53 protein-coding genes (2 of these 53 only partly in view) are annotated in these 57,396 nt (G+C 59.7%); 36 read left to right on the top strand and 17 right to left on the bottom strand.

The genetic code is table 11. The features are described from left to right. The 3 genes in view from GSF27_RS00680 to GSF27_RS00690 are tightly spaced (at most 51 nt apart) and all read left to right on the top strand, a layout consistent with a single transcriptional unit that may run on beyond the window. Positions 1 to 1,021, top strand: the 3' portion of a protein-coding gene (locus GSF27_RS00680; RefSeq protein WP_160964699.1) for a lipoprotein-releasing ABC transporter permease subunit. The gene continues 218 nt to the left of window position 1, outside the view; 1,021 of the gene's 1,239 nt are visible here — the last part of the coding sequence; the start codon falls outside the window, past its left edge; the stop codon is at positions 1,019 to 1,021. A gap of 51 nt (positions 1,022 to 1,072) precedes the next feature. Next, positions 1,073 to 1,780, top strand: a complete 708-nt coding sequence (locus tag GSF27_RS00685) for an ABC transporter ATP-binding protein (protein ID WP_160964701.1) — start codon at positions 1,073 to 1,075, stop codon at positions 1,778 to 1,780. Next, positions 1,780 to 3,027, top strand: a complete 1,248-nt coding sequence (locus GSF27_RS00690) for a lipoprotein-releasing ABC transporter permease subunit (protein ID WP_160964703.1) — start codon at positions 1,780 to 1,782, stop codon at positions 3,025 to 3,027. The genes GSF27_RS00685 and GSF27_RS00690 overlap by 1 nt, the downstream gene beginning before the upstream one ends. 92 nt (positions 3,028 to 3,119) lie before the next feature. Here GSF27_RS00690 and GSF27_RS00695 read toward each other — a convergent pair whose 3' ends face one another. Next, the gene (locus GSF27_RS00695) at positions 3,120 to 3,836 is read right to left on the bottom strand and encodes a YebC/PmpR family DNA-binding transcriptional regulator (protein WP_160964705.1); all 717 of its coding nucleotides are present in this window, start codon (positions 3,834 to 3,836) and stop codon (positions 3,120 to 3,122) included. Between the two features lie 264 nt (positions 3,837 to 4,100). Here GSF27_RS00695 and GSF27_RS00700 point away from each other — a divergent pair, with 264 nt between their 5' ends. The 7 genes from GSF27_RS00700 (at position 4,101) to lysS (ending at position 13,317) form a co-directional block, all read left to right on the top strand. Further along, complete coding sequence (locus GSF27_RS00700; RefSeq protein WP_160964707.1) at positions 4,101 to 5,021, top strand: SDR family NAD(P)-dependent oxidoreductase; 921 nt, start codon at positions 4,101 to 4,103, stop codon at positions 5,019 to 5,021. Positions 5,022 to 5,274: 253 nt separating this feature from the next. Next, positions 5,275 to 5,679, top strand: a complete 405-nt coding sequence (locus GSF27_RS00705) for a PA2779 family protein (protein ID WP_160964709.1) — start codon at positions 5,275 to 5,277, stop codon at positions 5,677 to 5,679. Positions 5,680 to 5,684: 5 nt separating this feature from the next. Continuing rightward, a complete protein-coding gene (locus tag GSF27_RS00710; protein WP_160964711.1) occupies positions 5,685 to 6,671 on the top strand; it encodes a PA2778 family cysteine peptidase in 987 nt (328 codons plus the stop codon). 168 nt (positions 6,672 to 6,839) lie between these two features. Then, positions 6,840 to 7,685, top strand: coding sequence for an amino acid ABC transporter substrate-binding protein (locus GSF27_RS00715; RefSeq protein WP_160964713.1), 846 nt, complete (start codon positions 6,840 to 6,842; stop codon positions 7,683 to 7,685). Positions 7,686 to 7,802: 117 nt separating this feature from the next. Continuing rightward, the gene (gene hrpB / locus GSF27_RS00720; protein WP_160964715.1) at positions 7,803 to 10,328 is read left to right on the top strand and encodes an ATP-dependent helicase HrpB; all 2,526 of its coding nucleotides are present in this window, start codon (positions 7,803 to 7,805) and stop codon (positions 10,326 to 10,328) included. Between the two features lie 177 nt (positions 10,329 to 10,505). Further along, positions 10,506 to 11,601, top strand: a protein-coding gene (prfB, locus tag GSF27_RS00725) for a peptide chain release factor 2 (RefSeq protein WP_160964717.1) whose coding sequence is annotated in 2 segments (ribosomal slippage) — positions 10,506 to 10,577 and positions 10,579 to 11,601 — 1,095 coding nt in all. Because the reading frame shifts where the segments join, the coding sequence is not laid out codon by codon here. A gap of 159 nt (positions 11,602 to 11,760) precedes the next feature. Further along, positions 11,761 to 13,317 (top strand): lysine--tRNA ligase, encoded by a 1,557-nt coding sequence (gene lysS, locus GSF27_RS00730; RefSeq protein WP_160964719.1) that lies wholly within the window; start codon positions 11,761 to 11,763, stop codon positions 13,315 to 13,317. 65 nt (positions 13,318 to 13,382) lie between these two features. Here the strand turns inward: lysS and GSF27_RS00735 are convergent, their stop codons facing one another. Beyond that, complete coding sequence (locus GSF27_RS00735) at positions 13,383 to 14,252, bottom strand: methylated-DNA--[protein]-cysteine S-methyltransferase (RefSeq protein WP_160964721.1); 870 nt, start codon at positions 14,250 to 14,252, stop codon at positions 13,383 to 13,385. A 186-nt stretch (positions 14,253 to 14,438) separates the two neighbouring features. Next, positions 14,439 to 15,704, bottom strand: coding sequence for an amidohydrolase family protein (locus GSF27_RS00740; protein ID WP_160964723.1), 1,266 nt, complete (start codon positions 15,702 to 15,704; stop codon positions 14,439 to 14,441). A gap of 165 nt (positions 15,705 to 15,869) precedes the next feature. Between GSF27_RS00740 and GSF27_RS00745 the strand changes: the two genes are divergently transcribed. Next, complete coding sequence (locus tag GSF27_RS00745) at positions 15,870 to 16,667, top strand: AraC family transcriptional regulator (RefSeq protein ID WP_160964725.1); 798 nt, start codon at positions 15,870 to 15,872, stop codon at positions 16,665 to 16,667. Between the two features lie 28 nt (positions 16,668 to 16,695). Here the strand turns inward: GSF27_RS00745 and GSF27_RS00750 are convergent, their stop codons facing one another. The 7 genes from GSF27_RS00750 to GSF27_RS00780 form a co-directional block, all read right to left on the bottom strand. Further along, positions 16,696 to 17,484, bottom strand: coding sequence for a fumarate reductase iron-sulfur subunit (locus GSF27_RS00750; protein WP_202410220.1), 789 nt, complete (start codon positions 17,482 to 17,484; stop codon positions 16,696 to 16,698). Continuing rightward, on the bottom strand, positions 17,481 to 19,472 hold the full coding sequence (locus tag GSF27_RS00755) for a fumarate reductase flavoprotein subunit (RefSeq protein ID WP_160964727.1): 1,992 nt from the start codon (positions 19,470 to 19,472) through the stop codon (positions 17,481 to 17,483). The genes GSF27_RS00750 and GSF27_RS00755 overlap by 4 nt, the downstream gene beginning before the upstream one ends. Continuing rightward, complete coding sequence (locus GSF27_RS00760) at positions 19,472 to 20,230, bottom strand: fumarate reductase cytochrome b subunit (RefSeq protein WP_160964729.1); 759 nt, start codon at positions 20,228 to 20,230, stop codon at positions 19,472 to 19,474. Before GSF27_RS00760 ends, GSF27_RS00755 begins: the two co-directional genes overlap by 1 nt. Before the next feature lie 173 nt (positions 20,231 to 20,403). Next, positions 20,404 to 21,057 carry a hypothetical protein gene (locus tag GSF27_RS00765; RefSeq protein WP_160964731.1) on the bottom strand — a complete coding sequence of 218 codons (654 nt, stop codon included), beginning with the start codon at positions 21,055 to 21,057 and terminating at the stop codon, positions 20,404 to 20,406. A 380-nt stretch (positions 21,058 to 21,437) separates the two neighbouring features. Then, positions 21,438 to 21,860 (bottom strand): DUF4437 domain-containing protein, encoded by a 423-nt coding sequence (locus GSF27_RS00770; protein ID WP_202410221.1) that lies wholly within the window; start codon positions 21,858 to 21,860, stop codon positions 21,438 to 21,440. 271 nt (positions 21,861 to 22,131) lie between these two features. Next, positions 22,132 to 23,211: an alpha/beta hydrolase gene (locus GSF27_RS00775; protein ID WP_160964735.1), complete on the bottom strand. Its 1,080-nt coding sequence runs from the start codon at positions 23,209 to 23,211 to the stop codon at positions 22,132 to 22,134. 144 nt (positions 23,212 to 23,355) lie between these two features. Next, entirely contained in the window at positions 23,356 to 24,051 is a 696-nt protein-coding gene (locus GSF27_RS00780; RefSeq protein WP_160964737.1) for a GntR family transcriptional regulator, read from the bottom strand. Between the two features lie 266 nt (positions 24,052 to 24,317). Between GSF27_RS00780 and GSF27_RS00785 the strand changes: the two genes are divergently transcribed. From GSF27_RS00785 to GSF27_RS00815, 7 genes are all read left to right on the top strand, one after another. Continuing rightward, positions 24,318 to 25,796, top strand: a complete 1,479-nt coding sequence (locus tag GSF27_RS00785) for an aldehyde dehydrogenase (protein ID WP_160964739.1) — start codon at positions 24,318 to 24,320, stop codon at positions 25,794 to 25,796. Positions 25,797 to 25,801: 5 nt separating this feature from the next. Further along, positions 25,802 to 26,599 (top strand): carboxymuconolactone decarboxylase family protein, encoded by a 798-nt coding sequence (locus GSF27_RS00790; protein WP_160964741.1) that lies wholly within the window; start codon positions 25,802 to 25,804, stop codon positions 26,597 to 26,599. A 6-nt stretch (positions 26,600 to 26,605) separates the two neighbouring features. Beyond that, complete coding sequence (locus tag GSF27_RS00795) at positions 26,606 to 27,370, top strand: SDR family NAD(P)-dependent oxidoreductase (protein WP_160964743.1); 765 nt, start codon at positions 26,606 to 26,608, stop codon at positions 27,368 to 27,370. Positions 27,371 to 27,462: 92 nt separating this feature from the next. Further along, a complete protein-coding gene (locus GSF27_RS00800; protein ID WP_160964745.1) occupies positions 27,463 to 28,260 on the top strand; it encodes an NAD(P)-dependent oxidoreductase in 798 nt (265 codons plus the stop codon). 58 nt (positions 28,261 to 28,318) lie between these two features. Next, the gene (locus GSF27_RS00805; RefSeq protein ID WP_160964747.1) at positions 28,319 to 29,104 is read left to right on the top strand and encodes an SDR family oxidoreductase; all 786 of its coding nucleotides are present in this window, start codon (positions 28,319 to 28,321) and stop codon (positions 29,102 to 29,104) included. A gap of 102 nt (positions 29,105 to 29,206) precedes the next feature. Then, positions 29,207 to 30,052 carry an SDR family oxidoreductase gene (locus GSF27_RS00810; protein WP_160964749.1) on the top strand — a complete coding sequence of 282 codons (846 nt, stop codon included), beginning with the start codon at positions 29,207 to 29,209 and terminating at the stop codon, positions 30,050 to 30,052. Between the two features lie 117 nt (positions 30,053 to 30,169). Further along, positions 30,170 to 31,450: an NAD(P)/FAD-dependent oxidoreductase gene (locus GSF27_RS00815; protein WP_160964751.1), complete on the top strand. Its 1,281-nt coding sequence runs from the start codon at positions 30,170 to 30,172 to the stop codon at positions 31,448 to 31,450. Positions 31,451 to 31,522: 72 nt separating this feature from the next. On the opposite strand, the gene GSF27_RS00820 is transcribed toward GSF27_RS00815, so the two are convergent. Beyond that, positions 31,523 to 32,425 (bottom strand): LysR family transcriptional regulator, encoded by a 903-nt coding sequence (locus GSF27_RS00820; protein ID WP_160964753.1) that lies wholly within the window; start codon positions 32,423 to 32,425, stop codon positions 31,523 to 31,525. A 175-nt stretch (positions 32,426 to 32,600) separates the two neighbouring features. Between GSF27_RS00820 and GSF27_RS00825 the strand changes: the two genes are divergently transcribed. From GSF27_RS00825 to GSF27_RS00875, 11 genes are all read left to right on the top strand, one after another. Further along, a complete protein-coding gene (locus GSF27_RS00825; protein ID WP_160964755.1) occupies positions 32,601 to 33,797 on the top strand; it encodes an MFS transporter in 1,197 nt (398 codons plus the stop codon). A gap of 125 nt (positions 33,798 to 33,922) precedes the next feature. Continuing rightward, positions 33,923 to 34,921, top strand: coding sequence for an alpha/beta hydrolase (locus tag GSF27_RS00830; RefSeq protein ID WP_202410222.1), 999 nt, complete (start codon positions 33,923 to 33,925; stop codon positions 34,919 to 34,921). Between the two features lie 63 nt (positions 34,922 to 34,984). Next, a complete protein-coding gene (locus GSF27_RS00835; RefSeq protein WP_370462578.1) occupies positions 34,985 to 35,728 on the top strand; it encodes an SDR family oxidoreductase in 744 nt (247 codons plus the stop codon). Next, positions 35,728 to 36,828, top strand: a complete 1,101-nt coding sequence (locus GSF27_RS00840; RefSeq protein ID WP_160964761.1) for an MBL fold metallo-hydrolase — start codon at positions 35,728 to 35,730, stop codon at positions 36,826 to 36,828. The genes GSF27_RS00835 and GSF27_RS00840 overlap by 1 nt, the downstream gene beginning before the upstream one ends. 30 nt (positions 36,829 to 36,858) lie before the next feature. Continuing rightward, complete coding sequence (locus GSF27_RS00845) at positions 36,859 to 37,599, top strand: carboxymuconolactone decarboxylase family protein (protein ID WP_160964763.1); 741 nt, start codon at positions 36,859 to 36,861, stop codon at positions 37,597 to 37,599. Between the two features lie 26 nt (positions 37,600 to 37,625). Beyond that, complete coding sequence (locus GSF27_RS00850) at positions 37,626 to 38,135, top strand: cupin domain-containing protein (protein WP_160964765.1); 510 nt, start codon at positions 37,626 to 37,628, stop codon at positions 38,133 to 38,135. Positions 38,136 to 38,190: 55 nt separating this feature from the next. Then, entirely contained in the window at positions 38,191 to 38,589 is a 399-nt protein-coding gene (locus GSF27_RS00855) for a cupin domain-containing protein (RefSeq protein ID WP_160964767.1), read from the top strand. A 148-nt stretch (positions 38,590 to 38,737) separates the two neighbouring features. Beyond that, positions 38,738 to 39,088, top strand: coding sequence for a cyclophilin-like fold protein (locus tag GSF27_RS00860; RefSeq protein ID WP_160964769.1), 351 nt, complete (start codon positions 38,738 to 38,740; stop codon positions 39,086 to 39,088). 68 nt (positions 39,089 to 39,156) lie between these two features. After that, on the top strand, positions 39,157 to 39,969 hold the full coding sequence (locus tag GSF27_RS00865) for an SDR family NAD(P)-dependent oxidoreductase (protein WP_160964771.1): 813 nt from the start codon (positions 39,157 to 39,159) through the stop codon (positions 39,967 to 39,969). Further along, the gene (locus GSF27_RS00870) at positions 39,947 to 40,423 is read left to right on the top strand and encodes a (2Fe-2S)-binding protein (protein ID WP_202410223.1); all 477 of its coding nucleotides are present in this window, start codon (positions 39,947 to 39,949) and stop codon (positions 40,421 to 40,423) included. Before GSF27_RS00865 ends, GSF27_RS00870 begins: the two co-directional genes overlap by 23 nt. Before the next feature lie 4 nt (positions 40,424 to 40,427). Beyond that, a complete protein-coding gene (locus tag GSF27_RS00875; protein WP_237457322.1) occupies positions 40,428 to 42,593 on the top strand; it encodes a xanthine dehydrogenase family protein molybdopterin-binding subunit in 2,166 nt (721 codons plus the stop codon). Between the two features lie 38 nt (positions 42,594 to 42,631). Here GSF27_RS00875 and GSF27_RS00880 read toward each other — a convergent pair whose 3' ends face one another. The 4 genes from GSF27_RS00880 to GSF27_RS00895 form a co-directional block, all read right to left on the bottom strand. Next, complete coding sequence (locus tag GSF27_RS00880; protein ID WP_160964776.1) at positions 42,632 to 43,168, bottom strand: NADPH-dependent FMN reductase; 537 nt, start codon at positions 43,166 to 43,168, stop codon at positions 42,632 to 42,634. Positions 43,169 to 43,261: 93 nt separating this feature from the next. Further along, on the bottom strand, positions 43,262 to 44,719 hold the full coding sequence (locus tag GSF27_RS00885; RefSeq protein WP_160964778.1) for an efflux transporter outer membrane subunit: 1,458 nt from the start codon (positions 44,717 to 44,719) through the stop codon (positions 43,262 to 43,264). After that, positions 44,712 to 47,789: an efflux RND transporter permease subunit gene (locus GSF27_RS00890; RefSeq protein WP_160964780.1), complete on the bottom strand. Its 3,078-nt coding sequence runs from the start codon at positions 47,787 to 47,789 to the stop codon at positions 44,712 to 44,714. Before GSF27_RS00890 ends, GSF27_RS00885 begins: the two co-directional genes overlap by 8 nt. A 2-nt stretch (positions 47,790 to 47,791) precedes the next feature. Continuing rightward, positions 47,792 to 48,955, bottom strand: coding sequence for an efflux RND transporter periplasmic adaptor subunit (locus GSF27_RS00895; RefSeq protein ID WP_160964782.1), 1,164 nt, complete (start codon positions 48,953 to 48,955; stop codon positions 47,792 to 47,794). 88 nt (positions 48,956 to 49,043) lie between these two features. Here GSF27_RS00895 and soxR point away from each other — a divergent pair, with 88 nt between their 5' ends. Continuing rightward, positions 49,044 to 49,511 carry a redox-sensitive transcriptional activator SoxR gene (gene soxR / locus GSF27_RS00900; protein ID WP_160964784.1) on the top strand — a complete coding sequence of 156 codons (468 nt, stop codon included), beginning with the start codon at positions 49,044 to 49,046 and terminating at the stop codon, positions 49,509 to 49,511. Between the two features lie 36 nt (positions 49,512 to 49,547). Here soxR and GSF27_RS00905 read toward each other — a convergent pair whose 3' ends face one another. Further along, positions 49,548 to 50,822 carry an MFS transporter gene (locus GSF27_RS00905; protein WP_160964786.1) on the bottom strand — a complete coding sequence of 425 codons (1,275 nt, stop codon included), beginning with the start codon at positions 50,820 to 50,822 and terminating at the stop codon, positions 49,548 to 49,550. A gap of 69 nt (positions 50,823 to 50,891) precedes the next feature. Then, a complete protein-coding gene (locus GSF27_RS00910; RefSeq protein ID WP_160964788.1) occupies positions 50,892 to 51,353 on the bottom strand; it encodes a VOC family protein in 462 nt (153 codons plus the stop codon). Between the two features lie 260 nt (positions 51,354 to 51,613). Here GSF27_RS00910 and GSF27_RS00915 point away from each other — a divergent pair, with 260 nt between their 5' ends. The 6 genes from GSF27_RS00915 to GSF27_RS00940 all read left to right on the top strand — a co-directional run. Then, positions 51,614 to 52,711, top strand: coding sequence for an AraC family transcriptional regulator (locus tag GSF27_RS00915; RefSeq protein ID WP_160964790.1), 1,098 nt, complete (start codon positions 51,614 to 51,616; stop codon positions 52,709 to 52,711). 175 nt (positions 52,712 to 52,886) lie between these two features. Continuing rightward, positions 52,887 to 54,065 (top strand): MaoC family dehydratase N-terminal domain-containing protein, encoded by a 1,179-nt coding sequence (locus tag GSF27_RS00920; protein WP_160964792.1) that lies wholly within the window; start codon positions 52,887 to 52,889, stop codon positions 54,063 to 54,065. A gap of 449 nt (positions 54,066 to 54,514) precedes the next feature. Beyond that, the gene (locus GSF27_RS00925) at positions 54,515 to 55,441 is read left to right on the top strand and encodes an SDR family NAD(P)-dependent oxidoreductase (protein ID WP_160964794.1); all 927 of its coding nucleotides are present in this window, start codon (positions 54,515 to 54,517) and stop codon (positions 55,439 to 55,441) included. Positions 55,442 to 55,536: 95 nt separating this feature from the next. Further along, the gene (locus tag GSF27_RS00930) at positions 55,537 to 56,067 is read left to right on the top strand and encodes a nuclear transport factor 2 family protein (protein ID WP_160964796.1); all 531 of its coding nucleotides are present in this window, start codon (positions 55,537 to 55,539) and stop codon (positions 56,065 to 56,067) included. 91 nt (positions 56,068 to 56,158) lie between these two features. Beyond that, positions 56,159 to 56,695: a nuclear transport factor 2 family protein gene (locus GSF27_RS00935; protein ID WP_160964798.1), complete on the top strand. Its 537-nt coding sequence runs from the start codon at positions 56,159 to 56,161 to the stop codon at positions 56,693 to 56,695. A gap of 20 nt (positions 56,696 to 56,715) precedes the next feature. Continuing rightward, positions 56,716 to 57,396 carry the 5' portion of an SDR family NAD(P)-dependent oxidoreductase gene (locus GSF27_RS00940; protein ID WP_160964800.1) on the top strand. 183 nt of this gene lie beyond the right edge of the window, so the window shows 681 of its 864 coding nt (coding positions 1-681); its start codon is at positions 56,716 to 56,718; its stop codon lies beyond the right edge, outside the window.

The raw sequence follows: 57,396 nt of genomic DNA on the forward strand, positions 1-57,396 counted from the left end.
TGATTGGCAATCGCTGCAGCAGCAAGCAGGGCGGCAACCAGGCGTTATCGCTGCCGCACCTTATGTCAGCGGCGACGCCATGGTCAGCTATGAGCGTGGTATGCAGGGTGTGCAACTGCGTGGTGTGCGGCCACAGGACCTGGAGCAGCTTTCAGGCATCGCTGACCACATGGTGCTGGGTGATGTGGCGGAGTTGCAGGCCGGCACTTACGGCATAGTGATCGGGCGTTTGCTGGCCCGTTTCCTCGGTGTGGTGCCGGGGGATAAGGTGACGGTTACGCTACCGCAGCTCAATGTGACCCCCATGGGCATCTACCCGCGGGTAAAACGCTTTACGGTGGTGGGTGTGTTCGAAGTGGGAGCGCAGGTGGACCAGAGCCTGATCCTGCTGCACATCAACGATGCGCAGAAACTGTTGCGCCTGGGGGACAAGGTTACCGGTATCGAGGTGAAAACCGCTGACCAGTTTGCTTCCCTGGTGGTGGCGTCTGCGCTGCAACAGCAGTTGGCGGACGAGTCACTGACAGTGCGTGACTGGACCGCAACCCAGACCACCCTGTTTGCGGCGGTGAAGATGGAGAAGACCGTGGTCACCGTACTGCTGATGATCATCATCGCGGTGGCCGCCTTTAATATTATTTCCAGCCTGGTACTGATGGTGGCGGACAAGCGCTCCGACATTGCGGTGCTGCGCACCCTGGGCATGACCCGGGGCCAGGTGATGGGGATCTTTATGGTCCAGGGGGCCGCCACTGGCTGGCTGGGGGTTGCCCTCGGGGCGTTGCTTGGTTCGCTGTTGGCGATCTATATCGGACCGGTGGTGTCGGCGCTGGAGGCCCTGGTGGGGCTGCAGGTGTTCGATCCGCGGGTCTACTTTATCAGCCGCCTGCCATCCAAACTGCTGCCGGGCGATGTCGCCGTGGTGGTGAGTGTCGGGCTGTTGTTGAGCCTGCTCTCCACCCTCTATCCGGCGTACCGGGCCTCCCGTATCGAGCCCGCCGAAGCCTTGCGTTATGACTGAGTTGTGCGCAGCCACCAGAATTGAATTCACTGCCTGGAAATAGCCATCCCTATGACAGAAACAACACAATCCCCGGGTGACATCTCCCTCTCCTGTCGCGGCCTGGTCAAAACCTACGATCAGGGGCCTGCACCGGTTACCGTACTGCGCGGTGTCGAGTTGACGTTAAAGCGCGGTGAACGACTGGCCATTGTGGGCAGTTCGGGTTCGGGCAAGTCCACCTTGCTCAACCTGATGGGAGGGCTGGATGTGCCTACAGAGGGGGAGGTGACCCTGTTGGGGCACAAATTCTCCGCCGTAGACGACAACCTGCGTGGACAGCTGCGCAATCAGCACCTCGGTTTTGTGTATCAGTTTCATCACCTGCTGGGTGAGTTCACCGCACTGGAAAATGTGGCCTTGCCACAGATGATTGCCGGGGTGAGCAAGAAACTGGCTAAAGAAAAAGCGGCCCACTGGCTGGAACAGGTGGGGTTGGCGCCGCGCCGGGCCCACAAGCCCTCCGAACTCTCCGGCGGTGAACGCCAGCGGGTAGCCATCGCCCGGGCGCTGGTGAACCAGCCAGCCTGTGTGCTGATGGATGAGCCTACCGGTAACCTGGATCGCCACACTGCCCATGCCATTCAGGACCTGTTGCGTGAACTGAGCGAAAAGTTGGCCACCAGCTTTGTGATTGTGACCCACGATGAACAGCTGGCCGAGGCGATGGACCGGACGCTGTTGCTGCAGGATGGTCTGTTACTGGAGCAGCAGGGCTGATGGCTCTTAAACCCTTCACCGTCTTTATCGGGCTGCGCTACGCCGGGGCGCGCCGGCAGCGCAAGCAGCTGGTGTCGTTTATCTCCGGGCTCTCCATTCTCGGGCTGACGCTGGGGGTAGGGCTGTTGTTGATTGTGCTCTCGGTGATGAACGGTTTCGACCGGGAGTTGCAGCAGCGTATTCTCGGTATCCTGCCCCACGGCTCTGTTTATCAGCGCCACGGTGTTGAGAATTGGCAGGCGCTGCGTCAGCAGCTGCTGGCGGACAGTGAGGTGGTGGCGGCTGCACCGTTTGTGGAAGTTCAATCCATGCTGTCGGTGGGCAAGCGGGTCAAGCCTGCCATCCTCTACGGTATTGATGCAGAGACCGAAAACAGCGTGTCCGTGATTGAGCGTTTTGTGGATGGGAATTTATTACAGCAGTTGCAGGGCGATAGCGGGCAGCCGGTGATTTTGCTGGGGCGCGGACTGGCGCAGGCACTCAAGGTGCAGCCTGGGGATCGCATTACGGTACTGGCGCCTGACAGCCGCGACGGCAGCAAACTGCCACACTTTCGCGCGCTGCAGCTGATCGGCGTTATCAACACCGGAACCGAGCTGGATTACGCCCTGGCACTGACCTCGCTGCAGACAGCGTCAGAGTTGTCGGAGTTTCCCGGCAGGGTGAGCGGGGTACGCATCCGCACTACCGATCTCTTCAGTGCCCCGGATACCATTTACCGCCTGGTACGACCCATGCCTTACGGCTTCTATGGCACCGACTGGACCCGCTCCCACGGCAACCTCTATCACGCCGTGCACATGTCCAAGAACCTGGTGGGATTGCTGTTGTTCCTGATCGTTGCCATTGCCGCCTTTAACGTGGTGTCGACACTGGTGATGGTGGTGGTGGACAAGCAGGGGGATATTGCCATCCTCAAAACCCTGGGGGCTGGCCGCCGCGAGATCATGGCAGTGTTTATGGTACAGGGCATGGTGATCGGTGCCGTCGGCACACTGGCCGGGCTGGTGCTGGGGGTGGTGGGTTCGCTGTCGGTGCAACAGCTGGTGGGTTGGCTGGAGCAGCTATTGGGCATCCAGTTTCTCAACGCCGAGATCTACCCGGTGGATTACCTGCCGTCGGCCATGCAATTGCAGGACTTTATCCTGGTGGCCGTGGTCTCCATGGGCATGAGCCTGGTGGCCACTCTCTATCCCGCCTGGCGGGCCAGCCGGGTGGCCCCGGCTGAGGTGTTGCGATACGAATAGATCAGGACGCTTCGCTACAGGACGCTTCGCTACGGGAAACGGGGTTACCTGTTACCTGTAGCGCAGCGTCCTGAAAACTGATTCCTGAAGTTTTAAACTTCAGCGTTATGAAACACCCGCTGTACGTCGTCCACGTCGTTGAGCATGTCCAGCAGCTTCTCGAACATTTCCATCTCTTCGGCAGGGATGGGGGTGGTGGTCTGGGGTACGAACTGGATCTCTTCCACTTCGAAGTCAATCCCTTCAATGGCGTTCTGCAGGGCCTGTTTGGCTTTGAAGAACTCTGACTGGGGGGCAAATACGGTCACCATACCGTCTTCGCACTCGATGTCGGTGACATCCACATCGCCTTCCATCAGCGCTTCCAGTACCGCTTCCTCGTCGTCGCCCTTGAATACCAGAATGGCGGAGTGATCGAACATGTGGCTGACAGAGCCCTGGGAGCCCAGCTTGCTCTTGGTCTTGTTGAAGCAGATACGAACATCACCGAAAGTGCGGTTGGGGTTGTCGGTGAGACACTCCACAATCACCATGCAGTTGCCCGGGCCAAAGCCCTCGTAGCGGGCCACATCGAAGTCCTCTCCGCCGCCACCCTTGGCCTTCTCCAGCGCCTTCTCGATCACGTGGCTGGGTACCTGGTCCTTTTTGGCTCGGTCCATCAGGCTGCGCAGGGTGAGGTTGCCGTCCGGGTCGGCACCGCCTTTTTTGGCGCACACGTAGATCTCACGGCCGTATTTGCTGTAGACCTTGGTTTTCTGATCGGCCGTCTTGGCCATGGAGTCTTTGCGGTTCTGGTAGGCTCTGCCCATGGGTTGTTGTCCTGCTGTGTTTCGATGGCGACGGATTTTACCCCTTGATGCAGGGAGGGGGAACCCGGCAGATAACGGCTGCGGAATATGCCCCTTTCCTGTGCAAGCGGGGCTCCGGCGGCCTGCGGCGTGGTCGTCGAAGCGCGTAATTGCAACACCGCAGGGTTATAGTAGGGCCAATTTGGCAGGCGCCGCCCCGGACCACGGGGCTGTGGCGCAAAGCTTGCGTGTTTTTTCGCCAGTTTGAGGACGGAGGGAGTAATCATGACAGTGAGATTCGATGGGCGGGTTGCGATTGTGACCGGTGCCGGCAACGGCCTGGGTCGTTGTCATGCGCTGGAGCTGGCCAGTCGCGGTGCCAAAGTGGTGGTCAACGACCTGGGGGGCGCACGGGATGGCAGCGGCGCCTCATCGGCGGCGGCCCAGGAGGTGGTGGCAGCTATTGAGGCCATGGGTGGTGAGGCCATGGCCCATGGCGCCAATGTGGCAAAGTTCGACGAAGTGCAGGACATGGTGCAGAAGGCCATGGACAAGTGGGGGCGGGTGGACATCCTCATCAATAACGCCGGCATCCTGCGGGACAAAACCTTCTCCAAGATGGAGATTGAAGACTTCCGTCTGGTGATGGATGTGCACGTCATGGGCAGCGTCAACTGTACCAAGGCGGTGTGGGAGATCATGCGCGAGCAGAACTATGGCCGCATTGTGATGACCACTTCATCGTCCGGCCTGTACGGCAACTTCGGTCAATCCAACTACGGCGCTGCCAAGCTGGCGCTGGTAGGGTTGATGAACACCCTGGTGCAGGAAGGTCACAAGAATGATATCCGGGTCAATGCCCTGGCGCCGGTGGCGGCGACCCGTATGACGGAAGACATTTTCCCGCAGGAGCTGCTGGCTATGTTCCGGCCGGAGGCGGTAACGGCAGGTGCGTTGGTGCTGTGTCACGAAGAGGCGCCGAACCGCACCATTCTCTGCGCCGGTGCCGGTGGCTATGCCACGGCGCGGGTGTTTGAAACCGAGGGTGTATTCCTGCCGGGAGAGGAGCAGACGCCGGAAGCCGTGGTGCAGGCCTGGGATACCATTTGCGATACCGGTCGCCAGAGCGAGCTGGAGGCCGGCATCAAACAGTCGGAGAAATTTCTTGGCCAGGCCATGGCCTGGATGAAGTCGCAAAAAGGCTAGGGTTTTAATGGGCGGAAGTGGGTTGGAGTGGGGGTCTTTCCGCTTGCGGTCCCGGCTACTCCCTTCCTCACCATCAACACCGACAGCGGATTGTCAGTTAAGTTTCAGGCACTTGCCGGGACTATGACGCAGTATCCGTTTCCACACTGTCGCGCTGGCTGAGATCATTACGATTGTCTAATCTTGTATCTGCTAATGCTGGTCAGGTTGCTGATGAGGCAAAGAAATCATGAGTTACCACTTAGGAGGATCTATGAAGGGCACACCAATGAAGCGTGCAATCTATACACTGCTGATGAGCTGGTTACTGGTTTGGAGCAGCGTCGTCAGTGTTACAGCGCAGGCTGCCATGGCTACCACCCAGTCTGCAGTCGTTGCCCAGGTTGAGCAGTATGACCGCCAGCAACTGTTGCAGGCCATTAACGAAAAAGGGGTTAAGGAACAGCTGCAGAGCATGGGTGTTGATGCCGATGCAGTGGAGCAGCGTATTCACACCCTCACCGGTGAGGAGCTGGCACAATTGAATGCCGAGGCCCAGAACCTGCCGGCCGGTCAGGGCGTGTTGGGATTGCTGGTGTTGATCTTTGTGGTCTTCATCATCACCGATATGCTGTGTGCGACCAACATCTTTAACTTCGTGAAGTGTATTAACAAGTAAGCGTCATGAAGTTGCATCTGGCGGCCCTCCTGGCCGCCATTTTTATTTTGGGCGGTTGTACATCAACCCGGCTGAACTCCACCTTGCCGGTCACGGATATACCCGACCGGGTCGAGCTGGAAGAGGTTCCATTCTTTTCCCAGCGCAGGCAGCAGTGTGGTGCGGCGGCTCTGGCAACTGTACTGGCCTACCGCGGTGCGGAAGTCACGGCGGCGGAGCTGGAGCCGCTGGTCTACATACCTGGTCGCGAAGGTAGCCTGGCCATTGAGCTGGTGGCGCAGGCGCGCCAGCACCAGCAGCTGGCCTATCCGTTGGAGCCCGCACTGGAAGACCTGCTGCGGGAGGTGGCGGCTGGCAATCCCGTGCTGGTAATGCAGAACCTTGGGCTAAGCTGGTTGCCGCAGTGGCACTTTGCCGTGGTCGTTGGCTTCGATCAGCCGCAGCGCACGCTGGTGCTGAGATCGGGCAATGACCAGCGACGCCTGGTGGCCATGAAGACCTTTCTCAATACCTGGGGCAAAGCCGACTACTGGGGTCGGGTGATCCTGTCTCCGGATCGGGTACCGGCAAGCGCGCAGCCGTTACCCTACCTGCGGGCCGCGGCTGACCTGGAGGAGTTGCAATTGCTGGATGCAGCCGCCGCCAGTTACCGGGCAGCACTGGCACAGTGGCCGGACGACAATGACACAGACGGTCTGGCGCGACTGGGACTGGGCAATATCGCCTACAGCCAACAGCAGTACCAAGAGGCTATCGGCTGGTTTCAGTCTGGTCGTGGATTGCAATTGCCACAGCACTGGAACAACCTCGCCTACAGTTTGCAGGCCGCGGGTTGCGGCGATGAGGCCAGGCGGGTTATTGGCTGCGCAGTGGCTCACTTTCCCGGCAACGGCCTGTTACAGGAATCGGCAACGGAGTTGCAGGCGTTGACAGCAGGCGGCGACACTGATGTGTGCCGCACCCAGGTGCCGGCCAACTGTACCGCCCCTTGAACACGGCAGGGTCACGGGGGAAGTGGCGCTGCTACAGGTGTTCGGCATAGGTGCCCGGTATAGGCGTTCCGGGGCCTCCACGTTACTATTCGCTCTTCTGTTCACGGTCCTGATGCCGTTTCACTGCTGGCAGGCCGGGTCGTCGTCTCGTTGCGCGGTGTGTTGAAGATGGTGTCTTATTCTCCGTTCGTGGTCACAGGCAGGTTGCTTTCCTGTGCGCTGCTGCTGGTGTTGTCTTTGTCCGGCCATGCCCTGGCAGAAAACCCGGGGATTAATTCCGACGAGCGCGACACCATCACCTATCTGGTCTACGGCGCCGCAGCTGAGCCTTATCAAATCCTCAATCCCGCCGGCCTGAATTACCCTTCAAGTGGTTTTATCTCCGACCTGGTGCGGGCTGTTTTCAGTGACAGCGAGTACCGGATCCGGGAGGAGGTTAAGCCCATCCGCCGTGCCAAACGCGACATGCTGAACGGCAATGCCACACGCTGGGTGGCCTATGCACTGCGCTCGTGGGAAGAGGAGGGGGTGTGGGGGGATGCTACCTTTGCTGAGGTGGATCTGCTGGATTATCGGTTGTCACTGATGGCCAGGGCCAGTACAGAGGCTCCTACCCCTGAACGTATGCGCGCCAATGGGGTGGTCTGGATTCAGGGTTACCGTTATCCCGGTACCGATGATTTTGCCGGCCGCAATGGCTTACAGTTTTTGCGGGCCACGGATCATCGCTCGGCGGTACGTATGGTGATTGGGGGGCGGGCCAGTTATTTCATGGAAGAGTCGTCGCGCATCGCCTATGCCCTCGCCAACCTCGGCGAGGATCAGGCGTCTTACCGCTTCTATCCATTGGACAATGAAGTGGCGCCCACCCGCATTACCTTGCTGATGAGCAATGACCTGGGCCCGGGGGTGCAGGACTTTATCAACCAGAGGCTGCGCCAGCTGCAGCGGGATGGCAGCCTGCAGCAACTGGCGGCGAAGTATCAGCTGCAGGGGGCCGTGGTAGGTGATTGACCTTGCCTGACGCGCAAGTGCCTGCAATTAACGTCACTGGTTAATGTTGCCTGCGCTGCTTTCGGTGAACGCTTTCGGTACCATGGCCGCTCTATCAGAGCCGCTGTCGCACACCCCATGTCTGAACTCCCTATCCAAGAAGTGATTCCTGCCATTCGCGAGGCGCTGAATGCCGGCGACGAGTTGGTGCTGGAAGCCCCCCCGGGCGCCGGTAAAACCACCCTGGTGCCATTGGCGCTGTTGCAGGAGTCCTGGTTGCAGGGGCAGAAGATCATCATGCTGGAGCCGCGTCGGCTGGCGGCCCGTGGCGCGGCTGAGCGTCTGGCCGCCAACCTCGGTGAACCGGTGGGGGCGACGGTGGGCTACCGGGTGCGGCTGGATTCAAAGGTGGGACCCGATACCCGTATCGAAGTGGTAACCGAAGGCATTCTCGGGCGCTGGCTGCAGGACGACCCCAGTCTCGACGGTGTCGGCTTGCTGATCTTCGACGAGTTTCACGAGCGCAGCCTTGATGCCGACACCGGGCTTGCCCTCACATTGCAGGGGCGTGATTTATTTGCTGACCTGCGTGAGCAACCCCTGAAACTGCTGGTGATGTCTGCCACCCTGGAAGGGGACCGGGTCAGCACCCTGTTGGGTGGTGCCCCGGTGGTACGCAGCGAGGGCAGGGCTTATCCGGTGGATATCCGATATGGCGACCCCTACCGCTTTGACCAGCGCACCGACGCCCGGGTGGTGGCCACAGTGTTGCAGGCACTGCAGGAGGAAGAGGGTAGTCTGCTGGTTTTCCTGCCGGGTGTGGGGGAGATCCGCCGGGTCGAAGAGCAGTTGCGGGAACGTCTTACCGATTCTTCCGTATTGCTGGCTCCGCTCTACGGGGACCTGAGCCTCGACCAGCAGCGCCTGGCCATTGCACCGTCGCCTCAGGGGCAGCGCAAGGTGGTGCTGGCCACCAGCATTGCCGAGAGTAGCCTTACTATTGATGGTGTACGGGTGGTGGTAGATGCAGGCCTCAGTCGGGGGCCCGCGTTCGATCCGGTCAGTGGACTGACCCGGCTCAACACCCGTCGTGTTTCGCGCGCCTCCTCGGAGCAGCGCGCTGGCCGCGCAGGTCGTACCGCACCCGGTGCCTGCTACCGGCTCTGGAGCCGCCAGCAGCAGGATGAGCTGGCGGCCTACCCGGACCCGGAGATCACGAACGCCGACCTTGCGCCGCTGGCCCTGCAGCTGCTGGCCTGGGGGTGCAACGACCCCACGGATTTGTTGTGGTTGGACCCTCCTGCCGTGGGACCATTCCGGCAGGCACTGGAGATGCTGCATCAGTTGGGGGCCGTGAGTGCGGATCTGTGTCAGCTCACGGAGCTGGGGCAACAGTTGCCTGCACTGCCTGCGCACCCGCGTCTGGCGGCCATGATGCTGGAGGGGCAGCAGTTGGGGCATGCGCAACTGGCCTGTCAGCTGGCCGCGCTGTTGTCGGAGCGTGATCCCATAAACAGCGGCAGTGCTGATATTGGCCTGCGGTTGGAACTGTTGAATGGTGAGCGCAAGATCGATGGCCGGCAGCGGTCCGCGGTGGAGCGCCTGCGCCAGCAGGTCAGGCAATACCTCAGGATTCTGCCGGACCTTGATCATGGGCGGACAGTAAATGCCTGCACGGCGGATCAGGCTGTGGGTCTGTTGTTGGCCTGTGCCTACCCGGATCGGGTCGCCTTACGTCGCAGTGAGCAGGGAAGAAACTATCAAATGGCCAATGGTCGCTCGGTAGAGCTGGCCGAGGGTGATCCGCTGGCGCGGGAGCCGGCACTGGTGATTGCCGCCGCTGGCGGCCAGCAAGGGCGCAGCCAGGACCGGGTATTTCTGGCGGCGGCCCTGGATATGGCGCTGTTCCAGTCCCTCTGCCCGGAGCGGTTGCAATCGCAGGTAGTGGTGGAGTGGGACGAGCGCGCCGGTAAGCTGGTGGCGGAAGAGCAGTTAAAACTGGGACGCCTGGTTCTGCAGCGGCAAAGGCTTACGGACGTGCAGCCTGAGATACGCCAGCAGGCATTGGTGGAGCTGGTGGCGAAGCGAGGCTTGTCGCTGTTTGACTGGAGCGAGGAGGTGCAGCAGTGGCGTGGGCGGGTAATGCTGATGCGCAGCCTGCAGGATGGGGAGAATAGCCCCTGGCCGGATGTCTCCGATACCGGCCTGCTGGCGACCCTGCATGAGTGGTTGGCGCCGTACATCAACGACGTTAGCAAACTGGAGGATTTTCGTCGCCTCAACCTGCTCTCCATGTTGCAATCGTTGTTGCCGTGGCCACTGCCAGCCCAACTGGATGAGCAGGTGCCGACCCATGTGGTGGTGCCGTCCGGCTCCCGCATCGCCATTGATTACACCCAGACCCCGCCTGTGCTGGCGGTGAAGTTGCAGGAGATGTTCGGCTGTGTCGATACCCCCACCGTGGCCGGTGGCCGTGTACGCCTGCTCTGTCACCTGCTGTCACCGGCGCGCCGACCGTTGCAGGTGACCCAGGACCTGCGCGGTTTCTGGAGCGGCAGTTATGAGCATGTAAAAAAAGAGATGAAGGGGCGTTACCCCAAGCACCCTTGGCCGGATGACCCGCTGCAGGCGCTGCCTACCGCAAAGACCAAGAGACATTTGTAAATCGACGCTGGCCGTCAAAGATCGCCCGGGGGGATAGATGGAGCCGCGCTCCTGCCCCCTCCAAATCACCTGCCATCCGCCAGGCCAAGGCCGCCATACCCCCGCCCACACCTAGAGTTTGCCCCCTGCCTCCTGTACAATTCGCGGCTTGATTTTTGGCCCTGACACGAGACTTGTATGGAAATCGCACCGCTGCTCAACGCCCTCAAGGACCTGCAGGAACGTACTGACGTTCTTAGGGGGTATCTTTGACTACGCTCACAAGAAAGAGCGTCTGGCCGAAGTAGAACTGGAACTGGCTGAGCCCAGTGTCTGGGACAAGCCCGAGCGGGCCCAGGAGCTGGGTCGTGAGCGCGCCAGCCTGGAGACAGTGGTAGAGACCATCGAGACCCTCGACCAGGGCGTCTCCGATTGCCGTGAGCTGCTGGAGATGGCGGTCGAAGAAGACGACGCCGACAGCGTGGCCGAGGTAGAGAGCGAGATCGATAAGCTGGAAGAGCAGCTGGCGACCCTGGAGTTCCGCCGCATGTTCTCCGGCGAAATGGACCCCAACAACGCCTACCTGGATATCCAGGCCGGCTCCGGTGGTACCGAAGCCCAGGACTGGGCCGAGATGCTGCTGCGCATGTACCTGCGCTGGGGCGAAGCCAAGGGCTTCAAGACCACCCTGGAGGAGGCCTCCGCCGGTGAAGTGGCGGGCATCAAGAGTGCCACCATCCGCTTTGAAGGCGAGTATGCCTTTGGCTGGCTGCGCACCGAAACCGGTGTTCACCGCCTGGTGCGTAAATCGCCGTTCGATTCCGGCAACCGTCGTCACACCTCCTTTACCTCGGTGTTCGTCTCCCCCGAGATCGACGACAACATCGAGATCGATATCAATCCCGCCGATGTACGTACCGATACCTACCGCGCTTCCGGTGCCGGTGGTCAGCACGTAAACAAAACCGACTCCGCCGTGCGCCTGACCCACGGTCCGTCCGGTATTGTGGTGAGCTGCCAGAGCGAACGCTCCCAGCACCAGAACCGTGACAAGGCGTGGAAGATGCTGCGGGCCAAGATGTACGAGCAGGAGATGCTCAAACGCAGCGCCGACAAGCAGGCACTGGAAGACACCAAGTCCGATATCGGCTGGGGCAGCCAGATCCGCTCCTACGTGCTGGACGACCAGCGCATCAAGGACCTGCGTACCAGTGTGCAGACCAGCAACTGCGGCGCGGTGCTGGATGGTGACCTGGACCAGTTTATTGAAGCCAGCCTGAAAGCTGGTCTGTAATTATTCAAAATTTTTTTCAATAGGACACCACCATGATCTGGTCACTCCCGCGCAGGCGGGAGTCTACAGAGATTCTGTGACCGGGATTCCCGCCTGCGCGGGAATGACATGGCCAGAGGTGTCCCAGCCATTAGAGCCTTGCTACCAGGGACCTGATTTATGAACGACAATCAACAACCGCAAGATGAAAACAAGCTGATCGCCGAACGTCGTGCCAAACTGGCCGGCCTGCGCGAGCAGGGCAATGCCTTTCCAAATACCTTCCGCCCCGACAGCAAATGTGCGGATCTGCAGGCTGAGTTCGGCGAAAAAGAGAAGGCCGAACTGGAAGAGCTGGGCAAAGTGGTTGCGGTTGCCGGTCGCCTGATTCGCAATCGCGGCGCCTTTATGGAAATCCAGGACGCCTCCGGTCGCATCCAGTTGTACGTGACCAAAGAGGCCCGCGACTTTGCCAAGTCCCTGGACCTGGGTGACATCGTTGGTGTGCGCGGCGCACTGCACAAATCCGGCAAGGGTGACCTGTACGTGCAGCTGGACGAGTACCAGCTGCTGACCAAGGCCTTGCGCCCGCTGCCCGACAAATACCACGGCCTGGCGGATCAGGAGATGCGCTACCGTCAGCGTTACGTGGACCTGATTGCCAACCCGGAAGTTCGTAACACCTTCAAGCTGCGCTCGCAGATCGTCGCGTTTATCCGCAGCTACCTGAACGGTCGCGATTTCCTGGAAGTGGAAACCCCCATGCTGCAGGCCATCCCCGGTGGTGCCTCGGCGCGTCCGTTTATTACCCATCACAACGCGCTGGACATCGACATGTACCTGCGTATTGCGCCTGAGCTGTATCTCAAGCGCCTGGTGGTGGGTGGCTTTGATCGCGTTTACGAGATCAACCGCAACTTCCGCAACGAAGGTTTGTCGACCCGTCACAATCCAGAGTTCACCATGCTGGAGTTCTATCAGGCCTACGCCGATTACAACGACCTGATGGAGCTGACGGAAGACCTTCTGCGCAAACTGACCGAAACCGTGCTGGGTTCGAGCCAGGTGACCAATACTACCCGTGACAAGGAAGGCAATGTCAGCGCGGAAGTGATCTACGATTTTGGCAAGCCATTCGCCAAGATCTCTATGGCCCAGTCTGTGATCGACTACAACAGCGATGATGCAGCCCTGTGCGAAGCGATAGAGTGGCTGCGTGATCCAGCAGCCCGTGAAGCCAACGCCGACGAAATCCGTCAGCGCCTGTATGCCGCTTGCGACAAGCTGCACATCAAGCTGCCCGCCGATCGCGACCGCCTGGGTCTGGGCAAGCTGCTCACTGAAGTGTTTGAAGAGAGTGTGGAAAGCAAGCTGATCCAGCCTACCTTTATCACTGAGTATCCCTTCGAAGTATCGCCACTGGCTCGTCGCAGTGACAACGACCCGTTCGTGACTGATCGTTTTGAGTTCTTTATCGGTGGCCGCGAAATCGCCAATGGTTTCTCGGAGCTTAACGACGCCGAAGACCAGGCCGAGCGCTTTATGGCGCAGGTGGCCGACAAGGACGCCGGTGACGACGAAGCCATGCACTACGACGCCGACTACGTGCGTGCGCTGGAGTATGGCCTGCCGCCTACAGCAGGGCAGGGTATCGGTATCGACCGCCTGGTGATGCTGCTGACCGACTCGCCGTCCATTCGCGATGTGTTGCTGTTCCCGGCTATGCGTCCGGAATAACAGCTCGCTCTGGCGTTACACAAAAATCCCCGCTGTTGCGGGGATTTTTGTTTCTGCGCCGAGCGTTATGAAGAGGTCTGCCGGGAATCCGGCGATTCCGCATTGTGGGCAGACTCCCAGGCAATGATGGCACTCTTGCGGGTTTCACCCCAGCGGTAGCCTCCCAGTCCGCCACTGTTTTGAATCACCCGATGGCAGGGGATCAGGTAGGCCACCGGATTAGCGCCGATGGCGCTGCCCACAGCTCGAGATGCTCCCGGCTTGCCAATCTGCTCTGCAATCCTTCCGTAGCTGGTTAGTTGGCCGGTGGGGATACTCAACAGGCACTCCCAGATTTTCAACTGGAACGGTGTACCTGCCAGGTGCAGTTTGAGCGGTTGCGGCGGGTACCAGCCCTGTTGAAAAATCTTCAGGGCTTCGTTGTGCATGGGTACCTTCGCGGCCTGGCAACGGGCATTGGGCAGGCTGGCCTGGAGGCTCTCCACGGCGTCTGTTGTGTTGTCGGTAAAGGCCAGCTGGCAGATGCCCTTGTCGGTGGCCGCGATGATCACTTCACCAAACGGTGTGTCGGCAAACTGGTAGTTGACCGTCAGGTCGGCGCCGCCGCTTTTGAATTCTCCCGGGGTCATACCTTCGATAGTGACGAACAGGTCGTGCAAGCGACTGCTGCCGGACAGCCCGCTGGCATAGGCGGCGTCCTGGAGGCTGGTCTGCCCTGCCGCCAGTAACGATTTGGCGTGGCTGAGGGTGAGGTACTGCAGGTATTTTTTCGGGCTGACACCGGCCCATCGGCTGAACAGCTTCTGGAAATGTGCAGGACTCAGGTGCACATGTGCGGCTACGTCTTCCAGTGCTGGCTGGGTAAGGCGTTGTTGCTGGATATAACGGATCGCTTTTTCAATGCGTTGATAGTCGGTGTCAGCTTGCCTGGTCATGCAACGGTTCCTGTGCCGTAGCGACGGCGGTCTGCGTCAGGGCGTGTTGGCGATTGCAGGCATTGTGACGGGATAGGGACTCCGCAGCCACCCGAATCTTGTGCAATGGCGGGGTGGGCTGACGGTGAAGCTCGAAATACCACAGGCTGGCAGCAGTGCGCCGGCCTGTGGGTGATGGGCGAAAGATCAGAACGGCAGGTTATAGAGCCGCGCTGCGTTGGACTGCAGCACCATCTCTTTCACGCTGCGGTCGTAGCCACCCAGGGTATCGACAATGTGCTCCTGCACACCGGGATAGAGCGAGGTGGGGTGCGGGAAGTCGGTTTCGAACAGCACCTTGTCCACACCGATGGTCTCCAGCATGGTTTTCGGGGCGATAGTTTCAAACCAGTAGGTCACCCAGAAGTGATCACGGAAGTAGTCCCAGGGGCGCTTGCGCAGCATGTCGGTCTTGCTGGGCAGCATCTCGTTGAACTGGTGTTCCAGCGCTTCGATGGCGAAGGGTACCCAGCCCATGCCGCTCTCTACCAGGGCGATCTTCAGGTTGGGGTGGCGGTCCAGGCGGCCGCTGACCATCCAGTTGCCCAGGGTGGCGGCGTTGCCGATGGAGAACATGGTGGCCACAACCGACAGGGTCTGCTCAAAGGAGAAGCCTTCCCAGGTGAGGGTGTTGGGGTCGATGGCGGCGTTGAGGTGGAAGTTCAGCGGAGTGCCGGTGGCATCGCACATCTCCAGGAACGGGGTCCAGTAGTCGTGCATGTAAGAGGGCACACCCACGCGCTCCGGGGTGTCCGGCAGCACAAAGCCCTTCAGGCCCATATCGATACAGCGGCGGGCTTCCGCTTCCATGGCTTTCTGGTCCCAGATGGGCAGGTGAGCCATGGTAAACAGGCGGTCGCCGGACTCTTCCTGGCGCTGCATGGCTCCGTCGTTAAAGGCCTTGATCACGGCCAGCGCCAGCTCCTTATCGCCCAGGGTCATCAGCATACCGGCCTGGGTCACGCCGGAGTTGTGGTAGCAGATCTGGGCCCACACCCCCATGTCGTCCATGGCCTGCAGGCGCGGGGCGATTTCGTGACCGCCGGGGTGGCCTTCGTCGATGGTAGGGAAGGCCAGGCGACCCAGCAGCTTGTTGTTGTCCTTGCGGATAACGTTGCCACCCAGAGTGCCGCAGTCGCGATCACCGATAAACCAGCGGTCGGTACCGTCCACTCGCTTCACCACCGGCATCTTGTCCTTCAGCGCAGCGGGAGCGTGGTCGAGAAACAGCGTGGGTGGCTCGGTGAAGTGGGTATCACAGTCCACAATCTTGATGCCTTCCAGGCTCGGGTGCAGGCCGCCGGACTGGGAGGCGTAGTCCACCTCGCGGATCACACCACCCCGGGTGTAGCCTTCGGCCGACCAATAGCTCTTGGCGGAGTTCTTCATTTCTGCGGATTGATCATTCGACATGGTGAGTGTCCTCGTCTCTGAATGGGCGCTGTTATGGATTGCCGCCTCTCTCTGGCAGGGCAATCGTCAGTGAGGAAAGCATAGCAGTGCCACGGCTGGCCCTCTTGATTGTAGGGGCCCTTATTTGTACTTTAACGGCCAAGTTTTGGACTGATGAGGTTCTGTTTGACCCGTTCGATTGACTTTTCACCCATGCGCCCGGATGGCAGTGAGGCCCGGGCCGGGGCCTACAACAGCGGTAACCACGATATTGAGACCCCGTGGCACTACCACGACCTGCACCAGCTGATCTACGCCTTCGAGGGGTCGGTGGAGGTGGAGGGGGTTCATGGTCGTTACAAAGTGCCCAACCAGTTTGCGGTGTGGATTCCCGCCGGGCTGCCTCACCGCACCTCCATTCACGGGGTGCGTTCCGGTTCGGTATTCCTCAGCCCGGATATGCTGGCCTTGCCTGGTGACAGCCTCCGGGTCATTGCCGCCAATAACCTGATGCGGGAAATGATCATGTACGCCATGCGCTGGCCCATCAGCGGCGAGCGGGAGCCGGTCAGTGAGGCGTTTTTCAACTGCTTTGCCCATCTCTGCAGCGAATGGCTGGAGGAGGAAGTGCAGCTGGTGCTGCCAGCCACGGATAACCGGCGCATCAATGCGGTGGTGGGTTACACCCGCCAACACCTGCCAACGGTTACCCTGGATGAGGTCTGCGATGCAGTTGGTATGTCGCCACGCACCCTGCGGCGTAACTTCCGCAAGGCTATGGGGATCAGCTGGGAGGATTATCGCTTGCGCATGCGTATGTACCTGGCAATCGATACCCTGGAGAAAACCAGCAAGCCGGTGTGGGAAGTGGCCGAGTATGTGGGCTATGGCAGCCAGCAGGCGTTCTACCGTGCCTTCAAGGCCTTTGTGGGTATGGGGCCGACGGCGTACCGCAATATACAGGGCAAACCGTCAGAGCCATAAACAACGAGTGTGCGGAGGGGGGGCTTGTTCAGGTGGCGGCCAGGACCATCTTGCGCCGCATGTAGGCGATCTGTTGAGCCAACGGCAGATCCTTGGGGCAGAAGTCTTCACACCCCAACAGGGTCATGCAACCAAACACGCCGGTATCATCCCCCAGTACCTCGAAAAACTGCGTATCAGTGCGATCGTCCCTTGGATCAATACGGAAGCGGGCCAGCTGGTTGATACCCACCGCACCGACAAAATCGGGGCGCATCTGTGCCGTACCGCAGGCGGAGATGCAGCAGCCGCATTCAATACAGCGCTCCAGTTCGTAGATGTTTTCCGCTACCTCCGGTTCCATGCGCTCTTCCAGCCGGCACAGGTCTGGCGCCCCGCCAGTGCGATGTATCCAGGTCTGCAGCTGTTCGGACATGCCGCGCATCCACTTGCCGGTGTTCACCGACAGATCCCCGATCAACTCAAAACCGGGCAGGGGGGCGAGAGTAATCTCACGTGGCAGGTCCCGGGTCAGAGTACGGCAGGCCAGCCCGGGCCGGCCATTGATGAGCATGGCGCAGCTGCCACAGATGCCGGCGCGGCAGACAAAATCAAACTGCAGGGTGGGATCCATGTTCTCGCGAATTTCGTTGAGTGCGATAAACAGGGTCATGGTATCCGCTTCCTCCAGGGTGAAGCTCTGCAGGTGTGGCTCTTGCTCTGGTTGCAGCGGGTTGTAGCGAAAGATGCGCAAGGTGAGGGTGCGACCGCCGTTTACGTTGCTGGCAGCAATGCGGTTGTCATTGGCAGGGGCGTTGGTCATGGGCGCTGCTCTCATGGGCGTTGCTCTCCTGAGGGTGACTGCAAAGGTTCTGCAAGGCGCTCGTTGCGTCCGCGCAGTGAGGGTGGCAGCAGGTCGCAGTAGGGCATCAGTTGCTCCTGCAGCTGGAAGCGATCAGGAACCTTTGCCTTGAGAGCGTCCACCTCGGCCTGTCGTGCAGCGGTGTGTGGGTGGTCAATCCGTTCTTCACTGCCATAGCCTCGCCAACCAGGCGGCAACTCCATGTTTCTGACATCCAGCTGTTCGTAACTTAACGAGGGCAGCGGGGCACCTTGCTGCCAGGTAGCAAGGGTGCGGTTGAGCCAGTCGCGATCATTGCGCAGGGGAAAGTCCTCGCGGTAGTGGGCGCCTCGACTCTCCTGCCGCTGCAGGGCGCCATGGGCGACGCACAAGGCCAGCTTCAACATTTTTTCGACCCGATAGGCGGCCACCAGCTCCGGGTTAACACCACGTGCGGCAGAGTGTACCCGTATCTGGCTGGCCCGCTGTTGCAGTTGTTGCAGCTCGGACACCGCCTGTTGCAGGCGCTCGCCGTTGCGGAATATGCCCACCTTGTCGGTCATGCAGTGCTGCATATCGCGCAGGATATGGAACGGGTTTTCGTTGCCGTTGTTGTGAGCGTAGTTGTGCAACTGTTGCGCGGCCTGACCGACGCAGTCGTGCACCAGGGCGGTGGATACGGTGATCTGGTTGTCGGCCAGGTATTCACCCATGGTCTCGCCCACGATCATACCCGCAACCACCGTCTCCGCTACCGAGTTGCCGCCGAGCCGGTTGAAACCGTGCATATCCCAGCAGGCGGCTTCGCCAGCGGCAAACAGACCCTTGAGGGTGGGAGATTCGCCGCGATAGTTAGTGCGGATGCCTCCCATGGAGTAGTGCTGCGCGGGGCGCACGGGTATCAGCTCTCTGGCCGGATCGACACCGAGGAAGTAATGGCAGATCTCTTTGACTTCCCGCAGGCGGGTATCGATGTGCTTCTGCCCCAGCAGACGGATATCCAGCCACAGGTGTTCGCCAAACCGCGATTGGGCCCCAAGGCCCTTGGCGATGTGGGTCTCCATACAGCGGGATACTACGTCGCGGGAAGCCAACTCCTGCTTCTCCGGTTCGTAGGCCGGCATAAAGCGCTCCTGCCTGCCATCCAGCAACAGGCCACCATCACCCCGGCAGCCTTCGGTCACCAGGATGCCAGCGGGAAAAATGCCGGTGGGGTGGAACTGCACAGCCTCCATATTGCCGAGGGTGGCAACACCGGTCTCCAGGGCTATGGCGGTGCCTATGCCTTCGTTGATTACGGCGTTGGTGGTGTTGCGGTATAGCCGGCCATAGCCGCCGGTGGCGATACAGGTGGTGCGGCTGACATAGGCCAGCAGTTCGCCGGTGATCAGGTTGCGCACCACCGCGCCGTAGCAGCGTTCGCCATCGTGAATCAGGGCGATAGCCTCCATACGCTCATGCACAGGGATCTGCTCGGCAATGGCCTGGTTGCTCATGGTGTAGAGCATGGAGTGTCCGGTGCCATCGGAGACGTAACAGGTACGCCACTTCTGGGTGCCGCCAAAGTTGCGCGCCGTGATCAGGCCGTGGGCCTCGTCCCGTTCGTGGACGGTGACCTTGTTACCCTTGATGACGCTGGTGTGATCGCCGCGTTGCACCCGGTTCCAGGGCACACCCCATGCCGCAAGTTCCCGCACGGCTTTGGGGGCGGTATTGACGAACATGCGCACCACCTCCTGGTCGGCCCCCCAGTCGCTGCCGCGCACGGTATCGAGAAAGTGCAGGTCTTCGTTGTCGCCCTCGCCCTTGGCGCTGTTGGCCAGGCTGGCCTGCATGCCACCCTGGGCCGCTGCAGAGTGGGAGCGTTTGGGTGGTACCAGGCTCAGCACAATGGCCTCAAAACCCTGGCGCTTAACGCCGATGGCGGCGCGCAGGCCGGCCAGCCCACCACCGATAATCAGCGCATCCGTGTGAATAATCTGCATCAGGGATTTCCTTGCGGTTCGGCAACGGGTTGGAGGTGTGCAGGCACATAGCGTTCCCCGACACGGGCTTCATGCTCCATGCCGATCTTCATATAGGCTGCCAGTGTCAGCAGGCCAAGGGCGAGCAGGAAGGCGGTGATAAGCCACTTGATACGCTGCAGGCGCCGGCGCCCGCGGCGGGGATCCTTGCCGAGGAACCAGCCCCACTTAACTACCAAGCGGTAGACGCCAATGCCCCCGTGCAGCTCCACGGCAAACAGCAGCAACAGGTAGAGCGGCCAGAAGCGTCCGCTCCAGACGCGGTCCGAGCTGGCGTAAGGGCCGATATCCCCGGGGTGTAACAGCATCTGGTAAAGGTGCACGGAGGCCAGGAAAAAGAGGGCAAAGCCGGTTATCACCTGCAGGTACCAGAGCGTGGTGTCACCATGGCGCAGGCTGCGGATATGGTGGTGCAGGGTCTGGTACTGATGGCTGCTGGCGGGGAAGCGGCGCAGGGCGAGAACGGCGTGCACCACGATGGCGGCGAGGATAAACAGCACCACACCACTCACCAGTATGGGGTAGGGCTTGCCCAGCAAGGGCTCTCCCTCGAACATGCGTGCCACCCAGTACATGGCGTCCTTGCCCAGCAGGATGCTGGACACCATCAACATGTGGGCCCACATAAACAACACCAGCAACAGGCCGGTGCCGCCCTGCACCATATCCATCCAGGCGCTGAGGCGGGAAGGCCTGCGGCCGGTCAGGGGCTGCGTCATGGTACGACTCCTTGTTGTTTTCTGCCCGTGGGATAGGTTCCCGGGAGAATCCCCGAAGGCTAATACCCAAGTGTTGCACTGGAGTGGCGTGAATCTCAAGGGGGGGGGTGATTTGCAGATGGAAAGAAGGGGAGTCGGGGAGGGCAGGGAGAGCGGCAGGATCTCCCGTGCCGTCAGCAATAGAGGTTGCTTTCCAGTAATGCCATCATGCGGTGAATATTATCCCTTGCGCTGTTCTCGTAACGCTGGCGGAAAGAGTCGGTCATATAGACGTGTGGACGCTCCAGTAACCGACGAAAAAACTGCAACTTTTCGGCACTGTATTCGGCGGTGCTCTTGAGCGATTCACCTTTCAAGCGTATGCCATCATCGAGAAACGAGTCCCAGTTGAGTCCCAGTCCCGCCAGGTCAATATCGCAGACAAAGCCGGCATCGCCTGTCTGGTGGCCGTCGTGGGTGGTGGCCATAATCAGGTCACAGACATTGTGTTGAAAGTCTTCCCCGAAAAGCCCCTGACTGTATTGCCGGAACAAATCCGCACTGCGTGCCTCGTTGTCATCGGCCTGTTGATCCATGACAGCGTCGTGAAACCAGAGGGCCATCTCCACCTCATCGGGGACCTCCAGCTGCGCTTTGACCTGGTCAAATTCACGCAGGCAGAACGCGATGTGGCGAGCGCTGTGATACTGCCGCCATGGTTCGCAATAACCCTCTTCAAGGGCATTCCAGGCGGTCTTGTAATCTGAGTCTGTGCCTGTTGGCAGCAGTTGTTGCCACAGTTGGGCAAAGCGTTGCTCCATGTCCGTAAGAGACTGCTGTGTGCCCATGGATACCCCCTGTAGGTGATTGGAAACCAGTGTTTGTGTTCGGGCCGGTTTACAGATGCAAAAATTATGCTTTTTTGTTGTTTCAATTGCTGGTTGCCGCCACAGGAGTGTCAGGAAAATTATTGTGCCACTGGCGGTGCCTGGCCGCAGCTGACTGAGAGTCATACCTGCGATGTTTATACCGCCATAGTGCCATGATCTTCTGTGCCCTCGGTAGAGACCTTTTCGTCGGTTGCTTAAACCGGAAGATTTTTTGTGATGCAGTTCATTGGAGGGGAGGTCGCTATCTGAAGGGCTTAGCAGTTCCGGGGACGGCTGCCATTATCCCTGAGAGCGTTGGGCGGCTTGTTGTGAATGCTGTGCTGTCCAGTAGCTGGTGCCTACTCAGCAGCCTTCACCGGCATAGCATCCAGTGGTGCCACAAACCCGATATACAAAATGCAGTCAGCGCCTTTGTGGCAGTATGCTGTGTGCGGCAGCCTGGCCGGACCATAGGCATATTCTCCGGTTTTTATAGTGGCCATGGGCTGGTTGTCATATTTGACATCCAGGGTGCCTGATACCAGTACCATACGCTCCTGTGACGTGTGCAGGTGGTGGGGGATTTCAAAGTCCCCCGGTACCTTGAAGAAGATATCCAGATTATTTTTCGCGGGGTCTCCCTGTAGTATCGCAATTTCGCACCCTTTGGGAATAAATGCCGGACAGGGGCCCCACTGCAGCTCTTTACTGTCTGTGGCGATAACCAGGGCGCGCTCTCCTGCGTGAGTCAATGCGGGGGCGAAGAGGACAAAAAGAGTCATTATTTTCTGCAGGTTCGTCATGTCTGTCATCCTGTTGACTGGGGGAGTGTGAATCCCATTATCGAAAAGGGCATGGCAGTACGGCGGGTATTGCCGAAAATCCGGTGCGAGGGTGTCAAATCTCAGGCGTCATTAGAAAGTTATAGTCGATGACGTGGGTACTACAACTTTTACAGATTGCAGATCTATCAGCGAAGTTTCGGCTTCTTTTACGAGGGGATGGGAACATAAGAGTTGTAGAGGGGTGGGGGCCCCTCTACTGGCAAGAGAGTTAATGCAGGTTTTTGCGGAAGAAATTCACGATCAGCCCGTAAGTATCCCGCGCTTCTGGCAGGTAGTTCTGGTAGATGTAGCAATGCCCCATGCCTTCACCCACCACCAGGGTGGAATCTGTGCCGGCCTTGAGCAGCTCTGTATTGGTATAGATGGCCGGACTCATGTCCATGGCCCGGGTGCCGGTAATGATCATGGTTGGCGGAAACTTCTTCAGGGTCTCCGGGTGCAGGGCCGGAGAGACGGTTGGCTCTTCCATGTCGGCGCCGTCAAAATAACCCCTGGTCAGATCCATTTGAGGCTTTTCTTTGGTGGATGGCGGCGGGAAGGAGCCGTCGATGCTGGCTGCAATCCAGGCGGAGTCACCGGTCATAAAGCGCACACTACCGGCGCCGAAAATACCGATGGCAGCGGGTTGCGGCAGGTTCTGTTGCGGTAACCAGGCAGCTGTCTGGCTGGTGAGGAAGCCACCGGCGGAGCAGCCGTAGATGCCTATGTGCTCCGGCTTGTAGTTTTTCAGGAGCTCGCGGTAGACGCTGGTGACGTCCTCCACCGCCGCCGGGTGTTTGGCTTCGGGCGCCATTCGATAGTTAACGGACACCACCTTGTAGTTACCCTCGGCGGCAATGGGTGCGGACTCAATCAGGGAGCAGGATTCCCAACAGGTGTTAAACGCGCCACCGTGCAGATTGATCAGTACCCGGTCCTTATCCGGCTTGCCGCCTTTGGGTGTGACTATTCGCACCGGCACTCCGCCGATGGACTCCTCGGCTACATTCACCGGGTAGGCTTTCAGCATGCCCTCCACCTGTGGTGCCAGCATGGCGGCGAGTTGCTGTCGTGCTTTTATTGCATCCGGTTCCTGAACCGCGTCCCGGTGCGGCATTTTGCTGCGCATCTGCAGCATACGAGTGGCTTCCTCGCTCTGCAGGTCGGATGGCGGAAGGCTGAACGAGGGTACTTGCACGGTCCCGGTCTGGTCAAAAACCGGTTTATCAGAGGTTGCGGCCTGCAGTTGCGGGATGGAGAAGGAGAGGGCGCAAAGGCTGGCAGCCAGCGCTCGCCGGGTAAGTTGCATGGTGTGACTCCCTGTTATTGTTATGGAGTTTTGTAGTCCCTGTACGCACTCAGCGCGCCTGTGGCGCCGAACGGAGTACCGGTGCGGAGGACACTGTAGCAAGATCTGGCGGCGGGTAAAAAGCCTGCGCTGGCAGGCTCCGGATCAGCGGGGGTTTTCGCCCATCCAGTTGAGGGTCAGGTTGCGAAAACGCTGGGCTTCGAAATAGGCCAGCTCGGGGTCATGTTGCAGCACAGCCTGCAGAATTCGGCGGCGGCCCAGACGCCATTCGTCAATACCGAACTGCTCCACAAACTGGTTGGGATTGTCCTTGGCGGTGTACATCTGCATGGCCACCCGGGCGAGCAGTTCCAGCAAGGGACGGCTGCAGATGCGAAGCAGTGTCTCGCGGAAATCCTGCTCGAAACGGATGACATCTTCTGCGCTGGTAATGGCTTCCAGCTGTGCCAGCAGGGCATCCAGCAGGGGCTTGTGGCGGGCGTCGTAGCTACCGGCGACGGTGCGGATGATCTCGCAATCCAGCACCACAGACAGCTCGAATGCGTCCCGGTAGCTGATGTCATTGATGCGCATATAAGTGGCAAAGGCCCGCTCCATGGCCGCGTCGTCCGGGCGGGTGCCATAGTAACCGCCACCGGGGCCGCGCTTTACGGTCAACAGGCCCTCGTGCTCCAGCACCCGGGCCGCCTGCTGCACAGTCACGATGCCGACGCCCAGTTGTTCGGCGACTTCATTGAGCGAGCCGATATTGCTGTCGGGCTCTGCTTGCAGGATCACTTCCCGCAGGCGTGCGGCGGCATCCTGAACCAGATGGCGTTTCTGCTGTTTGTCCTCTTTCACGCTCGTTCCCTTCCTGAAGCTATTGTCTGCTGCGCTGGCGAGAGCATTGTAGCAGTAATTATGTGCACATTATTATTTAATAATAGGCATATAAATAAGTATTAATATGTGTAAATTTGCTAAATAAGCCGTTTTTCACGCTTTACAGGTAAATAATAGGCATATTATAGTCTGCCCCACATCATAACCAATGCTGGCTTTGGCCGGCCCCTGGCTACGCTCGCGGCTGCGGGTATGGCCCTGTTTCAGGCAGGAGAGACCCTTCCATGGCATTTTCGCTTCCCGACACCTCCAATCTTCCGCGTTATGTCGCCATTGCTGGCGAAGAGCGTATCGAACAGGGTTCCGGTATTACCTGGGATCATATCTACCCGGCCAATGGGCAGGTGACGTCGCAACTGAAGCTGGCTGGAGCGGCGGAAGTTGACCTGGCGGTTAAGGCCGCTCGCGCAGCATTGCCCGGTTGGCGCGCCCTTACCGGTGAGCAGCGCCGCAACCTGTTGCTGAAAGTGGCGGACCTGATTGAGCAGAAGACCAAAGATCTGGCGGCGCTGGACACCCTGGGTAATGGCTACCCCTCCATGATCTCGCCCTACACGCCGATGGTGATGGCGCAGCGTTTCCGCTACTACGCGGGCTGGGCGGACAAGGTTCGGGGCGAGACCCTGGATGCCTGGAACGGTCCGGCCCACAACTATGTGAATTACGAGCCCTATGGCGTTATTGGCGCCATCATCCCCTGGAACGGTCCGCTGTTTGCGGCGGCCATGGTGTTGGCACCGGCACTGGCGGCGGGTAACTGTGTGGTTATCAAGGCGCCGGAGCTGGCACCGTATTCCGTCATGCGTCTGGCCGAGCTGTTTGAAGAAGCCGGTTTCCCCGCTGGTGTGGTGAACATGGTCTGTGGTGGCCCCGATGTGGGCGAGGCGATTGTTGCCAGTTCCGGTGTCGACAAGGTGCAGTTTGTGGGCAGTGGCAACACCGCCAAAAAAGTCCTGCAGACTGCCTCCCAGACCCTCAAGCCCTGCGGCCTGGAACTGGGCGGCAAATCCGCGGTAATCGTTTTTGAAGACGCCAACCTGCAGGATGCGGCCAAGCGCGGCATGAGCGGCGCAGTGAGCGTCAGCGGCCAGGGTTGCGTCAACGGTACCCGCCTGCTGGTGCAGCGCTCCATCTATGACCAGTTCCTGGCCATGATCCAGGCCATGGCGTCCCACGTGCCACTGGGTGACCCGCTGCAGCCCACCACCGTTATGGGACCGCTGATCAGCGCCCAGTCGCAGCAGAGGGTAGAAGATATCATCGCCAAAGCCAAAGAGCAGGGCGCCCGTTTGCTGTGCGGTGGTGATCGCCCGGAAGGTGACTTTGCCGATGGCTTCTACATGCCGCTGACCATCTTTGCCGATGTGGACCCTTCCAGTGACCTGTTCCAGCACGAAGTGTTCGGGCCGGTACTCTCCATTACGCCGTTTGATACGGAAGAGGAGGCCATTGCGCTGGCCAACGACAGCGATTACGGGTTGGGCGCTTACGTGCATACCCAGAACCTGCGTCGTGCCCATCATGTGGCGTCAAAAATGGAAGCGGGTACCGTACAGGTGAACGCGTCCGGCGAGGGCATGCAGCCTTACGCGCCGTTCGGCGGTTACAAGCAGAGCGGCTATGGCCGTCTCGGCGGTGAACAGGGCCTGCTGGAGTTCCTGCAGGTGAAAAGTGTGTGGATGAATCTGAAACCAGTGGAATAAGAATAATGACTCTACTCGACCCAAAAGCGCGCTCGGAGCGTGGCCAGGAACAATTGGAAACGCGGCTGGCCAAGTCCGCCGCTGAACCGGAAACCCTGTACCAGTCCTCCTGGCGGGATTACATCTTTGCCGAAGTGTGGACGCGGGGCGGGCTCGATCTGCGCGCCCGTTACCTGATTTCCATCGCTACCGCGTCCGAGAAGGGCGTCATGAGCGAGCGCCTGTGCGATTACGTGCGTGGTGCACTGGCTACGAATGAACTCAGCCAGCTGGAGCTGCGGGAAGCTGCGCTGCATTGTGCCATCTACGGTGGCTGGGACAGCGGTGCCGCTGTCGATCAGGCGATCACCAGAGCGGTTGAAGAGCTGGGCCTGACGCAGGAAGGTTTTGAGCCCATCCGCGCGGAAGCCTGGGACCCGCAGGTGCGACTGCAGGAGGGCGCGGCAGAGTTCCATAATGTCATGACCTTCGGCGGACCACCTCCGGTAGCGCCCTATTTTGAGGGCGGTATCCTCAACTTCGTGTTTGGTGAAGCCTGGCATCGACCTGGCCTTGATCAGCGCAGCCGTCGCTGGCTGACGCTGGTGGGGGTTGCCAACTCCTCCGCGGAGACCCCCATCCGCACCCACATTTACGGTGCCATGGCCAGCGGTAACGCCAGCTATGAAGAGATGAATGAGTTTGTGCTGCAGTACGCCGTACACGCCGGTTGGCCGCGGGCCTCCTACGTGCAGGGCGTGGTGTTTGAAATGGCAGAAAAAGTTAAGAAGGGCCTGACCTGGGACGGCAAGCCAAAGGAGTAAAAACCAATGCAACAAGCAAGTGATATGAGCGGCAAGGCCGCACTGGTAACCGGCGCTGCTTCCGGCCTGGGTCGTGGCACCGCCATCGCCCTGGCCAAAGCCGGCGCCAATGTGTGTGTGGTGGACCTGAACGAAGACGGGCTGAAAGAGACGGCTGCGGCGATTGCGGAGCTGGGGGTTGAGTGTCTTGTGCGCCCGGCGGATCTGTCGAAAAAAGAGAATTGCGACGCAGTGGTGGCGGAAAGCGTCGAGAAATTTGGTCGTCTGGATGCTCTCTGCAATGTGGCTGGCGTGATCTTCTTCAACCACTCCACCGATATGACCCAGGTGCAGTGGGACACCACCATGGCGGTGAACCTGAGCGCCCCGTTCTTCCTGTCGCAGGCGGCGATTCCCCACCTGCTGGAGCAGAATGGTGCCATTGTGAACGTCACGTCTTCAGCCAGCTTTATGGGTGAGGCCTACGCGGCTGCTTACTGCGCAACCAAGGCGGGTTTGACCAACCTCACCAAGGCCATGGCCATGGAGTACATGCACAAGCCCATCCGTATCAATGCGGTAGCGCCTGGTGGCATGGTGACCAATATTGTCTCCAGCTTTATGAACATGCCGCAGGATCTGGATCACAGCCTCATGGCTCGTTTCAAGCCACTGCGCGGTACCGTGGAAGTGGAGGACGTGGCCAACGCGGTGGCGTTTATGGCTTCTGATGCAGCCCGTGGTTACCACGGTAACTGTATCTCCATTGATAACGGTATTACTGCGGGTTAACAGCTGCACTGATCCATTCCCGGAGCGGAGGCTGCGCGAGCGATTTCGCAGGGGTGCTGCTTTGGGAGTGCATTGAGACAGGAACAACAACTATGAAATGCGGATTTATCGGCCTCGGCAGCCAGGGTGCTCCCATGGCCCAGGCTATTATCGATGCCGGCTATGAGACTGTGCTCTGGGCGCGTCGCCCGGAATCACTGGAGCCTTACGCCGACAGCGGTGCCAGCTTTGCCGGCAGTGTGCGGGAGCTGGGTGAACAGGTGCAGTTCTGCGGCATTTGTGTGGTGGACGACAACGGTGTGCGTCAGGTCTGCGATGAGCTGATCCCGGCCATGGCCACCGGCGGTTGCATTGCCATCCACTCCACGGTGCACCCGCAGTTGTGTCGGGAGCTGGCGGCTGCTGCCGGTGAGCGTGGTATTTACCTGATAGATGCCCCGGTCAGCGGTGGCGGCAGTGCCGCTGCCGACAAAACCCTCACTGTGATGGTGGGTGGCAGCGATGAGGCACTGGAGAAGATGCGCCCGGTGCTGGAGACCTTCAGCGGTTTGCTGATTCACCTGGGTGATGTGGGCGCGGGTCAGATGGCCAAGCTGGTGAACAACTCCATGATGGCGGCCAATCTTGCCATAGCCCATCAATCGCTGGCTGCCGCAGCTGCACTGGGTGTGGATCGTGACGCTTTCATTCAGTTGGTGAAGGTCAGTAGTGGACGTAGCTTTGCGTTCGATGTGGGCAGTCGTATCGGTAAGCCTTCCGACTTTGCTCACGGTGCCCGCATGCTCAACAAAGACGTAGGTCTGCTGGGCGAAGCGTTGGGTGATGATCCCTCTTACCCATTGATTCACGACACCGCGCAGGCCTTCCTCAAGGCGGCGCTGGAAAACTGATAACGACGATTCAATAACGAAATTCAGCACCGGCAAGGCCGGGGCGGGAGAAAAATTTATGACATTTACAACCGAACAATTCAAATTGCAGGATAAGGTTGCTGTGGTCACCGGTGCCGGCGGTCGCGGCAACAGCATCGGCCGCGCTTACTCCCTGGGACTGGCTGCTGCCGGTGCCGCGGTGGTGGTCGCAGACCTCAACCTGGAAGGTGCCATGGCTGTAGCCGAAGAGATCAAGGCGGCGGGTGGCAAGGCGCTCGCCGTGCAGGTGGATATTACCGATCCGGAGTCTGTCAAAGCCATGGCGGCCAAGGCCGAAGGCGAGTTTGGCGGTGTGGACATTCTGGTGAACAACGCCGCCCTCATGGCTGAGCTGAAATCCGAGCAGGCGGTAGACGTCGGCATTGATGAGTGGAACCGCATCATGAACGTCAATGTGACTGGTGCGCTGAATTGTGTGCAGGCCATTGTGCCGCTGATGCGCAAGCGCGGCGGTGGCAAGATCGTCAACCAGACCTCCGGTGGTGCCTTTCCGGCAGTATCCATCTACGGTATCAGCAAGCTGGCTCTGGTAGGTCTGACCACCACGCTGGCAAGGCAGCTGGGTCGCGAGAATATTAATGTTAACGCCATTGCCCCGGGTAATGTGACCAGTGATGCGGGCAAACAGCTGGTGCCTGACGATTCACCATTCTTCCAGTTCCTGCAGGCCAGTGTGGCCAAGCGTGTGCGCGGTGAGCCGGATGAGCTGGTGGGCTCGCTGTTGTTGCTCTGTTCCGATGCTGGTGACTGGATTACCGGTCAGGTGTTGAATGTGGACGGCGGCTGGGTATTGCGTCCCTGATACATTCTGCCAGTGCGATTCGCCCGCGGAGCGGGCGAATCGGTCTCTCACCTGCAATATTTCCAGCACTGAACAATAATAACAATGAGCCAGAGGGAAGCCATGGCCACAGAAAGTCATAACTGCTTTGCGAACAAGTCAGCCCTGATCTTCGGTGGTGGCAACGGAATTGGACGCGCTATCGCACTGGAATTTGCCCGCCGTGGAGCCAGAGTGGCGGTGGCGGATATTGATGTCGAAGGTGCGCAGGAGACCGTGGCCAGTATTACCGCCGCCGGTGGAGAAGCGGCCGTATTTCTGTGCGATGTCACCAGTGATGAGTCTGTTCAGTCAACGATCGAGCAAGCAGAGATGGCATTCGGTGAGATTGATATCGTCGTCAACAATGTCGGCGTTATTGTCTCCGGCAATCCTGAGGACGTGCCTCCTGCAGAGTGGCAACGGATTATCGATCTAAACCTGATGCCGGTGGTTCGCAGCAATCACATCTTTCTGCCAAAGCTATTGCAACGTGGTCGCGGCCACATCGTGAATACGGCCTCTTTCTCAGGGCTCTACCCCTACGCTTCCAATCGCATTCCCTACGCCGCCTCCAAGGCAGCAGTGGTCGCACTGTCGGAATCCCTGGCGCTCTACCTGGAGCCCAAAGGTATACGTGTCAGCTGTTTCTGTCCGGGCCCGGTTATGACCAATGTGATGAAATCCATGAAGAGCTGGTCCGAGGACGCTGTGATGAGTGGGCCCGGCTCTCAGTTTGGTCTGATGAGTGCGGAGCAGTCAGCCGTGGTGCTGGCGGATGGAATGGAGACCGGGAAAATTTTTATCCCCACCCATGAACAGGTGGTGGAGGTGATGCAGCAACACGCTGCAGACCCGGATGCGTTTATCCATCAGAAAATTCTGGATATTGCCAGTGGTGACCTGGGGCTGCCCAAGCGACCAGTGTGATACCGCAACACCGTAACGCTAAAGTCCCATACCCGGGCGGCTTCAGTAGTATTGCACCAGAGCTTGCGCAGGCTATTATGAGTATAAACTCATGGGGAAGCGTTGCAGGCAGGTGCTATGTCAGTTCGTATTCTGATTGTTGGGGGAGGTGCCGGGGGATTACCGTTGGCCACTCGTCTTGGTAAACGGCTGGGCAAGAAGGGGCTGGCAGATATCACCATGGTGGACTCAGGCTCAGTCCATGTCTGGAAGCCGCGTTTTCACGAAGTCGCCACCGGGGCTATCGATTCTGACCTGGACGCCGTCGACTATCGTGCACATGCCAGGTTGAATCACTACAGTTTTGAGCTGGGAACCCTGACAGCGGTGGACAGGGCTGAGAAGCGGATTACCCTGGCGCCCATCCTCAGTTCCAGCGGTGACACTGTCCTGCCTGAGCGGAGCCTCGACTACGATATTCTGGTGCTCAGCATCGGGTCCCACGGCAACGATTTCGGTACGCCCGGTGTACGTGAGCACTGTCTGTTCCTCGATAGCCGCGAACAGGCCGATCGCTTTCATGAGCGTTTTCTCAACACCTGCATGGCTGCCAACTACTCCTCCGCCGTCATTGAGATAGCCATAGTGGGCGCCGGTGCCACCGGTGTAGAGCTGGCGGCGGAGATTCACCACGCCGTGGACATGCTCAAGCTCTATGGTCACCAGCACCTGGACCGCAGCAAGCTGCGTGTGCACCTGATAGAAGCCTCCCCCCGTATCCTGCCGCCATTGAATGAAAGTATTGCCAAGGCCGCCCATACACAGCTGGAAGCCATGGGAGTGATAGTGCACACAGGAACCATGGTGAAAGAAGCTACGGCTGAGGGCTTTGTCACCAGCGAGGGCGAGGTCATTGCAGCGGAGTTGCTGGTGTGGGCGGCGGGGATCAAGGCGCCGGAAATTCTGACCACCCTCGGGCTCGAGACCAACCGGGTAAACCAGCTGGTGGTGTCGCAGGAGCTGCGAACCACAGACCCCTACATCTTTGCCTTCGGCGATTGTTGCGCCTGCCCGGATGGTCACGGCAAGAACGTGCCACCCCGTGCCCAGTCAGCCCAGCAGATGGCGATCACATTGGCTCGCAACCTGGAACACCTGATCGGGATGAAGCCACTGCAACCTTTTGTCTATCGGGATCGCGGTTCGCTGGTGTCTCTGTCCAGCTTTACGTCCGTTGGTAACCTTATGGGCAACCTGCGTGGCAGCAACTTTTTCGTCGAAGGCTGGCTCGCCCGCATGATGTACATCAGTCTCTATCGCCTGCACCAGGCGGCGCTTTACGGTTGGCCCCGCACGTTGATGCTGTTACTGGCCGGGCGGTTTAACCGGCTGGTACGGCCACGGATGAAATTGCATTAACTGCTGCTGGTTATCATCGCCATGGTGCAGGGAACTGTGTCGCAGCTGGTTGGCATCCGGACGGCTGGTTGTTCACGACACATCTTCCCGATACCTCAGCCGGTCAATCACCAGCTGAAACGCTGAACTGATATTCCTGCGACCAGAGTAGCAGAGGCAGAAGCCATCAAATGGCGGGCACCAGTCGCTCAGTACGCGGCGCAGGGTGCCATCCTCAATATCCTCCATCACCTCCGGCTCGGTGACAAAGGCGATTCCGAAACCTTCCCTGGCGGCTTCAACGCTGAAGTCGCTTTCGCTGAAGATAAAGGGGCCGTTTACCTTTTTGATAATCTCTTCACCATCTTTCTCGAATTCCCAGTCGTAGGTTGGAGCATGGGAGTGAAAGCGCAGCGTCAGGCAGGCATGGTCGTCCAGTTCCGAGGGGTGAGTCGGCACACCGTGCTTGCGGAAGTACTCCGGGGAGGCCACCGCGGCCATACGGATGGGCGGCCCGATTTTCACCGCAATCATGTCCGGGCTGGCAAATTCCAGTAGCCGCACGCCGCCGTCAAAGCGGTCCTCCGCCAGTTCGCTTAACCGGCTCTCCAGGCTCAGTTCAATCTGGATCTCCGGGTAGTCCCGCACGATCTGCGACAGGGTTGGCCAGAGCACCGATCGTGCGACGGCTTTGCTGGCGCTCAGGCGCACCAGGCCCCGCGGGGTATCACCCAGCAGGCGCAGCTCCTCAATGCGGGCATTGATCTGTCCGAAACCCGGTCGCAGGGCCGCCAGCAGGTTTTCCCCCGCTTCGGTGGTGGAGACACGACGCGAGGTACGGTTGAGCAGCTTGGTGCCGATGGAGTCCTCCAGCCGGCGCACGGCGTGGCTTACCGCAGACTGGGACAGCCCCAGTCGCACGGCGGCACGGGTAAAGTTTTTCTCTTCCGCGACAGTCATGAACAGGGCCAGGTCGCCTAAGTCTTCACGTTTCATTGATCTTTCCTGGTATGTGATGGTCACATTATATCCGCTAAAACTCCCTTTATAAGTCTTTATTGATGCATACAGTTCATTGTTCTGATGAATGCAGGCTAATTGTTGTACAGCGGTATGACCAGTAACCTGTGTCTCGTAAGTCACAGACATCGAGCGTTGAGACACAAGACCCATGACCACCCAGCTTGCAGTAACAGAAGAGACCCGTCAGACCGCCAATGCCTGGGGAGCGGTGGCGTCAATGTCCTTGTGCGTCGCGTTGTTGATTGCCTCGGAGTTTATGCCGGTAAGCCTGCTGACCCCCATTGCCGATGGCCTGGGGGCGACTGAAGGTCAGGCGGGGCAGGCAGTCTCTGTGAGTGGCCTGTTTGCGGTGGTGGCCAGTCTGTTGATGACTACGGCCGCGGGTCGGCTGGATCGCCGCCATGTGCTGTTGGTGATGACCGCACTGATGGTGCTGTCGTTGACGCTCATGGCTGCAGCCCCCAACTTTGCCGTGCTTATGTTGTCGCGCGCCATACTGGGCATCTGCATTGGCGGCTTCTGGGCGCTGGGTACCGCGGTGGTCATGCGTTTGGTCCCCCCGCAGGAGGTCTCAAGAGCGCTGGCAGTGATGTTTACCGGTCAGGCGGCGGCTGCAGCCTTTGCTGCCCCCATTGGTAGCTACCTGGGGGATGTTATCGGCTGGCGAGGCGTCTTTGGCCTGATGGTGCCGGTCGCTGCGGTTAACCTGCTCTGGCAATGGTGGGTGTTGCCCTCGTTGCCCGCTAATGAGCGTCTATCCTTCAACGATCTAAGGAAAATCCTTCAGCGTCCTCATTTCGCCCGGGGCATGGTGGCCGTGATTTGTGCCTTTGCCGGAGCGTTTGCCATGTTCTCCTACCTGCGCCCGTTTCTGGAAACCGTGACCGGCACAGATGTGCCGACTCTGACACGCCTGTTCCTGGTGTTGGGTGTAGTGGGTTTCCTCGGCACCTGGGCCGGCGGCAGGTTTGCTAATACACATATTGTGCGGCTGCTGCAGCTGACGCCGGCGGTGATGGCGATAGTGACTCTGGGCTTGCTGGCCTTCGGCAGCCAGTTGTTTGTGGTAGCCGGTTTGCTCGCTGTCTGGGGGGCCATGAATACCGCCTTGCCCATCAGCTGGATGGCGTGGCTGTCGCAGACCGCTGACGACGCGCCGGAAGCCGCCGGCAGCCTGATGGTTGCGGCGATTCAGGCCGCCATTCTGCTGGGGGCCGCGCTGGGCGGCGTGTTGCTGGATTACACGGGAATTACCGCCACCTTTATCGCCAGTGTTGTGCTCTCGGGGCTGGCGCTGCTGCTGGTGGGGTCGGGCAAACAGTTGTTAAAGCCACAGGGCATTTAGTGCCCTTGTGTACTACAAATTTGAAACGGAGATATGAGATGAACGAACACACAGAGAAGAGTCAAAGCGGCGACGCCGGGATTGATCGCCGTACGTTACTGAAATTAACTGGAGGAATTGCTGCCATGAGCATTGCATCTGCGTCCGTCGCCGCACAGGCATCCCTGGAACTCACCAATGAGTGGGACAAAACGTTCAAAAAGAGCGACAAGGTCGACCACAAGAAGGTGACCTTTACCAATCGCTACGGCATCACCCTCGCCGCCGACCTGTACCAGCCTAAAGGCGCTACCGGCAAACTGGCGGCTTTGGCGCTGAGTGGCCCCTTTGGTGCGGTGAAGGAGCAGTCTTCGGGGCTCTACGCCCAAACCATGGCAGAGCGTGGATTCATTACCCTGGCGTTTGACCCGTCCTACACCGGCGAAAGTGGTGGCCAGCCACGCCATGTGGCGTCGCCCGATATCAATACCGAAGATTTCAGTGCTGCGGTGGACTTTCTCGGCCTGCAGCCGAATGTGGATCGCGAGCGCATCGGCATCATCGGTATCTGCGGTTGGGGCGGTATGGCCCTGAACGCCGCTGCTGTGGACAAGCGCATCAAGGCGGTAGCCGCCAGCACCATGTACGACATGACCCGTGTCATGTCCAAAGGCTACAACGACAGCATGACCAAAGAGGAGCGCACTGCGGCGCTGGAGCATTTGAGTCAGCAGCGTTGGGCGGATGCTGAAAACGGCGCACCCGCAGTGGGTCCTGTGTCACTGGAGCTGCAGGGCGGTGAGCCACAGTTCGTGGTGGAGTATGCCGGTTACTACAAGTCGAAGGAGCGCGGTTTTCACCCTCGCGCCATCAACTCCAACGCCTCGTGGACCCTGACCACGCCGCTATCGTTTATGAATATGCCGCTGCTCTCCTACATCGATGAAATATCGCCGCGTCCAACGCTGCTGATTCACGGTGAAATCGCCCACTCCCGCTACTTCAGCGAAACCGCCTATGAAGCGGCGGCAGAGCCGAAGGAGCTGATGATTATCGAGGGTGCCAATCACACCGATCTCTACGATCAGATGGACAAGATTCCCTTCGACAAGCTGCAGGCGTTTTTTACCGAAAACCTCGACTGAGTTGTGGGCTGGTCAGTGCGTAACTGTTCTCCCTGGCCACCTTTGCAGGAGTAAAACCTCATGATTGATAACGTTAAAGACAAGGTCATCGTCATTACCGGTGCCAGCAGCGGCAATGGTGAAGCGGCGGCGCGGCATCTGGCAGAGCGGGGCGCTGTGGTTGTTCTTGCTGCACGCCGGGAGGACCGTATTGTTACGCTGGAAAAGGAGCTGGTAGCGGCAGGCTATCGCGCCAAAGCGGTGGTTACTGATGTCACCGACAAGGCGCAGGTACAGCATCTGGTCGATACGGCGGTGCAGAGCTTCGGCAAGCTGGATGTGATTATTAATAACGCCGGCGTTATGCCCCTGGCGCCCATGGAAGACCTGAAGACCGATGAGTGGGATCACATGATCGATGTGAACCTGAAGGGTACCCTGTACGGCATTGCTGCTGCGCTGCCTCAGATGCAACAGCAGAAATCCGGCCACATTATCAATGTGGCGTCGGTCTATGGGCACAAGCTGGGGCCGGACGCGACCGTCTATTGCGCCACCAAGTTTGCGGTGCGGGCACTGTCTGAAGGCCTGCGCCAGGAAGTAAAGCCCTACAATATTCGCACTACCATTGTGTCGCCCGGTCTGGTGGCCACCGAGCTGCTGGATCACATCAGTGACAAGGAGATTCAGGCGCAAACCCGTGAGTTCGCCAAACAGGTGGCGCTGCGGCCGGACAGTTTTGCACGGGTAGTGGCCTTTGCTATTAACGAGCCCGACGATGTGGATGTGAATGAAATCCTGTTCCGGCCCACGGCGCAGCCTATCTGATGAAAATCATGCTTTATAGCCTTGTTGCCACCGTGCTGTTGGCGGTGGTGGGTGTGTCTCTGTTTCTGCAGCACCCGAAGTTCGGTCGCTTGCCGAATGGCGAGCACCTGGCTGCGATACAGGCGTCGCCCAACTACGTTGACGGAGAGTTTCGCAACCAGCTGGATACCCCGCTTTTTACCGAGCAGCAGTCCATGGCTTTCGTGCTGATCGAAAACCGGCGTACCACCAGTGACCGGGTGCGACCGGATGCCGCGCTGCCTGTGGAGGATCCTGGCTTCGACACACTCGACAGCCAGCAGGATATGGTGATCTGGCTGGGCCACTCTTCCTACTACGTGCAGTTGGCTGGCCAACGCCTGTTAATCGATCCGGTCTTCAGCGAAGCGGCATCGCCGGTGTCGTTCATCAACAAGGCTTTTGTCGGTACCACCGTCTTCTCTGCGGCGGAGATGCCTCCCATTGATCACCTGCTGATTACCCATGATCACTGGGATCACCTGGACTACAGTTCGGTACTTAGCCTGAAACCAAAGGTAGGGCAGGTGGCCTGTGGCCTGGGAGTGGGCTCCTACTTCCGGCAGTGGGGTTATGAGCCTGCAAAGGTTGTTGAAGGTGACTGGTATGACTCCGTGGAACTGTCCAATGAAGTGACGTTGCACTTTATCCCGGCCAGGCACTATTCGGGGCGGGCACTGAAACGTAACCAGACGCTGTGGGTTGGTATCGTTCTGGAAACCCCAAAGCGACGCCTGCTGTTCAGTGGTGACAGTGGCTATGGTCCTCACTTCGCAGATATTGCCCGGCGTTTTGGCGATTTTGATCTGGTGGTGCTGGATCAGGGGCAGTACGACCAGCGCTGGGCCTATATACATATGACGCCGGAAGATGCGGCAAAGGCCGCGGAAGAGTTGGGTGCAAAGGCGCTGATGCCCGCCCATGTAGGGCGCTTCGCGCTGGCCCGTCACGCCTGGGATGAACCTTTTCAGCGTATGGCTGCTGCCAGTGCAGGCCGCGGCTATCGGCTGCTGACGCCGCTGCCGGGAGAGGCTGTTCATCTGTCAGAGCTGGATACCCGGTTGTTCCGCAACTGGTGGTAACTCAACAACAGTCAACAATCAGGAGACGCTATGAAAGCCTACTCTCTTTTTCTGGCCATGATGGCCGCCAGTGCAACCTCGGCATTTGGTGCGGACAAGCCCAACGCACTGGCCGCAACTCCCAACCTGAATAATGACGTCAAACAGGTGGTGTTTGGCGAGCTGTGGGAGCGCAAGGAGCTGAACAAACGCGATCGCAGCCTGGTGACGGTCACTGCTCTGGTCGCCCAGGGGCAGCTGCTGGAATTGCCGTTCCAGTTTACCCTGGCGCTTGAAAATGGTGTCAAACCACAGGAGCTGGCGGGAGCTGTCACACACATTGCCTACTATTCCGGTATCAGCGCCGCTGCTGAAGCGGAAGCGGTACTGGCCCGGGTCTTTCAGGAGCAGGGCGTAGAGCTCTCCAGCCTGGCGTTGGCGCAGGCCAAACCGGTGGCGGACGCAGCGGCTGCGAAGGCGCAACGGGAAGTGGTGCTATCCATGGTGGGCGATGTCTCTCCCGGCCTGGCCCACTTTTCCAATACTGCCCTCAATGGCGACCTGTGGTTGCGAGATGACCTGACACCTCGGGATCGCAGCCTGGTGACTATCAGTGCGCTGATTACCCAGGGCAATGTGGAGCAGATACCTGTGCATGTGGGCAAGGGCATCGGTAATGGCCTCAAGCCTTCAGAGGTCGGGGAGGTGATTACACAACTGGCGTTCTACGCCGGCTGGCCCCGTGCCTTTTCAGCCGCCGCGGCGGTGAAAGCCATGAACCTTACCGATTAGAACTTCGCTGTACAGGAGCGCCCCGGATGCAATCTGTAATCAAATCTCTTCAGTCCGCACTGTCACTGTTATTGGTGGTGTTTTCCACGTGTACCGTGGCAGCAGAAAAATCCGCCGCCACTGACGCAGCTCAGGTCTACTATAAAAGTGGTTCGCAAGCGTCGTTCACCGGTCCGGATGAATATTTCACCGGTGATGTGAAAGTCGACATGCTTTTCCCCGGTAATGACACAGCTCACTATGGTGGTGCTTACGTGACGTTTCAGCCTGGAGCCAGAACCGCTTGGCATTCACATCCCGCGGGACAGCATATGGTGGTGACCTCCGGTACCGGTCTCACCGGCACCCGTGATGGCAAGGTGATAACAATCAGCGAAGGCGATGCACTCTGGTGCCCACCGGGTATTGATCACTGGCACGGTGCGACGGCGGAGAGTGCCATGACCCACCTGGTGGTTACTGCCAGTAAGGATGGCGCCAATGTGGTCTGGAAAGAGCAGGTCACAGATGAGGTCTACCGTAACGCTCAGCCGTAAGTCATAGCAATAGTCTTACGGTGTGTAACACGCAGAGGCAATTAAGGAGAACACCATGATCCTGACAAAAAATGGTTCGCAAACCTCCATCAAGGGACCGGCAGACTGGTTTACCGGCGATGTGCGCATCGATCCCATTCACATGGTGGCACAGGAGCCGTCCCGCATCACTTCAGCACTGGTGACCTTTGAACCCGGTGCGCGTACCAACTGGCACACACATCCCCTGGGGCAATTGCTGATCGTGACTGCTGGCAAGGGCTGGACCCAGTGTGACGGTGAAGAGCGGGTAGAGGTGGGCGCTGGTGATACCATCTGGTGTCCGCCGGGTCACAAGCACTGGCACGGCGCCACGGCGACCACCGGCATGAGCCATATCGCCGTACAGGAGATGCTGGATGGCAAAAACGTCGACTGGCTGGAACCTGTTACCGACGAGCAATATGGCAGCTAGTGTGACACGGTTGCTGGCGAGAGTTCGGTGGCTGCCATTGGTGATGTTATTTGCCACACTTCTGACGGCGGCCCCGGGATTGATACCCGTCGTTGTGGCCTCGCCCTCATCCCCGCAAAACAATTCCCTGCAAGCGGATCCGGAAATCATGCAAATACGTATCACAATTGGTGATTCACACGTGGTGGCAACCCTCGACGATAACGCCTCAGCCCGGGCCTTTGCGGCACTGCTGCCGCTGACCCTGACGCTGGAGGATTACCACAAGACTGAAAAAATCAGTGACCTGCCACAGAAACTCACCACGGCCGGGGCGCCGAAAGGCATGGACCCGGTGGTGGGCGATATTACCTACTTCGCGCCCTGGGGAAATCTTGCCATTTTTTATCGCGATTTTGGTTACTCCAACGGGCTGGTGAAGCTGGGGCATATTGAGAACGGTATCGGGTTACTGCAGCAGTCGGGACCCTTTACGGCGGTGTTTGAGGTTATGGACTAAGTAGCGTTATGGCCTTGCAACACCGGTTGCGAAGTTAACCGGGGACAGGGGTCGAGGAGGCGGAGCAAATGGCCAGAGTTTTTATCACAGGATCCAGCGATGGCCTGGGTTTTCTGGCAGCGGAGCAACTGTTGGCAGACGGCCATGCCGTTGTTGTGCACGCGCGCAATACACAGCGGGCCGATGAACTGCGTGCCCGGTTACCGGCAGCCCTGGAGGTGGTGGTTGGTGACCTGTCCAGTGTCGATGAGATGCGCAAGGTTGCCAGGGATGCCAACCGCATTGGCGGCTTCGATGCCGTGATCCACAATGCCGGCGTATTACCGCTGCAGCGCCAGATCACCGCTGATGGGCTGTCCAGTGTGTTTGCGGTGAATGTACTGGCGCCTTATGTGCTGACAGCTTTGATGCATGTGCCGGCCCGCCTGGTCTACCTGAGTTCGAGCATGCATCAGGGAGCCAGTGCCGACCTCGCTGACTGCAACTGGGCACAGCGCCAGTGGAGTGCGGAAGCGGCTTACTCGGAGAGCAAGCTGCTGTTGACCGTGTTGGCGTTCGCGGTTGCCCGGTGCAGGCCGCAGGTGTTGTGCAACGCGGTGGATCCCGGTTGGGTGGCCACCAAAATGGGTGGCCCCCGGGCCACCGATGACCTGCACGAGGGTTATCGAACCCAGACCTGGCTGGCGGTGTCGGATGATCCTGCGGCGCAGGTCAGTGGCAAATATTTTCACCATCGGCAGCCGCACACGCCGGATGCACGCGCCTGTGACCTGCACAGGCAGGACGAACTGCTGGCACTGTGCCAGACATTAACAGGAATCACACTGGACGGGTCCGGTATTGATGGAGCTACCCCTGATGGAGAAAACAGTGGATATTGAGTTTACCCTGAATGGCAAGTCGCAAGTGCTGCAAGCGGATGAGAGCATGCCGCTGCTGTGGGCGCTGCGTGATCGCCTGCAGTTGACCGGTACCAAGTTCGGTTGTGGTATGGCGCAGTGCGGGGCCTGTACGGTGCATTTGGACGGCACTGCCATTCGCTCCTGTGTGACGCCGGTGGCGGTCGTGCAGGGCAGGAGTGTCACCACCATAGAAGGGCTTGAGTCGGGTGTGGCGCAAGCGGTGCAGCAGAGCTGGGACGAGCTGGCGGTGGTGCAATGCGGATACTGCCAGTCCGGCCAGATTATGTCGGCGGTGGCGCTGCTGGAGATTAACCCCAACCCCAGCGATGAGCAGATCGACCAGTCGATGTCCGGCAATATCTGCCGCTGTTCTACCTACGTGCGCATTCGCGCCGCCATCAAAGACGCGGCCGGCAAGCTGGCGAAGGGGTGATGAGATGAGTGCATTCGGCAAAGTGAATCGACGCCAGTTTCTCCGCAACCTCTCCTACGGCGGCGCCGGGCTGATGCTTGGTACCTCAGTGGCGGGGTGCTCAACCCTGCGTAACTCCGGTGCCGGACCCGCCGGAGAGTTTGAACCCAATGCGTTTGTGCGCGTGACCCCGGATGATCGCGTGATCGTGATATCCAAACACGTGGAGATGGGGCAGGGCGCCTATACCGGGCTGGCGACATTGGTGGCGGAAGAGCTGGACGCGGACTGGTCGAGGGTGGCGGTCGAAGGGGCCCCGGCGGATACCGCACGCTATGGCAATCTGGCCTGGGGCGGCGTCCGTCAGGGCACGGGCGGCAGTACTGCCATGCGCAACGCCTATCAGCAGATGCGTGAGGCGGGAGCCACAGCAAGGGCCATGCTGGTAGCTGCCGCAGCGCAGCTGTGGCAAGTGCCTGCCAGTGAAGTGACGGTGACAGCCGGGGTAGTCTCTCACCATGCCAGTAATCGCAGTGCCCGTTTTGGTGAGCTGGCAGAGCTGGCAGCGACGCAACCGCTGCCCGGCAAGGTAAAACTCAAGCAACCGCAGCAATTTACCCTTATCGGACAGTCGCTGCCGCGCAAGGACAGTGGTAAAACCACGGGGCAGGCACAGTTTACCCAGGACATTCAGTTGCCGGATATGCTCACTGCCGTGATTGCGGTGTCCCCCAAGGCCGGTGGTGTGGTGCACTCCTTCGATGCTTCTGCCACCCGTCAGGTGGAAGGGGTGGTCGAGGTATTGCAGGTGCCAGCCGGCGTCGCCGTACTGGCGCGGGACTACTGGTCGGCGCAGCAGGGGCGCAAGGCGCTGAAGATCGAGTGGGATAACAGTGGCGCGTTTACAGGCAGCAGTGCCAGCCTGTTACAAAGCTATCATGCCGAGCTGGAGAAGCCCGGTGTGGTGGCTGCCAAAGCCGGCGACGCCGAAGCGGGATTGTCTGCTGCAGGTGCTGTTATCGATGCCCATTACGAATTCCCTTACCTCGCCCATGCCGCGATGGAACCGCTCAACTGTGTGATGCAGAAACGGGGTGACGGTGTCGAAGCCTGGTACGGCTGCCAATGGCAAAGCGGTGATCAGGAAACGGTGGCGCGGGTCTTTGGCATCGATAAGCAGCAGGTAAAAATCAATATGCTGCTGGCCGGTGGCAGCTTTGGTCGCCGGGCTAACCCGGTATCGGATTACGTGGAGCAGACGGCGCAGATCGTTAAGGCCTATGAACCTGCGGTGCCCATCAAGCTGGTGTGGAGCAGGGAGGATGACATGCGCGGCTGGTACTACCGCCCCATGTATGTCCATCGGCTGACTGCCACCCTGGGTGCAGACGGCTATCCTCTGGCCTGGCGCCACCATATTGTGGGGCAGTCCATTGCGGCGGTGGCATCGTTTATCGATACCCCCAATGGTGTCGACCGCACCACCGTGGAGGGTGCCAACAATCTTCCCTACGGCATTCCCAACCTGGCGGTGTACCAGCACACCACACCGCCGGTGATTCCCATTCAGTGGTGGCGCTCGGTGGGATCAACCCACACCGCTTACTCCACAGAGACCTTCCTGGACGAATTGGCACAGGCCGCTGGTGCTGACCCGGTGGAATATCGCCGTCACCTGCTGCAGGAGAGCCCCCGTCATCTGGCGGTGCTGAACCTGGCGGCGGAAAAGGCCGGTTGGGGGAGTGCTCTGCCCGCCGGGGTGTTTCGCGGCGTAGCGGTGCATGAGTCGTTTCATTCGGTAGTGGCACAAGTGGCCGAGATCGAAGACGCCGGCAATGGCAAGTACCGCCTGCGCAAGGTGGTCTGCGCTGTTGACTGTGGCGTGGCGATTAACCCGGATATTATCCGGGCGCAGATGGAAGGTGGTATTGGCTTCGGTTTGTCACCGGCGCTGATGAGTGAGATCACCTTGCGCGATGGTGAAGTGGAGCAATCCAACTTTCACGACTATCAGGTATTGCGCATCAATCAGATGCCGGAAGTGGAGGTGCACATTGTACCCTCTGCTGAACCACCTACCGGCGTCGGCGAGCCGGCAACCCCCGTCATCGCGCCGGCACTGGCCAATGCCCTGTTCGCGGCCACCGGCAAGATGCCACGCAAGCTGCCGTTTAAAGGACTGGTTGTATAAACCTGTTCGCTATCCCCCTGCCGGCAGGGGGATGGTGGTCAGCTGATGGCATCCCTGAACTGCCGGACTGCATCTGACAGCTCCTGCGCCAGGGCCGTATGTGTCAGTACCTCGTGGGCCTCATCGAAGTTTTCATAAAAACTGGGGATGGACAGCGTGGTGACCACTTCACCGGCAAAAAATTTGGCGGCTCCCGCTGCCATGGCCAGCACATTGCTGCCGCCTCCCTGGCCGGGCGACGTGGACAGTAACAGCATCTTTTTGTGCTGGTAGATATTACGGTCCAGTCGTGAACACCAGTCCAGCACATTCTTGAAGGCTACCGTGTAGTTGCCGTTGTGCTCGGCAAAACTGATCATCAGGGCGTCGGCACCTGCCAGCGCCTGTAAAAATTGTCCCGCCTGGTCAGGTATCCCCGCTTCGTGTTCCCGGTCAATGGAGTAGATGGGCATCTCGTAATCGTTCAGGTCCAGGTGTTCGAACTCAAATTCCGGCAACAGGGTCTCGGTGTAATCCAGCAACTTGCGGTTGATGGAGTGACGGCTGTTACTGGCGGCAAACGACAAAATTTTCATAGCTGGGTTTCCTGTGCGGTATACCCCAATTGTGGCTCCTGGTTGTTACGTTGCAAGGTCAACCAGCAGCCACAATGGGACTGTTTCTATCAGTTAGAAGGATAGGGCAAGGGTGCCCCGGGCTTCCGGGGCGGGATCTTCGGTCGAATCCCAGCCACCGCCCAGCGCCAGGAACAGGCTGACCCGCTGTGACCCCAGGCGCTGCCCGGCGTCAATCAGCGCGGCTTCGGTATTCACCAGCACGGTCTGGCTCAACAGCACATCCAGGTAGCCAATGGCGCCGGCCTGGTAGCGCGCCTGCGCCAGGGTGAAAGCGTTACCGGCGTAGTCACGGGCACGTTGCAGTGCATCCCGCTCCTGTAGTGTGGCGGCGTAGCTCGCCAGCGCCTGTTCCACCTCCTTGAGGGCGGTCAGTACGGTGCCGTCAAAGCGGGCCAGTGCAGCCGCGCTCTGTGCTTCTGCTTGCCGTACCTGTGCCCGCGCCGCCAACTGGTTGGGGAAGTTCCAGGTGATCAACGGACCGAGACCAAACGACCAGCTGCGATCACCCTGCAGGCTGTCGTTGCGCAGGTAGTTGGCCGAGGCGCCAAGGGTAATGTTTGGATACAAATTGGCGACGGCAACGCCGATGCGGGCAGTGTCTGCCGCCAGCTGTCGTTCGGAGGCACGCACGTCTGGTCGCCTGCGCAGCAGTTGCGCCCCGTCGCCAACCGGTAACTCGGCGGCTAGGGTGGGTAGTTGATTACAGCTTGCGGCAACGGCAGGGATATCCGCCGGTGTGCCACCAGTGAGTGCGGCCAGCTCCAGCAGGCGGTTTTGTCGCTGTGCCACGATGGGCGCCAGGCTGGCCTGTGCCTGGGCGTGACTGGTGGCTGCCCGCTCTACATCCAGCTGCGTGGCAGCACCGGAGCCTTGCCGCTGCCGGATCAGGTCCAGGCTGTGACGGGTCAGTTCGACGGAGCGGGTGGCGACCTCGGTGGCCTGTCCCAGCGCACAGCTGTCCACATAGGCGCGGGTGGTTTCAGCCACCACAGCCAGACGCACGGCATCGCGGCTGGCGGCAACCGCCTCGGTGTTGTAGCGGGCGGCTTCAATGTCCCGGCGCACGCGACCGAACAGATCCACTTCGTAGGCGATGCCAAGGCCTCCGCTGTAACTCCACTGCTTGGGTGCCTGCTCCGGTCCCGGCCAGCTGGCCTGATCGCGGCCATAGCTGGCGCCGGCGCTGAGCTCTGTTGCCGGCAGCCGGGCGCTGCGACTTGCGCCAAAGATGGCCTGCGCGCGCATGAGGTTGGCTTCTGCCTCGCGCAGGTCTGTATTGGCTGCGAGAGCCTTTTCTATCAAGTGGTCCAGTGCGGCATCCCGGTAGAGCTTCCACCACTCTGCGGGAGGTTCGTGCGCGGCATCGGTGCCTGGCAGCTGGGTGCTGAAAGCGGCAGCTGCCTGCGGCGGCAGCGCCGGCGCCTGGAAATCCGGTCCGCTGGTGCAGCCGATCAGGGAGAGACCCAGCAGGGCACCCAGGGCCGTGCGCAGTAGTGTGGTGTCAGTCATGAGCGACGTCTCCTTCGATTAATTCCCGGGCGCGTTCAGAGACGCTGGCGGCGCGGTGATCCTTGGCGATAAAGCTGTACACGGTGGGGAGGATAAACAGGGTAAACAGGGTGCCGATCAACATTCCCATCACCACTACAATGCCGATGGCAAAGCGGCTGGCGGAGCCTGCGCCGCTGGCAAACAGCAGCGGCACCATGCCGGCCACCATGGCCGCGGTGGTCATCAGGATAGGGCGCATCCGCACCCGCGCGGCCTTGCGAATGGCAGTGATACGGTCCAGCTGTTCGTGAACCTGCATCTCATTGGCGAAAGCCACCATCAGGATGCCGTGTTTGGAGATGAGGCCGATCAGTGTCACCAGGCCGATCTGGGTGTAGATATTGAGCGTGGTGAAGCCGAGATAGAGTGGAATCAGGGCACCGCAAATTGCCAGTGGTACGGTCACCAGGATCACCAGCGGATCGCGGAAAGATTCGTACTGCGCGGCCAGCACCAGGAAGATCACCACCAGGGCAAACACGAACGACACCATCAGCCGGTTGCCCTCGGTCACGTACTGGCGGCTGTCCGACAGCCAGTCGATGCTGGCGCCGGTGGGGACCGGTTGCTGCCTGAGAAAATCTACGGCCTGACCCATGGTCACACCGGGTGCCAGTACCGCCGACAGGGTTACCGAGTTCATCTGGTTGAACTGTGGCAGGCGGTTGGCTTGCGGGTGTACCTCCACATTGATGACGGTGGCGAGCGGGATCAGGTCGCCGGACTCCGCCTTGACGTAGTAGTCGCCAAGATTTTCCGGCGTCAGCCGCTGGCCATCCGGTACCTGGGGGATGACGTCGTAGGAGCGGTCGTGCCAGTTAAAGCGGTTGATCAGGTTCTCGCCCACCAGTACCGCCAGGGTATCGGCAATGGCTTGCATACTGACTCCCAGCTCGCCGGCCTTGGAGCGATCGATGGTGATACGCGCTTCGTTACTGTCGAATGCGAGGTCGCTGTCGACGAAGGCAAACAGGCCACTGCCCCAGGCGGCACCCTTGATGGCTTCCAGCGACTGGTACAGGGTCGGGAAATCATCGGCTGAACGCACCACCATCTGCACCGGCAGGCCACCGCTGCCGGCGGGCAGGGGCGGTGGCGGGAAGATAGCGGCAAACACACCGGTGAGGCCGGCGACACGGCCGTTGAGCTCGGCCTGGATCTCCTGCGAGCTGCGCTCCCGCTCCTGCCACTCCTTCATGATGACACCACCGAAGGCGTTGTTCTGGCCGCCGGCGCCGTTGTTCATAAAACTGCTCTCGTACTCCGGCAGGCTGGCAAAGATATCCAGGATTTCAGCGGTGTTGCGCGAGGTGTAGTCGATGTTGGCGTACTGCGGCGCCTTCACCGAGGTGAAGATGTAGCCGTGATCCTCTGCCGGCGCCAGCTCCCGTTTAACGCCGCCGAACAGCAGCACTATGCCTGCCAGCACCACCAGTCCCACCGCCAGCACGGCGCTGCGTGCCGACAGGGTATGGCCCAGCAAACGGTCGTAGAACTGTTCCAGTCGTCCCACATTGTGTTCGATCAGCTTGGCAAAGCGACCTTCGTTCACGCGGTCGTTGAGCAGCCACGAGCTCATCATGGGTGAAAGGGTCAGGGCCACCACGCCGGAGACAAACACCGCCCCGGCCAGGGTAAAGGCGAACTCGCGGAAGAGGGCGCCGGTGAGCCCTTCGGTGAGACCGATCGGGGCGTACACGGCGGCGAGGGTGATGGTCATGGCGATCACCGGGCCGATAATTTCCCGGGCGCCCACCAGGGCCGCGCGCACCGGTGACAGCCCCTCCTCAATGTGACGATGAATGTTTTCCACCACCACGATGGCGTCGTCTACCACCAGTCCGATGGCCAGTACCATCGCCAGCAGGGTGAGGATATTGAGTGAAAAGCCAAACGCCAGCATCAGGACGGCGGTGCCAATCAGTGACAGGGGGATGGTGACCACCGGAATAATCACGGCACGCAGCGAGCCGAGAAACAGGTAGATCACCAGCACCACAATCAGCACCGCTTCAATCAGGGTCTGGGTCACTTCGTCGATGGAGGCGTTTACAAAGTGGGCCACATCAAACTGGCTGATGACCTTGAGTCCGGGCGGCGCCACGCGCTGGATATCCGGCAGCAGGTCTTTGACCGCCTGGACGATTTCCAGCGGGTTGCCATCGGGGGTAGGGGAGATGGCCATGACCACGGCGCGGTTGCCACTGCTGGCAAAGGTGGTGTCGTAGTTCTGGCCGCCCAGCTCGATGGTGGCCACGTCGGACAGGCGCACGAGGCCGTGCTCACCGCTTTTGATTACCATCTGGCGGAAGTCTTCCAGGCTGCTGGCATCGGTGGCGGCGGTGACATTGATCACCGTATCGCTGTCCTTGATCTGGCCCGGAGCGGCCTGGATATTGTTGTCCCGCAGCGCGGCAGAGACTTCACCGGCGGAGAGGCCGTGTGCCGCCAGGCGGTTCGGGTCGACCCAGATGCGCATGGCCAGTGTCTGCGCGCCGCCATATTCGACCGATGCCACACCGGGAACAGACGTGACCAGGGGCTCGGCTACCCGTGAGGCAAAATCGGTAATCACCGGAATGGGCAGGTCATCGGCGATAAACGCCACATACTGCACCGCCGAGGCGCCATCGGTGATCTTGTTGATCACCGGGTCTACCGCGCCTTCCGGCAGGCGGTAGGCCACCTGTTGCACCTTGGAGAGGATCTCGGTCATGGAGCGATCAGCGTCGGCGTTCAACACCAGTTTGGCGCGGATCTCGCTGCGGCCCTGGGTCGAGGTGGAAGTCAGGTATTCAATGCCACTGGCGGTGGAGACGGCCTGGGCAATGGGGGTGGTGACAAAGCCCTGCATCACGTCCTGGGTGGCACCGGGGTAGTTGGTGGTGATGGTAATGGTGGCACTTTCCATCGCCGGATATTCACGGATGGGCAGTGAAAACAGGGCGCTGCCACCAATCATCAGCAGCAACAGGCTGACGACGATGGAGAGAATCGGCCGCCGGATAAAGAGATCGGTAAAGGCCATGTTCAGTGCTCCTCAGCGCTATGGAGTTTGGCCACCTGCACCTGGGCGCCCGGTGGTACTTTCAGTTGCCCCTCGGTAATGATCACATCACCGGCGTTAAGGCCGCCGCTGACTACCACCTGATTACCAAGACGGCGCTCGACGGTAACTCGCACATAGTCAGCCTGGCCGCCGTGGGTCGGTTCGTCGCCACGTATCACCAGCACGTTATCCCCCAGTGCCGTGGTCTGGATGGCGGTGGCGGGCAGTACCAGCTGATCCGTTTCGGGCGGCAGCTGCAGGGCGGCGTTGACGAACATGCCGGGACGCAGGGCGCTGTCGCCGTTATCCAGCAGTGCACGCACGCGGATATTGCGGGTCGCGGGATCGACCCGGGGTTCGATGGTTGCCACGCGGGCACTGAAGATCCGTTTCGGCCAGGCGTCGGAGGTGATGTCTACGGAGCCAGTGGTCTGCAGCCAACGCAATTTCTGCTGCGGCAAACTGAAATCCACAAACAGCTGGCTGGTGTCGGTGAGCGTGACAATGGTGTCGCCGGGGTTGAGGTACTGGCCCAGGTCAATCTGCCGGATGCCCAGCTGACCGGCAAACGGCGCCCGGATCTGCTTCTGCTCAATACGTGCATCCATCTGCTGCACCGTCGCCAGTGCCTGGTCCCGCTGTGCAATACGCTGATCCAGCACCTCTTTTGCTTCAGCGCCGGTTGCCGCCAGCGAGCGGGAGCGTTGCAACTGTGCTTTGGCCAGGTCGGCCTGGGCCAGGGCGGCGGCGCGGTCGGCCCGCTCCGGGGCGTCAAACAGTTGCACCAGCAGACTGTTGGCGGCGACTTGCTGGCCAGCTTCAAAATCAACACTTACCACACGCCCGGCGGTCTCGGGGGCGAGGGCCACTTCGCGCACAGCGCGCAGGGAGCCTACTGCCCGCAGGGCGACGGGCACATCGGTGGGGGTCAGTTGCAGTGCAGAGACGGCGACTGCCGGCCATGGTGCAGGGGCGGCTCCGGCTTCGCGCCAGCTTTTCCAGCCAAAGAGGGCGGCGAAGATGGCGCTGGCAAATACCACCGCCAGGGCGAGAGCTCCCAATTTGCGGGAGCGTGAGCTGTGAAGTTCTGGCTTGTTGTGGGCAGCAGACTGCTCCGGCGCAGCAGTAAAAGTGGGCGCATTCATGGGGAAATCCTTGGCAATAAAGGCTTGACGATTTTTCAGGTGGTGCGATCATAAAACCTCAACCTTAATTGAGGTCAAGGTACATTTTATGGCTGGTAAAAAAGAGGCGGGGGTTGCGGCGCGGCAGATGTTGAGTGTTGGACAGATTGCAGAGCGCAGCGGAATTCCGGTGTCAGCGCTGCATTTCTACGAGTCCAAAGGGCTGATTTGCAGTGAGCGCAACGCGGGCAATCAACGGCGTTATCCGCGATATATCCTGCGGCAGCTGGCGATTATCCGGGTGGCACAGAGCCTGGGGTTGTCACTGGCAGAGATTCGGGAGCAGTTGGCGACCTTGCCGGAGAAGGGGCCGCCCACCGCCGAGGACTGGAGACGATTATCGTCACAGTGGAGTGAGGATCTGGAAACCCGAATTGCCAAGATGGTGGCGCTGCGGGACAAGCTGACAGAGTGTATCGGGTGCGGTTGTCTGACGGTGGAGGACTGTCCGCTGCGTAACCCGGATGACCAGGCCGCAGCAGGTGGGCCCGGTGCCCGTGCTTTTGACCCTCAGTAGAGCTCTTGTGCCGGGGAGGTGGCAGGCAGCCGGTGCTCAGGCACGGGTTGGGGCCGGTGCATCAGCAGGGTTGGTGGGCCTCACCAGGGCAATCATGCAGATGGCGAGACCCACGAGCGCGATAAAGGTAAAAAACGCCGGGATATAGGTGCCGTAACTGTCGTGTATCTGGCCGATAAAGCGCAGGGCCACCATGGCGAAGGGCTGGGTGAATAACACCATTAGCCCCATAACCGCACCGTAGCTGCGGGTGCCAAACAGCCAGGCGGTGAGGGTCGTCCACACCGGATAGACGCCACCCACGGCAACACCGAACGCCGCGACACAGGAGAGCAGTATCCAGTAGTCAGGTTGCAGGATATACACGGTCAGCAGCGAAATGCTGCAACAGGCGACACCGGCAAACAGGATTCGCAGGTCCACCTTGTCGGCCAGGTGGCCAACAATCAGCTTGCCGCCGATGGCGGAAATGGTCTTGATGGACACCAGTAGGGCCGTGGTCTGCAGGTCATAGCCAATGTCCTGGAAATAAGCCACCTGGGATACCAGTACTGCCTGGTCAATGCCGAAGAAGAGCCCAATGCCGATGGACACCAGCCAGAAGTTGCGGCTCTTCAGCAGGTCCAGGTGTCCCCAGGTGATGTTGTCGATGGCCCGGCCGGCCTGTGTGGTCGCGCTATCGGTTTCCGTGTTGACGGCAAACTCCGCGTCATAGCCTTTATCTGCCGGTGAAGGGCGGCTGCGAATCACAAAAAGATTCAGCAGCACAAAGATGGTGGTGATGGCGATGCCGAGGATGACCAGAGCTCCTCGCCAGCCAAAGTTGGTAATCAGCCACGCGGTAATGGGTTGGGACAGGAAGCCTCCCACCGAGGTACTCAGGGCGAGGATGCCCATAGCCTTGCCACGGTGTACCTGAAACCAGCGCACCACCACGGTATTGGCGCCGAGGGCACCACAGGCCGCCACGCCAAAGGCCAGTGGAATCGCCAGCAGCACCAGCATTTGCCAGAGCTGCTGGGCAGCGGCGATCAGCACCAGGGCCAGGCCGAAGCCAGTACCGCAGACGCCCATGATTATCCGCGCAGGGTAGCGATCCAGCAGCTTGCCCACCAGCGGCGAAGCCAGCGCGATACCCAGCATGAGGATGATCACGCCATTGTTAAAGCTGGCCCGGGAGAGCCCGAACTCTTCTGTTACCGGTACGGTAAACATACCGAAGATGTACATGGAAAAGCCGATGGCCAGCGCGGATGACAGGAAAGAGCCTGCCAGTACCCGCCAGCCGGAGTAGAAGAGTGGGGACTGCATGGGTTCAGTTATCGTCTCGGTTGTGATGGCGGGACTGTAATCAGCCGTGGGGACGCGGGTAAGGGCGGATTATTTACCGCCCAGTTGCTGCCAGCGCTCGGGAGTCATCCACACGTATTCCAGATAGTGTCCCAGGAAATCGCGGGCGTCGAGGTATACGTAGCGGAGCTGGTCGCCACCGCCTTCCAGTACCACCGGATAACCCATCTCATCCACCCGACTGCGGAAATCATCCCAGTCGTCCACGCGCATGCAGACGTGGTGAAACTTGAGGCTGTCGTCCTCCGGCAGCTCATCGGCGTACACCTGCACATGGCCGGAAACGGGCTCGATCAGCTCATATTGGAGGTTATTAACCCAGACAAAGGCCAGTTTGTTGCGCGCCTTGCCCTCGCCCTGGGTGGAGGTGACATCCACCTCTACCTCGAAACTGGTGACATTCTCCGCACCACAGCGGTCCCTGAACTGCTGCAGCGCCTTGTCGATATTACGGGTGATGTAGGCGTTCTGGTAATGATTGCCTTCCAGCATGTCCGGCTCCTCCGAGGAAATTGTTATCGGTAATAGGGTAGTTCCCAAGCGTGGACTCTTGCCCAGATCACAGGGCCGGTCAACGCAACTGGCCGGCCGCCGGTATCATGGCCGTGATTCGAAATCATCGCCACCACAAGCGCAGTAAAGAAGTGTGGGGTAAGGTTAATAAGCGCGAGGGCAGGGGGTAAAATGTGAACATTACTTGTATCGGACCGGGTGATCGGCCCCTGAGCCTCGCCGGGTGAGGTTGCACTTATATGCTCACCGCCAACAGCACCAAATCCCCTGCCCAGAGGGACGCTTTCTTTGCCCTGGAAAAGCCGCTGCATACGTTGCCGGAGATCAGCCAGGTGCGCTCTTCCAACCTTGCCCGTTTTCCGCAGTTAATAGAGCGCCTGGGAGGGGATTACCGTGCGCTGCTGGCGCGTTTTTCCATTAATGCCCGCCTGATTGAGGACGCCAACAGTTTCGTGGACTGTCTGTCGCTGGTGAAACTGTTCGAACACTGTGCGGTTGAGTTTGACGATCCGCTGTTTGGCCTGCACCTGGCGGAGCAGCAGACTGCAGACGTCTATGGCTGTGTGGTGGCGCTCTGTCGCGCCGCCGCGACCGTGCGCGATGCCATCGCCTGCCTGTCCGAATTTATTCCGGTGGTGCATTCGTCCGAGAGCTTGCTGGAGCTGGAGATTTCCACTGAGAGTGCTCCTGAAGTGGCTGAACTGCGCTGGGCCGACCGTTCCCGGTTTGCCAATAACACCCAAGCCAACTACCAGGGGCTGTTGTTGAACCTGAAAACGCTGCAGGCTGTCGCCGGCCCCGATTTCAGGCCCCTGCACGTGTCGGTGCCCAAGGGCATCGACGGGTCGCTGGTGGGGGAGTTTGAACGCATCGTGGGGTGTCCCCTGCAAGCGGGTGCAGACTACTCCTGCATCGCCTTTCCGGCATCGTTACTGGAGCAGCCGGTGGCAAGCGCCAATGAGCCGCTGTTTCAGCTGCTGTACGGCTACCTGTTCCGCCTCAAGCGTTTGCCAAAGCAGACTACCCTGGAGCGGGTGAATGTCTACGTGGCCTGGGCACTGGGGTCGGCAGACCTGTCCATTGATGCGTGCGCCAAGCACCTTGGCTTATCGGCCCGCTCCCTGCAGATGCGGCTGCAGGCTATTGGTAAAAGTTACTCCGACGTCCTTGAAAACCACCGCCAGCAGCAGGCCAGGTACCTGCTGCAGAACGATACCATGTCGATTGCGGAGTTGGCCGACCGCCTGGGGTACGCCGAGCGCACCAGTTTTGGCCGAGCCTTCAAGCGCTGGACAGGCCTGACGCCACAGCAATTTCGCCGCCGCAAAGCGGACTGAGAGGGCACTGAAGCCTGCCCGGGCGTCCATGTCAGACAGTGTATTTTGCGCCTAATGTATCTATATTTTCGCGAAATGACTAACTCTGGCCTCTGCGCCTCCCTAGAATAATCTGCCAATAATGACCCCTTTTACTATGCTGATCAGGGGATTTCACGGCGGGAGGGCCTACGTAATGACTGATAAAACCCTGGATTGTTCGGATCTGGATAACCACATGGGCGTGCCCATTCAACCAGCGCGCATGCGTGAGCCGTTTGCCAATATGGATATCCGCCGCTGGGCGCAGGCGATGCACTACCCCAATCGTCTCCATTACGACCTGGATTACGCCGAGGAGAGCCGCTTTGGCCGCATGGTAGCGCCACAGTCTTTCTGTGTGGCTATGGATGACGCCCACGGTACCGGACCTTCCTGTATCGGCGCTATCCCTAACTCTCACCTGGTCTTTGGTGGTGATGAGTGGTGGTTCCACGGTCCTCGGGTGTTTGCCGGCGACACGCTGCACAACCACCGCGTGCCGGTTGACTACACCGTCAAGGATACCAAGTTTGCCGGTCCTACCTGCTTTCAGCGGGGCGACAACTACTACTACAACCAGGCCGGTGACCTGATCGCTACCCAGCGCTCCACCGCCATCCGCTATCGTCCGGACCTGGCCCGTGAAATGGGCGGTAACCTGGAAGAGGATGATCGCTCCGAAGATCCGGTGTGGACCGATGCGCAGCTGGCTGAGCTGGAAGACAAGAAGTTCGAGTGGATCAAGATGCTCCACGACCTGGGTCACGGCAAGCGCTACTGGGACGACGTCAACGTGGGTGACAAACTGCCAACCCGCATCATCGGCCCGCACAGCATCGCCAGCTTTACCACCGAATGGCGTGCCTACCTGTTTACCATCTGGTGTGGTGTGAAGCGCCGTACCGACCTGGACATCGAAGCCCTGGGCTTTGTCGGCGACATGGCCGGTAAAGAGCAGGATCCGGTGCTGGAACTGGAAAACCCCGAGATGACTGACGGCGCCTACATCGGCCCGTCCCGTGGACACCTTTTCCCGCGTTACGCCCGCCAGATCGGCATGCCGCGCGGCTACGGCTACGGCGCCTCCATGGGTGCCTGGATTCTGGACTATTTCGGTGGCTGGGCTGGCGAGTGGGGTCAGGTTGTCCACTCCAACTGCGCCTACCGTGGCCCGTCGTTCACCGGTGACACCACCGTGATGGACGCCACTGTCATCGACAAGATGGTGGATGAAGAGGGTCGCCACCTGGTGCAGGTTGATTTCAAGATGGTCAACCAGCAGGGTGTCACCTCGGCTACTGCCAAGGCAGAAATTGAACTGCCGAAAAAATAACTCTAATACCCGGTAACACACGGCCCGGGTCCTGCGGGCCGTGTTGATGCCTCCGAGTCGATTGACAAGTGCCGGAGACGGTATGGGCTGGCTGCTGGATAAAGTCCTGTCACCGGAGCGGGTCAGCGCAGTCGTGCCCTGGCTGGTGGCGCAAGCCGGTGCTGTAGTTGTGGTGATGAGGCGCACGATATGGCCGTTGAACCACACCCCATAGCGTCTCTCCCCACTCACTTTGGCAGGGTTACTTATACCGGGCGCTGCTGCCGGTATGGCCTCACAATGAAACAGCCTGGCCGCGTCTCCTGTGCCATTCTTCAGGCGGGTAATTGCAGCACTGGCTGCCGGCAACCCGCATGCTTGAACAGAGTGGTGGCAGTTTTATCCGCGCCGCGCTGGCGCAGGAGTAGGGCGGGCCTCAAAACTACAACAAGCAATTGAAGGAGAGACAGGTGACTGAACGCAGATTCGATGGCCGTGTGGCGGTTATTACCGGTGCGGGCCGGGGCCTGGGCCGGGAGTACGCGCTGCTGTTGGCGTCCAAAGGCGCCAAGGTTGTGGTGAACGACCTGGGTGGCAGCATCAAGGGCGGTGAGATGGACGCAGGCCCGGCCGCCTCCGTTGTTGAGGAGATTCGTGCGGCGGGTGGTGACGCAGTCGCCAATACCGACAGCGTTGCGACGGAAGCGGGTGGCAAAGCCATTGTCCAGACCGCACTCGATAACTACGGGCGGATCGATATTCTGATTCACAACGCCGGTAATGTTCGCTACGGCTCCCTGGAAGAGTTGTCGCACGAAGATTTCCACGCGGTGCTGGATGTGCATCTGATTGGCGCTTTCAATGTGGTTCGGCCCGCCTTCCCGGTGATGGCCAAAGCGGGCTACGGTCGCGTGGTGCTGACTTCCTCCATTGGCGGTATTTACGGTACTCACAATGTCACCAACTATGGTGTCTCTAAAGCTGGCACCATTGGCCTGAACAACGTGATTGCTATTGAGGGCGCCGACAAGGGCATCAAGAGTAACGTCATTCTTCCGGGTGCGGTGACTCGCATGGCCGATGGTCTGGATACCTCGCAATACCCACCCATGGGCGCCGATCTGGTCGCGCCGGTAGTGGGGTGGCTGGCCCATGAATCCTGTTCGGTAACCGGTGAACTGTACGTTTCCATGGCCGGCCGCGTGGCTCGCGCCATGGTGGCCGAAACTGAAGGCGTTTATCGCCCCCACTGGACCGTTGACGACGTGGCGGACAGCATTGACCAGATTCGCAACACCGATAACCTCTGGCTCCTGCCACCGGTGCCTTCCGGTTACATGGATCACCTGCAGAAGAGTTTTCAGATCGCCCGCGAAGGGGAACAGGAAAAGCAGTAATTCAGGTGCTGGGCATCACCGCAAGATATAACGAACAGGTGCCTCAGTCATGACTATGAAGGAGCTTCAGCCATAACTATGAAGGAGCCTCAGCCATGAGCTCAGACTACACACTGGAGGAGCTGGGTGTCCTGCTGGATCGGGAAAATATCCGCAACTGCATCGCCCGTCTTGCCCGCGGCGAGGATCGCCGCTGTGATGCCCGTATCCGCGCCTGTTTCTGGCCGGAGGCCCAAACCGACTTCGGTATTTTTGCCGGCAATTTTGATGAGTACCTCAACTGGGTTGTGCCAGGCTCGCCTGCGGTGCTGCTGACGCAGCACATGCTGGCGCAATCGCTTGTCCGGGTTGAGGGCAACCTTGCAGATGCAGAAACTCACGTCACGTCGTATCACCGCGTGGACATGGGGGAAGAACAGCGCGATATGGTCATCGGCGGCCGCTACCTGGATCGGCTGGAGAAGCGCGGCAAGGTCTGGCGTATCATTGAACGCACCATGCTGTACGACTGGGCCCAGGACTGGGGCCCATCAGCAGACTGGTCGCAGGGTTTGATGGGACAGCCGTTCAGTGGTGATCATTTTGTGGGCCAAACGTTCGATGATTACAGTGAACAGTTCTTTTAAACCGTGATAGCCCAGAGCCGTGCTTGCAAAACAAAACCGGTAACGAGCAAATAAATAATAATCATGAGCAGATGAGAGTGGAGAAAAGCAGATGAGTGAGAACAACTCCCGACAACAAGCCTGGTTGGACCGGCTTGATATTACGGATTGCATTGCCCGTTTGGCCCGGGGTGAAGATCGCCGCGATGCCACGTTGATCAGCGGGAGCTTCAGCCCCGACGCGATTATCGATATGGGTGTTTTCAAGGGGCCTTTCTCTCAGTATCTGGAGTGGGTAGTGCCCGGGGACCCGGCGTTACCTGTGACTGCTCATACCCTCGGGCAGAGCGTCGTTGAACTTGATGGAGACACAGCTTGTGCGGAGACCTATGTCACCTCCTATCACCGCGTCGACACCGGTGAAGAACATCGGGATACAGCGATCGGGGGGCGTTACCTGGATCGTCTGGAAAAGCGTGATGGGGAATGGCGCATTGTAGAGCGGACCCTGCTGTACGATTGGTTTATGGACTATGGTGTTGCCGTGGACTGGTCTCAGGGTGTCATGGGGCTGCCATTTAACGGCGACCACTATACGGGAAGAAGTCAGCCGGGCGCGGACTTCAGTGACAAATTCTTTGGTAAGTAATTCAGTATAAGGAGGTCCCAATGGGTTCGCTGTCGGGAAAAGTAGCAGTTGTCACCGGTGCCAGTCGCGGCATTGGCAAGGGTATTGCGCTGGCATTGGGCGAGGCGGGTGCCACGGTCTACGTGACTGGTCGCACGGTCAGCGGTGGCGAGCATCCGCTGCCGGGTACCGTGGGTGAAACCGCCGCCGAAGTGACGGCCCGTGGCGGCAAGGGTATCGCCGTGCAAGTGGATCACAACAACGACGCGCAGGTGGCAGCGCTGTTCGATCAGGTCAAGCGTGAGCAGGGACGGCTGGATGTGCTGGTCAATAACGCCTTTGCCCTGCCGGACGATCTGACCGAGCCCAAGGGCTTCTGGGAGAAGCCGCTCAGCAACTGGGAGATGGTGGACGTCGGTGTGCGCTCCAACTTCGTCGCTGCCTGGTACGCCGCGCAAATCATGGTGCCGCAAAAGAGCGGCCTGATTGTTGCCATCTCCGGTTACACCGGCGTGGCCTATACCTACGGTGTGGTGTTTGGTACCAGCAAGTCGGCAGTGGATCGTATGTCTCGCGATATGGCGGTTGAATTGAAGCCCCATCAGATCGCATCCGTGTCCCTGTGGCAGGGGCTGACAATGACCGAGCGTGCCGAACGTAACCTGGCCAACATTCCCGGTCTGAAAGAGGGCGCGGCCACGCAGCTGAAAGACGGTTGTTCG

The organism is Pseudomaricurvus sp. HS19 (assembly GCF_009857815.1).
Lineage (GTDB): Bacteria > Pseudomonadota > Gammaproteobacteria > Pseudomonadales > Cellvibrionaceae > Pseudomaricurvus.

Coding starts and splice junctions, on each gene's coding strand:
- GSF27_RS00685 (WP_160964701.1), top strand. CDS start 1,073: ATGACAGAAACAACACAATCCCCGGGTGACATCTCCCTCTCCTGTCGC.
- GSF27_RS00690 (WP_160964703.1), top strand. CDS start 1,780: ATGGCTCTTAAACCCTTCACCGTCTTTATCGGGCTGCGCTACGCCGGG.
- GSF27_RS00695 (WP_160964705.1), bottom strand. CDS start 3,836: ATGGGCAGAGCCTACCAGAACCGCAAAGACTCCATGGCCAAGACGGCC.
- GSF27_RS00700 (WP_160964707.1), top strand. CDS start 4,101: ATGACAGTGAGATTCGATGGGCGGGTTGCGATTGTGACCGGTGCCGGC.
- GSF27_RS00705 (WP_160964709.1), top strand. CDS start 5,275: ATGAAGGGCACACCAATGAAGCGTGCAATCTATACACTGCTGATGAGC.
- GSF27_RS00710 (WP_160964711.1), top strand. CDS start 5,685: ATGAAGTTGCATCTGGCGGCCCTCCTGGCCGCCATTTTTATTTTGGGC.
- GSF27_RS00715 (WP_160964713.1), top strand. CDS start 6,840: ATGGTGTCTTATTCTCCGTTCGTGGTCACAGGCAGGTTGCTTTCCTGT.
- hrpB (WP_160964715.1), top strand. CDS start 7,803: ATGTCTGAACTCCCTATCCAAGAAGTGATTCCTGCCATTCGCGAGGCG.
- lysS (WP_160964719.1), top strand. CDS start 11,761: ATGAACGACAATCAACAACCGCAAGATGAAAACAAGCTGATCGCCGAA.
- GSF27_RS00735 (WP_160964721.1), bottom strand. CDS start 14,252: ATGACCAGGCAAGCTGACACCGACTATCAACGCATTGAAAAAGCGATC.
- GSF27_RS00740 (WP_160964723.1), bottom strand. CDS start 15,704: ATGTCGAATGATCAATCCGCAGAAATGAAGAACTCCGCCAAGAGCTAT.
- GSF27_RS00750 (WP_202410220.1), bottom strand. CDS start 17,484: ATGAGAGCAGCGCCCATGACCAACGCCCCTGCCAATGACAACCGCATT.
- GSF27_RS00755 (WP_160964727.1), bottom strand. CDS start 19,472: ATGCAGATTATTCACACGGATGCGCTGATTATCGGTGGTGGGCTGGCC.
- GSF27_RS00760 (WP_160964729.1), bottom strand. CDS start 20,230: ATGACGCAGCCCCTGACCGGCCGCAGGCCTTCCCGCCTCAGCGCCTGG.
- GSF27_RS00765 (WP_160964731.1), bottom strand. CDS start 21,057: ATGGGCACACAGCAGTCTCTTACGGACATGGAGCAACGCTTTGCCCAA.
- GSF27_RS00770 (WP_202410221.1), bottom strand. CDS start 21,860: ATGACTCTTTTTGTCCTCTTCGCCCCCGCATTGACTCACGCAGGAGAG.
- GSF27_RS00775 (WP_160964735.1), bottom strand. CDS start 23,211: ATGCAACTTACCCGGCGAGCGCTGGCTGCCAGCCTTTGCGCCCTCTCC.
- GSF27_RS00785 (WP_160964739.1), top strand. CDS start 24,318: ATGGCATTTTCGCTTCCCGACACCTCCAATCTTCCGCGTTATGTCGCC.
- GSF27_RS00790 (WP_160964741.1), top strand. CDS start 25,802: ATGACTCTACTCGACCCAAAAGCGCGCTCGGAGCGTGGCCAGGAACAA.
- GSF27_RS00795 (WP_160964743.1), top strand. CDS start 26,606: ATGCAACAAGCAAGTGATATGAGCGGCAAGGCCGCACTGGTAACCGGC.
- GSF27_RS00800 (WP_160964745.1), top strand. CDS start 27,463: ATGAAATGCGGATTTATCGGCCTCGGCAGCCAGGGTGCTCCCATGGCC.
- GSF27_RS00805 (WP_160964747.1), top strand. CDS start 28,319: ATGACATTTACAACCGAACAATTCAAATTGCAGGATAAGGTTGCTGTG.
- GSF27_RS00810 (WP_160964749.1), top strand. CDS start 29,207: ATGGCCACAGAAAGTCATAACTGCTTTGCGAACAAGTCAGCCCTGATC.
- GSF27_RS00815 (WP_160964751.1), top strand. CDS start 30,170: ATGTCAGTTCGTATTCTGATTGTTGGGGGAGGTGCCGGGGGATTACCG.
- GSF27_RS00820 (WP_160964753.1), bottom strand. CDS start 32,425: ATGAAACGTGAAGACTTAGGCGACCTGGCCCTGTTCATGACTGTCGCG.
- GSF27_RS00825 (WP_160964755.1), top strand. CDS start 32,601: ATGACCACCCAGCTTGCAGTAACAGAAGAGACCCGTCAGACCGCCAAT.
- GSF27_RS00830 (WP_202410222.1), top strand. CDS start 33,923: ATGAGCATTGCATCTGCGTCCGTCGCCGCACAGGCATCCCTGGAACTC.
- GSF27_RS00840 (WP_160964761.1), top strand. CDS start 35,728: ATGAAAATCATGCTTTATAGCCTTGTTGCCACCGTGCTGTTGGCGGTG.
- GSF27_RS00845 (WP_160964763.1), top strand. CDS start 36,859: ATGAAAGCCTACTCTCTTTTTCTGGCCATGATGGCCGCCAGTGCAACC.
- GSF27_RS00850 (WP_160964765.1), top strand. CDS start 37,626: ATGCAATCTGTAATCAAATCTCTTCAGTCCGCACTGTCACTGTTATTG.
- GSF27_RS00855 (WP_160964767.1), top strand. CDS start 38,191: ATGATCCTGACAAAAAATGGTTCGCAAACCTCCATCAAGGGACCGGCA.
- GSF27_RS00860 (WP_160964769.1), top strand. CDS start 38,738: ATGCAAATACGTATCACAATTGGTGATTCACACGTGGTGGCAACCCTC.
- GSF27_RS00865 (WP_160964771.1), top strand. CDS start 39,157: ATGGCCAGAGTTTTTATCACAGGATCCAGCGATGGCCTGGGTTTTCTG.
- GSF27_RS00870 (WP_202410223.1), top strand. CDS start 39,947: ATGGAGAAAACAGTGGATATTGAGTTTACCCTGAATGGCAAGTCGCAA.
- GSF27_RS00875 (WP_237457322.1), top strand. CDS start 40,428: ATGAGTGCATTCGGCAAAGTGAATCGACGCCAGTTTCTCCGCAACCTC.
- GSF27_RS00880 (WP_160964776.1), bottom strand. CDS start 43,168: ATGAAAATTTTGTCGTTTGCCGCCAGTAACAGCCGTCACTCCATCAAC.
- GSF27_RS00885 (WP_160964778.1), bottom strand. CDS start 44,719: ATGACTGACACCACACTACTGCGCACGGCCCTGGGTGCCCTGCTGGGT.
- GSF27_RS00890 (WP_160964780.1), bottom strand. CDS start 47,789: ATGGCCTTTACCGATCTCTTTATCCGGCGGCCGATTCTCTCCATCGTC.
- GSF27_RS00895 (WP_160964782.1), bottom strand. CDS start 48,955: ATGAATGCGCCCACTTTTACTGCTGCGCCGGAGCAGTCTGCTGCCCAC.
- soxR (WP_160964784.1), top strand. CDS start 49,044: ATGGCTGGTAAAAAAGAGGCGGGGGTTGCGGCGCGGCAGATGTTGAGT.
- GSF27_RS00905 (WP_160964786.1), bottom strand. CDS start 50,822: ATGCAGTCCCCACTCTTCTACTCCGGCTGGCGGGTACTGGCAGGCTCT.
- GSF27_RS00910 (WP_160964788.1), bottom strand. CDS start 51,353: ATGCTGGAAGGCAATCATTACCAGAACGCCTACATCACCCGTAATATC.
- GSF27_RS00915 (WP_160964790.1), top strand. CDS start 51,614: ATGCTCACCGCCAACAGCACCAAATCCCCTGCCCAGAGGGACGCTTTC.
- GSF27_RS00920 (WP_160964792.1), top strand. CDS start 52,887: ATGACTGATAAAACCCTGGATTGTTCGGATCTGGATAACCACATGGGC.
- GSF27_RS00930 (WP_160964796.1), top strand. CDS start 55,537: ATGAGCTCAGACTACACACTGGAGGAGCTGGGTGTCCTGCTGGATCGG.
- GSF27_RS00935 (WP_160964798.1), top strand. CDS start 56,159: ATGAGTGAGAACAACTCCCGACAACAAGCCTGGTTGGACCGGCTTGAT.